Consider the following 57671-nt stretch of genomic DNA (forward strand, 5'->3'; position numbering starts at 1 on the left):
CCAGTACCCCGGCCGAAACTCCTCGTACATCCGCGAGGACACCGGCCTCTCCCCCGCCCGCCACCGCCTCATGCACCAGCACCGAGTCCTCGGCAACGTCTGCCGTCTCAACGGCATGTGCGGGCGCCCATGTCAGCTCGAAGAGCGAGCGATGGGTGTTACGGCCACCCCCGCCCTCCAACTGCCCGGGCGAAACACTGCGGGAGACCATCGAGTCCACCGCTGCCACGGGGGCGCCGGTGGCGTCGGCGAAGGACAGCCGCAGGCCGGAGTCCGCGGATGAGACCGACACCCGCAACACCGTCGCCCCGGAGGCGAACAGTCGAACTCCGCGCCAGGCAAAGGGAATCGAGGGCCCGGCACCCGCATCCTGGGCGTCATCGTCGGCGAAGGACTTGATGTGCAGTGCCGCGTCCAGGAGAGCGGGATGAATGCCGTAACCGCCGCCGTCCTCGGTGTCCTCGGGGAGCGCCACCTCGCAGAACAGGTCGCCGTCGCGCCGCCAGGCGGCACGCATCCCCTGGAACATCGGGCCGTACTGCAAGCCGTAGTCCACGAGGTTGTCGTAGAACGAGTCGAGGGAGAGGGCGGTCGCGCCCTCGGGCGGCCAGACCTGCGCCCCGTCCGCGTCGGCCGTGGCAGTTGCCCCGGGGGCGGGCTGGGAGCCGGGCTCGGTGGCCAGGGTCCCCTCGGCGTGCAAGGTCCACTCGTCATCGGCGGCCGCGTTCTCCGCGCGCGCATGCACCCGCACCTCACGGCGGCCTGACTCATCCGCGCCGCCCACGCCGACCCGTACCGCGACCCCGCCCACCGGCGGCAGCACCAGCGGCGCATGCAGCGTCAGCTCCTCGACGACCGAGCAGCCCACCTCGTCACCAGCGCGAATCGCCAGCTCGACGAAGCCGGTCCCCGGGAACAGCACCGATCCCAAGACCGCATGGTCGGCCAGCCACCGCTGCCCTTCCAGCGATATCCGTCCCGACAGCACCAGGCCATCCGAGCCCGGCACCTCCACCACGGCCCGCAGCAGCGGGTGCTCGACCGCTCTCAGTCCGGCCAACTCCACTTCCGCCGCGCCGCCTTCCAGCGAGTCCAGCCAGTAGTGCTGGCGCTGGAAGGCGTAGGTGGGCAGGTCCACCCGCCCCGGCCTGTCACCGAACACCGCGTCCCACTTCACCGAACGGCCTCGCACGTAGAGGGCCCCGACGGCGCGCAGGAGGTTGGCGGTTTCGTGGTCGTCCCGGCGCTGGGTCGGGATGGCCTCGTCGATGAGCGGGGTGAGGACGGGCTGGGGGCCGACCTCGAGGAAGGTGCCGGTTCCCTTTTGGTGGAGGGTGCTCACTGCGTCCGCGAAGCGGACCGTTCCGCGCACCTGGTCCGTCCAGTACGAGGGGTCAGTCATCGTGTCCGCCGCGACCAGGTCACCGGTGACGGTGGAGACCAGCGGAATCTTCGGAGCCTGGAAGCTGATCCGCGAGGCGATCTCACGGAACTCATCCAGCATCGGGTCCATGAGGGGTGAGTGGAAGGCGTGGGAGACTCGCAGCCGGTTCGTCTTGCCGTCGAACTGTGCCGCGACCTTCACCACCGCATCCTCGGCGCCCGAAATCACCACCGAGCGGGCTGCGTTGACGGCGGCGATCGTGACGTCCTCGCGGTCGCCGATGAGTTCGCGCACGGTCGCTTCATCGGTGGCGAGGGAGATCATCGCCCCGCCCTCGGGCAGCGCCTGCATCAGCCGGGCTCGCGCGCCCACCAGTGTTACGGCGTCTTCGAGCGAGAGCACCCCAGCCACATGTGCGGCGGCCAGTTCACCGATGGAGTGACCGGCCACGTAGTCGGGCCGCAGCCCGAAGGACTCCAGCAGCCGGTACAGGGCCACTTCGAAGGCGAACACCGACGTCTGCGTGTACAAGGTCTGGTCGAGCGGGGACCGAATGCCCTCTTCGGGCCAGATGACCTCTCGTAGCGGCAGGTCCAGCAGCCCCAGAACCTCATCCCAGGCGGCCGCGAACACCGGGAACGAGTCATACAGCTGCCGCCCCATACCCGGGCGTTGGGAGCCCTGCCCCGAGAACACGAACGCCACCGGGCCCGAAGCCGAACCCACCTGCCGCCCAGCACCGTCCACGGCCACGGCCTCCAGCTCCCGCAGCAGCGTCTCCCGGTCCCCGCCGACCACCACAGCCCGGTGCTCGAACGACGCCCGGGTCGACACCAACGCGTGCCCGACCTCCACCGGGGTCAGCTCAGGCCGCTCCCGTACGAAGGAAACCAGCCGCCCAGCTTGCGCCCGCAGCGCGTCCGCCGACCGGCCCGACACCACCCACGGCACCGCGACCGGCTCAGGAGCCACCTCGGGCACATCATCCGAGGACGAGGCGGCCTCCGGCGCCTCCTCCACGATCACATGCGCGTTCGTCCCACTCAGTCCGAACGAGGAGATGCCGGCGCGGCGCGGGCGTCCGTTGCGTGACCACTCGCGTGCCTCGGTCAGGAGCTCCACCGCGCCCGCCGACCAGTCGACGTGCGGGGAGGGCTCGTCGACGTGCAGGGTGCGCGGCATGACGCCGTGCCGCATCGCCATCACCGTCTTGATGATGCTGCCGACGCCGGCGGCGGCCTGGGCGTGGCCGATGTTGGACTTGAGGGAGCCGAGCCACAGCGGCTCGCCGTTTTCCGGCCGGTCCTGCCCGTAGGTGGCGAGGAGGGCCTGCGCCTCGATCGGGTCGCCGAGGGCGGTGCCCGTGCCGTGGCCCTCGACCAGGTCGATGTCGGCGGGGGCGAGTCCGGCGCTGGCCAACGCCTGCCGGATCACGCGCTGTTGGGACGGGCCGTTGGGAGAGGTGAAGCCGTTGGACGCGCCGTCCTGGTTGACGGCGGAGCCGCGGATGACGGCCAGGACCTCGTGGCCGTTGCGTCGTGCGTCCGACAGCCGTTCCAGGACCAGTACGCCGACGCCCTCGCCCCAGCTGGTGCCGTTGGCGGCGCCGGAGAACGCCTTGCAGCGGCCGTCCTTGGACAGGGCGCCCTGCCGGCTGAACTCGGTGAACATGTCGGGGGTCGCCATGACCGAGACGCCGCCCGCGAGGGCGAGGGAGCACTCGCCGTTGCGCAGCGCCTGCGCGGCCAGGTGCAGGCCGACGAGGGAGGAGGAGCAGGCGGTGTCGACGACGGCCGATGGCCCTTCGAGGCCGAGCGTGTAGGAGACGCGGCCGGAGATGACGCTGCCCTGGATGGCGCTGGTCACGTAGTCGTGGTGCATCAGGCCGGCGAAGACGCCGGTCTGGCTGCCCTTCAGTGTGCCGGGGTCGATGCCGGCGCGCTCCAGTGCCTCCCAGGAGGTTTCGAGCAGCTGGCGGAACTGGGGGTCGAGCGAGGCCGCCTCGCGGGGCGCGATGCCGAAGAAGACCGGGTCGAACTCGGCGGCGTCGTAGAGGAATCCGCCCTCGAGTACGTAAGTGGTCTCGGGGCGGGACAGCTCGGGGTCGTAGATCCGTTCGAGGTTCCAGCCGCGGTCGGTCGGGGGGTTGGGGGTGATGGCGTCGACGCCGTCGGAGACCAGTCGCCAGAGTTCCTCGGGGCTGCGGACGCCGCCGGGGTAGCGGCAGCTGATGCCGACGATGGCGATCATGTCGTCGTCGCCCTCGGCCCTGGCCATCGGAAGCGTCGGGGCCGCCACGGCCAGCTCGCTGCCCATCGCCTCGGCGAGCAGGAAGTCCGCGAGGACGCGCGGCCGCGGGTAGTCGAAGACCACGGTGGCCGGGACCCGCAGGCCGGTCGCGGTCTGGAGGCGGTTGCGGAGTTCGACGGCGGCCAGCGAGTCGAAGCCCATCTCGCGGAAGGCGCCTTCGCTCTCGATGGCGCCCGGCGAGTCGTGGCCGAGCACGGCGGCGACGTGTGCCCGCACCAGGTCGAGCACGATCCCGGCTCGTTCGTCCTCGGGCGCTGCGGCCAACTGGGCGGCCAGCGCGGGTCCTTCGGACGTGGGCGCGCTGCTGGCGGCTCGCCGGGCGGGCACCCGGACCAGTCCGCGCAGGATGTGCGGGACGCCTTCGGCCCGTGCGCGTATGGCTGCCGTGTCCATGGTGGCGGTCAACAGGCAGGGCTCGGCGCCGGTCCTGGTCGCGGCGTCCAGGAGTGCCAGTCCCTGGGTCGCGGTCAGCGGGGTGATCCCCCAGCGGTTGACGCGTTGCACGTCGGCCTCGCTGAGCTGCTGGATCATCCCGTGGTCCTCGTCCCACAGGCCCCAGGCGAGGGCGTGGGCGGGGAGGCCTGCGGCGGCGCGGTGGGAGGCGAGTCCGTTGAGGAACTGGTTCGCTGCCGCGTAGTTTCCCTGACCCGGACCGTCCATGAGGCTGGACGAGGAGGAGAACAGTACGAATGCGGTCAGGTCGAGGTCGAGGTCGCGGGTGAGTTCGTGCAGGTGCCAGGCGGCGTCCGCCTTCGGGGCGAAGACCGTGTTCAGCCGCTCCGGGGTCAGATCAGCGATGATCCCGTTGTCGGCGATGCCGGCCGCGTGGACCACGCCCCGCAAGGGGACCTGCAGCCCGTCCAGGACCTGCGCCAGCGCCGCGCGGTCGGACACATCGCAGGCCTCGACGGCGACGGTCGCGCCTTGGGCCTCCAGTTCCGCCACGAGGTCGCTTGCGCCTTCGGCGGCCGGGCCGCTACGGCTGACCAGCACCAGGTGACGTATCCCGTGCTCAGTCACCAAGTGGCGGGCGACCAGACGGCCCAGGCCACCGGTGCCACCGGTGACCAGGACGGCACCCGAGGTGTCCCACACCGGCCCGTCGGCACCTTCGTCGGCGGCAGCGCCGGCGCGAGTGATGCGGGGCACGAACCAGTGGCCTGCGCGCAGGGCGACTTCGGGCTCGCCGACCGCGAGCACGGACGCGGCGTCCACCTCTTCGCCGGGGGCGGCATCGACCAGTACGAACCGGCCCGGCATCTCCGCCTGCGCCGACCGCACCAACCCCCACACAGCCGAGGCCGCGACATCCACGACACCCGCGTCATCACCGACCGCGACCGCACCACGGGTCACCACGACCAGACGCTGATCCTCACCACACGCCCGCAACACCTCCAGTACCCCGGCCGAAACTCCTCGTACATCCGCGAGGACACCGGCCTCTCCCCCGCCCGCCACCGCCTCATGCACCAGCACCGGATCCTCGACAGACGCCGGTGCAGGCTGCGGTGTGGAGACCCACTCCACCCGGTAAAGCGACTCCTGGTTCCCGCCGAACGCACTCAACTGCTCGGCGGACACCGGGCGGGCCAGCAACGAATCCACCGTCACCACGGGCGCACCGGTGCTGTCGGCGACCAGCATCCGCAGTCCCTCGCCGTGCGGCGAGACCCGCACCCGAACGGTGCCGGCGCCGGCCGCGTGCAGGGTGACCCGATTCCAGGAGAACGGGATCGACGTGTCGCCGAGGCCGTCGCCGTCGCCCGCGCCGTCGAGGAAGCGGGTCTGCAGCGCCGCGTCCAGGAGAGCGGGGTGAACGCCGAACGCGGCGGCGTCCCCGGCCTCGGGCGGCAGCACGATGTCGGCGAAGAGGTCGCTGCCGAGGCGCCAGGCCGCGCGCAGGCCCTGGAACGAGGGGCCGTAGGCGAAGCCCTGCTCGACCAGCCGCTCGTAGAGACCGTCGACCGGCAGCGAGGTCGCACCCCGCGGCGGCCAGACGGTGAGATCGGAGGCGGCCTGCGCCTCGGCGGCCTCGGCCGGTGCTGGCATCAGGACGCCACTGGCGTGCCGCAACCAGGGCTGCTGCGTGACGTCCGTCGTGTCCTCGGGGCCGGTCTCGCGCGAGTAGATCGCGACGGATCGGCCGCCGGAGGCGTCGGGCGCGCCGAGCACCACCTGGAGCGTCACACCGTCGGGCCGGGAGAACACCAGGGGCGCCTCGATGGTCAGTTCGTCGACGACCGGACAGCCGACCTCGTCACCGGCGCGGATGGCCAGCTCGACGAAGCCGGTGCCGGGCAGCAGAACGGTGCCCATCACCGCGTGGTCGGCGATCCAGCCGTGCGACTCCTGCGCAAGGCGGCCGGTGAACACCACCCCTTCGGAGTCGGCGAGCGCGACGGTCGCGCTCAACATCGGATGTCCGGACGCCCGCAGACCGATGGCGGCGGGGTCTCCGGCGGCCTTGGCGTCCAGCCAGTAACGCTTGTGCTGGAAGGCGTAGGTGGGCAGTTCGGTGGCACGCGACGACGCACGGCCCCGGAAGATCTCCGCCCAGTCGAGGTCGCGGCCTTGGGTGTGGAGGGTGCCGAGGGCGCGGAGGAGGTTGGCGGTTTCGTGGTTGTCCCGGCGCTGGGTGGGGATGGCGTCGTCGATGAGCGGGGTGAGGACGGGCTGGGGGCCGACCTCGAGGAAGGTGGTGGCGCCCTGCCCATGGAGGGTGCTCACTGCGTCTGCGAAGCGGACGGTTCCACGGACTTGGTCCGTCCAGTACGCGGGGTCAGTCATCGTGTCCGGTCCGACCAGGTCACCGGTGACGGTCGAGACCAGCGGAATCTTCGGGGCCTGGAAGCTGACCCGCGCAGCGACCGCACGGAACTCGTCGAGCATCGGGTCCATGAGGGGTGAGTGGAAGGCGTGGGAGACCCGCAGTCGGTTCGTCTTGCCGTCGAACTGTGCCGCGACCTCCTCCACCGCGTCCTCGGCGCCCGAAATCACCACCGAGCGGGCTGCGTTGACGGCTGCGATGGTGACGTCCTCGCGGTCGCCGATCAGCTCGCGCACGGTCGCCTCGTCGGCGGCGAGGGAGATCATGGCGCCGCCCTCAGGCAGCGCCTGCATCAGGCGTGCCCGCGCACCCACCAGCGTTACGGCGTCTTCGAGCGACAGCACCCCAGCCACATGTGCGGCGGCCAGCTCGCCGATGGAGTGACCGGCCACGTAGTCGGGCCGCAGCCCGAAGGACTCCAGCAGCCGGTAGAGCGCTACTTCGAAGGCGAACACCGACGTCTGCGTATACAGCGTCTGGTCCAGTGGGGACTTGACTCCCTCTTCCGGCCAGATGACCTCCCGTAGAGGCAGATCCAGCAATTCGAGAATCTCATCCCAAGCGGCTGCGAACACCGGGAAGGAGTCATACAACTCCCGCCCCATACCCGGGCGTTGGGACCCCTGCCCGGAGAACACGAACGCCACCGCACCCGAAGCCGAACCCACCGACGACCCCGTGCCGTCCACCGCCACGGCCTCCAGCTCCCGCAGCAGCGTCTCCCGGTCCCCGCCGACCACCACCGCGCGGTGGTCGAAGGTCGCCCGGGTCGTGGCGAGGGCGTGGCCGACCTCCACCGGGGTCAGCTCAGGCCGCTCCCGTACGAAGGACACCAGCTGCCCGGCCTGCGCCCGCAGCGCGTCCGCCGACCGGCCCGACACCACCCACGGCACCGCGACCGGCTCAGGACCCGCCTCGGGCACATCATCCGAGGCCGGGGCGGCGGCCTCCGGTGCCTCCTCCAGGATCAGGTGCGCGTTGGTGCCGCTCAGGCCGAACGAGGAGATGCCGGCCCGGCGCGGCTGTCCGTCGGGTTCCCAGGGGCGGGCCTCTGTCAGGAGTTCGACGGCACCGGCCGACCAGTCCACGCGGGAGCTGGGCTCGGAGACGTGGAGTGTGCTCGGCAGCACGCCGGCGCGCATCGCCATGACCATCTTGATGACGCCGCCCACCCCGGCGGCGGCCTGCGCGTGTCCGATGTTGGACTTGAGGGACCCGAGCCACAGGGGCCCGCGCTCCTGCGGCCGGTCCTTCCCGTACGTAGCGAGCAGCGCCTGTGCCTCGATCGGGTCGCCGAGCGTGGTGCCGGTCCCGTGGCCCTCGACCGCGTCGATGTCGGCCGCGGTCAGTCGGGCATTGGCCAGCGCGGCGCGGATGACGCGCTGCTGGGAGGGGCCGTTGGGGGCGGTGAAGCCGTTGGAGGCGCCGTCCTGGTTGACGGCGGAGCCGCGGATGACGGCCAGCACCTCGTGGCCGTTGCGCCGGGCGTCGGAGAGCCGTTCCAGGAGGACCAGGCCGACGCCTTCGGACCAACCGGTGCCGTCCGCGCTGTCGGAGAAGGGCTTGCAGCGGCCGTCGGTGGCCAGGCCGCTCTGCCGGCTGAAGGCGACGAACGGGTCCGGCTTCACCAGGAGCGCGACGCCACCGGCGAGGGCGAGCGAGCACTCCTGGCGGCGGAGCGACTGCGTGGCCAGGTGCAGGGCGACGAGCGAGGAGGAGCAGGCGGTGTCCACCGTCACCGCGGGGCCCTCCAGGCCGAGGGTGTAGGAGACGCGGCCGGAGATGACGGCGCCGCCCGCGCCGGTGCTCATGTGGTCGGCGGCGACCTCCGGGCGGGAGGAGACGACCTCGCCGAAGTCGTGGCTGCCGGCGCCGGTGAAGACGCCGACCTGGCCGCCGCGCAGGGTGTGGGGGTCGATGCCGGCGCGTTCGAAGGTCTCCCAGGCGACTTCCAGCACCAGTCGCTGCTGGGGGTCCATGGTGAGCGCCTCACGCGGGGAGATACCGAAGAAGGCGGCGTCGAAGCCCGCGATGTCCGATACGAAGCCGCCCTCGCCGACCTGCGAGGCGCCGTTCCGCTCGCCGTCGGCCCTGAGCAGCGCCCGCAGGTTCCAGCCCCGGTCCTCGGGGAAGGGGCCGATGCCGTCGCCCCCTTCGGCGACCAGTTGCCACAGGTCACCGGCCGAGCGCACGTCGCCGGGGTAGCGGCAGCCCATCGAGACGATCGCGATCGGCTCCTGGTCCTGGGATTCGACCTGCCACAACCGCTGACGCGTCTGGTGCAGTTCGGCGCTGACCTTCTTGAGGTAGTCGAGAATCGTCTTCTCGTCCGCCACCAACATCACCCTACCGAGCAGATACGGAGCGGATTCGGTACCGAGCGGCCTTGGCCGGACGGGCACCAGTACCGGACGGGCACGGGCCCGGCCGAATCCGCGAATCATGAACAAGAGTCCAGAGAGGCCGGTAGGGGCAGCTACCCCTAGCCGCCCCTACTGGCCCCGTTTCCCGGGCCGGTGGTCCCCCGGCCCGGGTGAGTCGAGCCCGAGTCCCGGTCAGTCGAGTCCGAGTTCCTTGTCGATGAAGGACAGCACGTCAGCGGCGCTGGCCTCTTTGAGCTGGTCCGCGACGTCGGTCTTCTCACCGGTGCCGTCAGCGCCGGCGGAGCCGTCGGTGCCCTCGGTGAGGCGGGAGACCAGGGCGGTCAGCCGGGTGGTCAGGCCGGCGCGTTCGATCTGGTCGGCCGGCAGCGCGGTCGAGGCCGCTTCCAGGCGTGCCAGGTCGGCGAGCAGCCGGTCGAGGGTTCCCTCTTCCTGTCCGAAGAGTTCGCTGCGCAGATGGCGGGCTAGCGCGGCGGGCGAAGCGTGGTCGAAGACGACCGTCGCCGGGAGCGGGACGCCCGCGACCCTGCTGAGCTGGTTGCGGAACTCCACCGCCGTCACCGAGTCGAACCCGAGGTCCTTGAAGGCCCGCTCACTCTCGATACCGGTATCGCCGGCCCTGCTGGAGTTCCCACCGGCCCCACCGGTCCCGCCGGGGATACCGCCGGAGATACCGCCGGTCCCGCCGGTGTAGCCGAGTACGAGGGCGGCCTGCTCCTTCACCACTTCGACGAGTGCCGGTTCGCGCTCCTCCGGAGGCAGCGCGGCCAGCCGGGCGGCGAGGGCCGCCTGCCCGCCGTCGTCCGCTGCGGCGGAGCGCTCCGGCGGAGCGAGGGCGCCGACGGCTTCGGGGAGCGCGTCGAGCAGCGGGCGCCGCCTGGCGAGCGAGTAGGCGGCGGCGAACCTGTCCCAGTCGAAGTCGCCGATGACCAGGTAGGTTTCGCGATCGTCCAGGGCCTGGCCGAGCAGATCGAGCGCCGGCTCGGGGTCCAGGGCACGGACGCCGATCCGCCGCAGCTGCGCGTCGGCCTCCGCGTCGACCATGCCGCCCTGCCAGGGTCCCCAGGCGAGGGAGGTCGCCGCCTGGCCGCGTGCCCTGCGCCGGTGGGCGAGGGCGTCCAGGTAGGCGTTGGCACCGCCGTAGGCGCCCTGCCCCGCCGTACCCCACACGGCGGCGCCGGAGGAGAAGAGGACGAACGCCTCCAGCGGGGTCTCGGCGAGCAGTTCGTCCAGGTGGGAGGCGCCTTCAGTCTTGGACCTGCCGATCTCGGCGAACTCGCGGACGCTCATCTCGGGCAGTGGCATCGGTTCGTGCATGACGCCGGCCGCGTGGAAGACCGCGGTGAGCGGTTGGTCCTCCGGGATGGCGTCGAGGACGGCGGCGACGGCGTCCCGGTCGGCGACGTCACAGGCCGCGACGGTGACCTGGGTACCCAATTCGCGGAGTTCCGCAGCGAGTTCGGCGGCACCTGGGGCGTTCTCGCCCCGGCGGCTGGTCAGCACCAGGTGGTCGGCCCCTCGGTGGGCCACCCAGCGCGCCACGTGCGCGCCGAGCGCCCCGGTGCCGCCGGTCACCAGGACCGTCCCGTGCGGGCGCCAGAGCTCGTCGGGTGTGGCGTTCCGGCGGGGTGCGTGGACCATGCGGCGGGCGAGCAGCCCGGTGGCGGTGAGCGCCAGCTGGTCCTCGCCGTCGGTCCGGCCGAGGGCATGGGCGAGGCGGTCGGCGAGTGCGTCGTCGAGGGTTTCCGGTACGTCGACGAGCCCGCCCCAGGTGTCGGGGTGGTCGAGCGAGAGCACGGTGCCCAGGCCCCACAGCATGGCGGACGCCGGGTCGGGGGCTTCGGTGCCGACGGTGACGGCGCCGGAGGTCACACACCACAGGGGTGCCTTGATCCCGAGGGTGTCGACCGCCCCCACCAGGCCGACGGTCGCGGTCAGGCCGCGCGTGAGCGTCGGTTCGGCGGGGTCCGGCTCGGTGTCGAGGGCGAGCAGGGAGAGCACGCCGGTCGGCGTCGGCTCCCCGACGCGGTCGCGGAGCCGGGCGACGAACGAGTCACGCTCCTGGCCATCGGCCAACAGCAACTCGGCGCGCGCTCCGGCCCTTTCGAGCCCGTCGAGGACCGCCCGGACGCGCGGGGTTTCGCCGAGCGCGGCGGGCGCGACGACCAGCCAGCTGCCGCCGAGCCCGGCCGGGGCGGCCTCGGCGGCCTCCGCGTCTACGGGGTACCAGTCCACGCGGTAGCGCAGCCGGTCCAGGGCGGCCCGCGCGTGACTGCGCCGATGCCAGGTGGCGAGCGCGGGCAGCACCGTCTCCAGGCTGCCCGGCTCGACGCCCAGGTCGGCGGCGAGCGAGGTGGCGTCACCGCTCTCCACGGCCCGCCAGAAACCGTCGGCCGCCGGGTGCTCCGCGTCGCCGGGCGCCTGGTCGGCGGCGTCGATCCAGTACCGCTGGTGCTGGAAGGCGTAGGTGGGCAGGTCGATGGGTCGGTTGGGGGTGGTGGGGAAGGCCGCCTGCCACTGCACGGTCCGGCCCTGGGTGTGCAGAGCGCCGAGGGCGCGCAGGAGGTTGGCGGTCTCGTGGCCGTCCCGGCGCTGGGTCGGTACGGCGTCCTCGATCAGCGGGGTGAGTACGGGCTGGGGGCCCACCTCGACCGTCGTCACCACCCCCTCTGCACGGAGGGTGGTCACGGCGTCCGCGAAGCGGACCGTTCCGCGCACCTGGCCCGTCCAGTACGAGGGGTCAGTCATCGTGTCCGCCGCGACCAAGTCACCGGTCACAGTCGAGACCAGCGGAATCGTCGGAGCCTGGAAGCGGACCCGCGAAGCGACCGCACGGAACTCATCCAGCATCGGATCCATCAACGGCGAGTGGAAGGCATGGGATACCCGCAGCCGGTTCGTCTTCCCGTCGAACTTCGCCGCGACCTCCACCACCGCATCCTCGACACCCGAAATCACCACCGAACGGGCCGCGTTGACCGCCGCGATAGTGACGTCCTCGCGATCGCCAATCAGCTCCCGGACGGTCGCCTCATCGGTGGCCAGCGAGATCATCGCCCCGCCCTCGGGCAGCGCCTGCATCAACCGCGCCCGCGCACCCACCAACGTGACCGCGTCTTCGAGCGACAGCACCCCAGCCACATGCGCGGCGGCCAGCTCACCGATGGAATGCCCGGCCACATAGTCGGGCCGCAGCCCGAACGACTCCAACAGCCGGTACAGGGCCACCTCGAAGGCAAACACCGACGTCTGCGTATACAGCGTCTGGTCCAGCTGAGACGTGACTCCCTCTTCCGGCCAGATGACCTCCCGTAGCGGCAGATCAAACAGCCCCACAACCTCATCCCAAGCCGCCGCGAACACCGGGAAGGCGTCGTACAACTGCCGCCCCATGCCCGGGCGCTGGGATCCCTGACCGGAGAACACGAACGCCACCGCACCCGAAGCCGAACCCGTCGGCCGCCCGGCACCGTCCACCGCCACGGCCTCCAGCTCCCGCAGCAGCGTCTCCCGGTCGCCGCCGACGACCACCGCGCGGTGGTCGAAGGTGGCCCGGGTCGTGGCGAGGGCGTGGCCGACCTCGGCCGGGGCCAGTTCCGGTCGGCCGAGGAGATGCGAGGCCAGGCGGCCGGCCTGCGCCCGGAGCGCCTCAACCGACTTCGCGGACAGCACCCAGGGCACCTCCGTCAACTCGGCTGCTGGTGCAGCGTGTTCGTCCGGGCGGTCGGTCTCCGGTGCCTCCTCGACGATGACGTGCGCGTTGGTGCCGCTGAAGCCGAACGACGAGACGCCCGCCCGGCGCGGCCGCCCGTTGTTGCGCGACCACTCGCGCTCCTCCGTCAGCAACTCCACCGCGCCCGCCGACCAGTCCACGTGCGGTGACGGCTCGTCGACGTGCAGCGTGCGCGGCATGACACCGTGCCGCATCGCCATGACCATCTTGATGATGCCGCCCACACCGGCCGCCGCCTGCGCGTGCCCGATGTTCGACTTCAGCGAGCCCAGCCACAGCGGCTCGCCGTTCTCGGGGCGCTCCTGCCCGTACGTGGCGAGGAGGGCCTGCGCCTCGATCGGGTCGCCGAGCGTGGTGCCCGTTCCGTGGCCCTCGACCAGGTCGACCTCGGCGGGAGCGAGGCTCGCGTTGGCCAACGCGGCGCGGATGACGCGCTGTTGGGAGGGGCCGTTGGGGGCGGTCAGGCCGTTCGATGCGCCGTCCTGGTTGATGGCGGAGCCACGGATGACGGCCAGGACCTCATGGCCGTTGCGCCGGGCGTCCGACAGCCGCTCCAGGACCAGTACGCCGACACCCTCGGACCAGCCGGTGCCGTCCGCGGCGCCCGCGTAGGAACGGCAGCGGCCGTCGCGGGAGAGCCCACGCTGGCGGCTGAACTCGATGAAGCTGTCCGGCGTCGCCATCACCGTCACGCCGCCGGCCAGGGCGAGCGAGCACTCGCCGCCGCGCAGTGCCTGGGCGGCCAGGTGCAGGCTGACCAGGGACGACGAGCAGGCCGTGTCGACCGCCATCGCCGGGCCCTCCAGGCCGAGCGTGTACGAGATCCGGCCGGCGACGACGCTGCCGGAGCTGCGTCCTGTCAGGTAGTCGTGGTACATCAGGCCGGCGAACACGCCGGTCCGGCTGCCCTTCAGTGTGCTCGGTACGATTCCCGCCCGTTCCAGGGCCTCCCAGGCCACTTCGAGCAGCTGCCGCTGCTGCGGGTCCATCGTCAGCGCCTCACGCGGGCTGATTCCGAAGAAGACCGGGTCGAACTCGGCGGCCTCGTGAAGGAAGCCGCCCTCGCGGGTGTAGCTGGTGTCCGCGCGGGTCGACTCGGGGTCGTAGAGCCGCTCCACGCCCCAGCCGCGGTCGCGCGGGAACTCCGTGATGCCGTCCCGGCCTTCGGAGACCAGCCGCCACAGGTCCTCGGGGCTGCTCACCCCGCCCGGGAACCGGCAGGACATGCCGACCACCGCGATCGGGTCACCGGCGTCCGCACCGGCCGCGAGGGGCGCCACCGGGGCGGGCGCCGTCACCTCGGCGCCCCGGACCTCGCCGAGCAGGTACTCGGCGAGCGCGTGCGGGCTCGGGTGGTCGAAGACGACGGTGGTGGGCAGCGGAACCCCACTGACGATCTTGAGCCGGTTGCGCAGCTCGAGGGCGGTCAGCGAGTCGTAGCCCAGCTCCAGGAACGGGCGTTCCGGGTCGATCGGGTCGGCCGAGTCGTGGCCGAGGACCCAGGCGGTGTGGCTGCGCACCAGGTCGAGGGTGGTCTTGTGCGCCGCGTCCGGCGTCAGCCCGGCGAGCCGTTCGGCGAGTGAGGAGGTGCCGGATCCCGCGGCCGCGGTCCTTGGGCCGGTGTCGGCCTGGCCGCGGGTGGTGGGGCGCAGCAGTGGCGGCAGTTCCGTGCCGCCGCCGATCCAGGAGCCGCGCCTGCGGGTGTGCAGAATGGCGGAGTTGAGGATCAGCGGCGCGAGGAGCGGGTGCTCGGTGGTCAGCGCCTGGTCGAACAGGTCGAGTGCCTGGTCGTGGCCGAGGGCGGGCACGCCGAGCGACCGGATGCGGTTGAGGTCCACCTCGGTGAGCTGCGCGGTCAGGCCGACCGGCGGGTCCCAGGTGGCGTAGGCGAGCGAGGTGGCGGCCAGGCCCTGGGCCCTGCGGTGCTGGGCGAGCGCGTCGAGGAAGACGTTGGCTGCGGCGTAGTCACCCTGTCCCGCCGCGAGGATGAGGCCGCCGGAGGACGAGAAGAGGACGAACGCCGACAGGTCCAGGTGCCGGGTCAGCTCGTGCAGGTGCCAGGCCGCGTCCGCCTTGGGCCGCAGGATGCGGTCGAGCGATGCGGGCGTGAGGGTGGTGACCAGTCCGCCCTCGGCGATGCCGGCGGCGTGCACGACACCGGTGAGGGGGTGCTCGGCGGGGATGTCGGCCAGGACGGCGGCGAGGGCGTCGCGGTCGGCGACGTCGCAGGCGACGACGTCCACGTGGGCGTCGTGCTCGGTCAGCTCCCGGACGAGTTCGTCGACGCCCGGGGCGTCGGGTCCGCTACGGCTGGTGAGCAGCAGGCGGCGCACGCCGTGCCGGGTGACCAGGTGCTTGGCCACCAGGCCGCCGAGGCCGCCGGTGCCGCCGGTGATCAGGACGGTCCCGGTCGCGCTCCACGGCGTCGGCCGCCCGCCGGAGGCGGGGGGCTCGGGGGCGGTCGCGGTGAGCCTGGGCACCAGGACCCGGCCGGCGCGCAGCGCGATCTCGCCCTCGCCGCTGCCCAGGGCCTCGGCGAGCAGCGCGGGTTCGGGGGCGGTCAGCGCGTCGGCCGGGTCGGTGTCGAGCAGCCCGAAGCGTCCCGGGGTCTCCTCGGCACCGGCGCGCACCAGGCCCCACAGCGGGGCCAGGCGCAGGTCGGTCACGTCTTCGGGCGTGCCTGCCGCGTCCGGGCGGGCGCCCACGGCGCCGCTGGTGACCACGACGAGCCGGGAGCCGGTCAGGCAGTCGTGGGACAGCCACTCCTGGAGCTCGGCGAGCACGGGTGCGAGGGCGGCGCGCACGCCGTCGGGCACATCGCCGGTCCCGTCGCCAGGCGCGCCCTGTGCGCCGAGGGCGCGGGCGTCGAGCAGGACGTGTCGGGGCGCTTCGAGCCCGGCTTCGATGTCGGCGACGAGCGAGGCGACGTCCGGGTGGAGCGGTGTGCCGTCGGCGGGCACGAGTTGGGCATCGTCGCCGAGCACGGCCCAGGAGTCGATGGGTGTGGCGGGGCCGGACATCTGCTGCCAGGCGACCCGGTACAGCTCGGGGCGTTCCACGTCCGCGCCCAGCTGTTCGGGCGAGACGGGGCGGGCCACGATGTCGGCGATCTCGGCCACCGGCTCCCCCGCCGCGTCGGCGACGGAGACGGAACGGCCGTCCGGCGAGATCCGCACCCGAAGGACGGCGGCGCCGGCGGCGTGCAGCGCGACCCCGTTCCACGAGAACGGGATCCCGGGGCCGTCGTCGGCACCCTGCTCGTCCAGGATGCTGACGTGCAGCGCGGCGTCGAGCAGCGCGGGGTGCAGCCCGAACGAGGCGGCCTCACCGATGGCCTCGTCCGGCAGCGCGACCTCGGCGAACAGTTCGCCGTCGCGCCGCCAGGCCGCGCGCAGCCCGCGGAAGACGGGACCGTAACCGAAGCCCCGGTCGGCGAGCTGGTCGTAGAACCCGGTGACGTCCATGCGGGTGGCGCCCTGTGGGGGCCAGACCCGCAGATCGGTGGGGGCGGCGTTCGTGGACGGTGCGAGTACGCCGGTGACGTGCCGGACCCAGGGCTCGTCGGCGGCGGCGAAGTCGGCACGGGAGTGGATGACCACCGGCCGCCGGCCGGTGTCGTCCGGTCCGTCGACGACGACTTGCAGGGCGATGCCGCCCGCGTCCGGCACGACCAGCGGGGCCTCGATGGCCAGTTCCTCGACGACCGGGCAGCCGACGCGGGCGCCGGCGTGCAGGGCCAGTTCGACGAAGCCGGTGCCCGGCAGGATGGTGGTGTCCAGGACGGCGTGGTCGGCGAGCCACGGATGGGTGGCGAGCGACAGACGGCCGGTCAGCAGCAGGCCATCGGTCTCCGGCAGCGCCACGACGGCCCCGAGCATCGGATGGTCGGCGGGCCGCTGCCCGAGCCCGGTGGGGTCACCGGAGGGGGTGCTGCCGTCCAACCAGTAGCGCTTGTGCTGGAAGGCGTAGGTGGGCAGGTCGATGGGTCGGTTGGGGGTGGTGGGGAAGGCCGCCTGCCACTGCACGGTCCGGCCCTGGGTGTGCAGAGCGCCGAGGGCGCGCAGGAGGTTGGCGGTTTCGTGGCCGTCCCGGCGCTGGGTCGGTACGGCGTCGTCAATCAGGGGGGTGAGGACGGGCTGGGGGCCCACCTCGAGAAAGGTGCCGACACCTTGCCCATGGAGGGTGGTCACTGCGTCCGCGAAGCGGACGGTTCCGCGCACCTGGTCTGTCCAGTACGAGGGGGCAGTCATCGTGTCCGCCGCGACCAGGTCACCGGTGACGGTGGAGACCAGCGGAATCGTCGGAGCCTGGAAGCTGATCCGCGAGGCGATCTCACGGAACTCGTCGAGCATCGGGTCCATCAACGGCGAGTGGAAGGCGTGGGAGACCCGCAGTCGGTTCGTCTTCCCGTCGAACTTCGCCGCGACCTCCACCACCGCGTCCTCGACACCCGAAATCACCACTGAACGGGCTGCGTTGACCGCCGCGATAGTGACGTCCTCGCGGTCGCCGACCAGCTCACGTACGGTCGCCTCGTCGGCGGCGAGGGAGATCATCGCCCCACCCTCGGGCAGCGCCTGCATCAGCCGGGCTCGCGCACCCACCAGCGTTACGGCGTCTTCGAGCGACAGCACCCCAGCCACATGCGCGGCGGCCAGCTCACCGATGGAATGCCCGGCCACATAGTCGGGCCGCAGCCCGAACGACTCCAGCAGCCGGTACAGGGCCACCTCGAAGGCAAACACCGACGTCTGCGTATACAGCGTCTGGTCCAGCTGAGACGTGACTCCCTCTTCCGGCCAGATGACCTCCCGTAGCGGCACATCCAGCAGCCCCAGAACCTCATCCCAAGCCGCCGCGAACACCGGGAACGAGTCATACAACTCCCGCCCCATACCCGGGCGCTGCGACCCCTGACCGGAGAACACGAACGCCACCGCACCCGAAGCCGAACCCACCGGCCCAGCACCATCCGCCGCGACAGCCTCCAGCTCCCGCAGCAGCGTCTCCCGGTCCCCGCCGACCACCACAGCCCGGTGCTCAAACGACGCCCGCGCGGTCACCAACGCATGGCCGACCTCGACCGGGGACAGCTCAGGCCGCTCCCCTACGAAGGAAGCCAGCTGCCCGGCCTGCGCCCGCAGCGCCTCGGCCGAACGACCCGACACCACCCACGGCACAGCCGCCAACGAAACGTCGGGCTCCTCGACCTCCGGCGCCTCCGATGCCTCCGATGCCTCCTCCACGATCACATGCGCATTCGTCCCACTCAGCCCGAACGACGAGACACCCGCACGACGCGGCCGCCCCTGACGCGACCACTCCCGCGCCTCCGTCAGCAACTCCACCGCACCCGCCGACCAGTCGATGTGCGGGGAGGGCTCGTCGACGTGCAGGGTGCGCGGCATGACACCGTGCCGCATCGCCATGACCATCTTGATGATGCCGCCCACACCGGCGGCGGCCTGCGCGTGCCCGATGTTCGACTTCAGCGAGCCCAGCCACAACGGCTCACCGCCCTCCGGCCGCTCCTGCCCATACGTCGCGAGCAGCGCCTGCGCCTCGATCGGGTCGCCGAGCGTCGTTCCCGTCCCGTGGCCCTCGACCACATCCACGTCGGCCGCCGACAGGCGGGCGCTCTCCAACGCGGCGCGGATGACCCGCTGTTGAGCGGGGCCGTTGGGGGCGGTGAAGCCGCTGGAGGCGCCGTCCTGGTTGATGGCGGAGCCGCGGATGACGGCCAGGACCTGGTGGCCGTTGCGCTGGGCGTCCGACAGCTTCTCCAGTGCCAGTACGCCGACGCCCTCGGCCCAACCGGTGCCGTCGGCCGTTCCCGAGTACGCCTTGCAGCGGCCGTCCTTGGACAGGGCGCGCTGGCGGCTGTACTCGACGAACATGTTGGGCGTCGACATCACGGTGACGCCACCGGCGAGGGCGAGGGAGCACTCGTCGCGGCGCAGTGACTGGACCGCCAGGTGCAGGCTGACCAGGGAGGACGAGCAGGCCGTGTCGACGGAGAGCGCGGGGCCCTCCAGGCCGAAGAGGTAGGAGACGCGGCCGGAGACGATGCTGGAGACGCTGCCGGCGGCGAGGTAGCCCTCGATGTCGTCGGGGATGGCGGCGAGTGCGGCGCCGTAGTCGCAGTACATGACGCCGCCGAAGACGCCGGTGCGGGTGGAGCGGAGCTTGCGGGGGTCGAGGCCGGCGCGTTCCAGCGCCTCCCAGGAGGTTTCGAGCAGGAGGCGTTGCTGGGGGTCCATGGCGAGGGCCTCGCGGGGGCCGATGCCGAAGAAGCCGGCGTCGAAACCGGAGACGCCGTCGAGGAAGCCGCCCTCGGTGACGTAGCTGTGGCCGGTGCGGTCAGGGTCGGCGTCGTAGATGCCGTCGACGTCCCAGCCCCGGTCGGTGGGGAACGGGCCGACGCCGTCGACGCCGTCGGCGACCAGGCGCCACAGGTCCTCGGGGCTGCGTACGCCGCCGGGGTAGCGGCAGCTCATGCCGACGACGGCGATCGGCTCGTGGTCGCGTTCCTCGGCCTCGCGCAGGCTGCGTTTGGCCTCGCGGAGATCGGCCGTCGTCCGCTTCAGGTAGTCAAGGAGCTTCTGTTCGCTGGACTGATCCGGCCGGCTCGGCCGATTCTGCTGGCTCTGCTGCTTCGGCTGGCTCGACTGCTTCGGCTGATTCGACATCTCTCCGACCCCACCTGCTTTTCTACGTCAAGAGGCAAGAGGTGGGCGTCGCGTGGCCAGCGGAATTCACCGGCTATCGATTCAGCGGCACCCGGCCCTCGTGTTCTGTTTCCCGCTCTTCAGACCACTGGTGCATTCAGTGGGTGAACGCTTTTTCGGGTCAACCCCTGTTCTGGACGGCCCACCGGACGACGTCACAAACGCCCGCGATATCGCTCGCCTCGATCGTCGAACCGGTCGGCAGCGACAGGACGCGTTCGGACAGTGCCTCCGCGTGGGGAACGGGCAGCGGCCGGTATTTGTCCAGGTGTGAGCGGTAGGGCTCGACCTGGTGGCACGACGGGTAGAAGTAGCGGCGCGAGAGCACGTTGTGGTCCGCGAGGATTTCGTGGACCCGGTCCCGGTGGACTCCGGTGACGGCCTCGTCGATCTCGATGACGACGTACTGGTGGTTCGCGCGTTCGCCCGGTTCCTGGCGGCGCATGGTGACGCCGGGCAGGTCGCGCAGCGCTTCCTCGTAGGCCTGGTGGTTGCGCAGGTTGTGGGCCATCAGGGCGTCCAGGCTCTCCAGCGAGGTGATGCCCATGGCGGCACTGGGCTCGCTGAGCTTGGCGTTGATGCCGACCATGCCGACCTGGCCGTCGTCCTGGATGCCGAAGGTGCGCATGGCGCGGACCCGGGCGGCGATCTCGGGGTCGTCGGTGACGACGGCGCCGCCCTCGAAGCTGTTGATGAACTTCGTGGCGTGGAAGCTGAACACCTCGGCCGCGCCGAAGCCGCCGACAGGGCGGCCGCGGTAGGTGCTGCCGAAGCCGTGTGCGGCGTCGAAGAGCAGCGGCAGCCCGCGGTGTTCGGCGAGCGCGGTCAGCTCGTCGACGGGGCAGGGCCGGCCGAAGACGTGCACGCCGAGGATGCCGCCGGTCGCCGGGCCGATCAGCTTCTCGGCGTGCGTGGGGTCAATGTTGCCGGTCTCCTCGTCCACGTCGCAGAAGACCGGTGTGATGCCGATCCAGCTGAGCGCGTGCGGGGTGGCGGCCCAGGTGAACGCGGGGACGATGACCTCGGCGCCCGGTTCGATGCCGACGGCGCGCGCGGCGAGTTGAAGGCCGATGGTGGCGTTGCAGACGGCCACGGCGTGGGCGGTGCCGGACAGCGCGGCGACGCGCTCCTCCAACTCGTGGACGAGCGGACCGCTGCTGAGCCAGCGCCGGTCGAGCGCGGCGTCGATTCTCTCCCGCAGCCGGTCTCGGTCGCCTATATTCGGTCGCCCCACGTGCAACGGCTCGCGGAATGCAGGAAGTTTGGACACCGGGGCAGCGTAAAGAGCAGCGGCGTTACGGCTAACCCCTACCAGCGGCCGGCCGACCCCCTAACGTGCGGTGCGCGGCCGCGGCCGGGCCCCTAGCCGCCGCGTTCACCCCCTGTCTCGATCGGAAACTCCTCCCCCGGCCGGGGCAAGTGACGGAGCATCGAGTTCGATTGAGCGCCATTTTCCCTGCCACCGTCGAAATGCGGGCGGCGTCGCGTCCCGTATTTCAGGAGCCGTGCACGGCCAGAGAGGTTTTCCATGACGGAAGAGTTTCCTTCGACGTCGCGTGCGAGAGAGCCCTCGGGCCGGCCGGCTCACGCCGATGTCGTGGCGCGGATGGCCGAGTCGGCCCGGGCGGGCGAGGGGGTCGTCAGTACGGCGGAGTTCCGCGCCTGGTACGCGCGGCGCCGGCAGCTGGATGTCGCCGACGTGGCGAAGGTGTCGTTGGACGAGCTGGCCGGCTGGCACGTCGAGGCCGGCACGGGGAACATCGTGCACGACACGGGGCGGTTCTTCTCCGTGGAGGGGGTGGACGTCCAGCTGTCGGGCGAGCCGTGGCAGTCGTGGCGGCAGCCGATGCTCATCCAGCCGGAGATCGGGACGCTCGGCCTCGTCGTGAAGCGGTTCGGCGGCACCCCGCACTTCCTGATGCAGGCGAAGAACGAGCCGGGCAACCACAACGGCGTACAGCTGTCGCCGACGGTGCAGGCGACGCGGGGCAACCACATCCAGGCGCAGCAGGACCGGGCCGTGCCGTATGCGGAGTACTTCCAGGCGGCGTACCGGCACCGGCTGTGGACGGACGTCCTCCAGTCGGAACAGGGCTCGTGGTCCTACCGCAAGCGCAACCGCACCATGGTGGTGGAGGTCGAGGAGGACATCGAGCAGCTGGAGAACTTCTGCTGGCTCACCCTCGGCCAGATCCACCGGCTCCTGGCCGAGGACGATGTGATCAGCATGGGCTCCCGTGCGGTGCTCGGCTGTCTGCCGATCACCGGGGACGGCGCGGTCCGCCCGGGGCAGGAGCTGGGCGACGATCTGCGCTCCGCCCTGGTGCGGTCCTGTCAGGGCGGGTTCGGTGAGCTGCACGGCATGACGGAGATCCGCTGCTGGCTGAACGACCAGCGGGTGCTCACCGAGATGCGGACCCGGCAGGTTCCGTTGAACGAGGTGTCGGGCTGGGAGCGTTCGGAGGGCGTCGTCGAACACGAGGACCGGCGGTTCTTCCGGGTGGTGGGTGTGGATGTGCGCGGCGGCGGCCGGGAGGTGGCGCAGTGGACGCAGCCGATGATCGAGCCGTGCGGTCAGGGGCTGATCGCGTTCCTGGTCGCCAGGTTCGACGGGGTGCTGCACGCGCTGGTCAACGCGCGGCCGCAGCCCGGTCTGCTGGACAGGGTCGAGCTGGCGCCGACGGTGCAGTGCACTCCGTCGAACTATCTGCCGGGGCCTCGGCCGACGCATCTGCGGTATCTGGACGCGGTGCTCGACGCGCCGGCCGACCGGATCGTCTTCGACAGCGTCCAGTCCGAGGAGGGCGGGCGCTTCTACCACGCCCGCAACCGGTATCTGATCGTCGAACTCGACGACGGCGCGGGGGTGGTGGAGGACTCCCTCGGCGACGACGCGTTCCGGTGGATGACCCTGCGGCAGCTGTCCGCGCTGACGCGGCACAGCTACCACGTCAACGTCGAGTCACGCAGCCTGACGGCCTGCCTCTACAGCCTGTTCGGCACGACCGAGGAGCTCTACACGTGATGACCACAGCAGATACCGACATACGGCGCCTGGTGCGCGCCGGAGAATGCGGACCGGAGGCAGGGACATGGTGAGGCGGATTCTCGTCGCGGGTGGGGCCGGGTTCATCGGCTCGCACTATGTGCGCACGCTGCTGACCGGCGGCTATCCGGCGTGGGCCGGCGCCTCGGTGACGGTCCTGGACAAGCTGACGTACTCGGGCAACCTGGCGTCGCTCGCACCGGTGGAGGGCCGCTTCGACTTCGTGCGGGGCGACATCTGCGACACCGAGCTGCTCGCGCGGGTGGTGCCCGGCCACGACGTGGTGATCAACTTCGCGGCGGAGACACACGTGGACCGCTCCATCACGGGGCCCGACGTGTTCGCGCAGACCAATGTGCTGGGCACGCACCGCCTGGTGCGGGCCGCGTCCGACGCGCAGGTCGGGGTCTTCGTGCAGGTGTCGACGGACGAGGTGTACGGCTCGATCGCCGAGGGCGCGTGGACCGAGGACGCGCCGGTGTCGCCCAACTCGCCCTACTCGGCGGCGAAGGCGGGCGGCGACCACCTGGCGCTGGCGTACGCGCGGACCCATGGCATGGACGTACGGGTGACGCGCTGCGGCAACAACTACGGGCCCTACCAGTACCCGGAGAAGGTCATCCCGCTGTTCGTGACCCGTCTCCTGCAGGGGCGTACGGTCCCCCTGTACGGCGACGGCCTGAACGAGCGGGAGTGGATTCACGTGGACGACCACTGCCGGGGCATCCAGCTGGTGGCCGAGCGCGGGCGGGCCGGCGAGGTGCACCACATCTCGGGGTCGAAGCCGATGACCAATCTGGAGCTGACGCACCGGCTGCTGGGCGCCCTGGAGCTGGGCTCGGACCGGATCGAGTGGGTGGCGGACCGCAAGGGCCACGATCTGCGGTACGCCCTGGACGACAGCAAACTGCGGGCGATGGGGTTCCGGCCCGGCACCGACTTCGACGAGGGCCTGGCGGACACGGTCCGCTGGTATGTGGAGCATCCCGGCTGGTGGCAGCCGCTGCTGGCCGACGGCTGAGCGGACGCGGCACGCACGCCGCGGCGCACGGGAAAGGGCGCGGGTGGTGGACTCACAGTCCACCACCCGCGCCCTTCCCGCTGCGAGGCTGTCCGCGGGGGACGGTCAGCCGTCGAGCAGTTCGGTGGCGCGCGCCCGCAGGGCGGCGCGGTCGGTCTTGCGGTTGGCGTTCAGGGGCAGTTCCGGCAGGTGGGCGAAGCGGCGCGGGATCATGCGTTCCGGCAGGGCGCCGCGCAGGGCGCGCGCCAGCCTGGCCGCCGGCTGCGGTTGTCCGGTGTAGAAGCCGACCAGGGCCGTGTCGCCGTCGGGGGCGCGCACGGCGACGGTGACGGCCTCGGTGACGCCGGGGCAGGCGCGCAGTGCCTGGTCGATCTCGGCGGGTTCGATGCGCAGCCCCTGGACCTGCACCTGGGCGTCGAGGCGGTCGACGTAGACCAGGACGCCGTCGGCGACCTCGCGCACCCGGTCGCCGGTGCGGTACCAGGTGTGTCCGTCGTGGTCGACGAAGCGTCCCCGCCCGTCTGCCGGGTCGAGGTATCCGCCGGTCAACTGGGGGCCTGCGATGTGCAGTTCGCCTTCGGCGCCCGCGCCGGACACGGGCCGGCCCGCGGGGTCGAGGAGGCGGCGGCGGTGGCCCTCGTGGACCTCGCCGATGGGCACGATGCCGTGGACGGCGAGGGCGGGGGTTTCCTTGGCCGACCAGCGGTAGGCGCAGATGGTGATGGTCAGTTCGGTGGGTCCGTACAGGTTCTCCACGGTGGCGGCGGGTGCGGCGCGCTGCCAGTCCTCGGCGTCGGCGCAGCGCAGTGCCTCGCCGGCGAACAGGCTCCAGCGCAGTCCCGGGAGCGCGCCGGGGGTCAGGCCGCCCATGCGGCGCACCAGTGAGATGGCGCTGGGTGTGGAGAACCACACGGTCAGGCCGTGGCCGGCGGCGAAGGCGGGCAGGTCGCGGTAGGCGGTGCCGGGGATCAGCTGGAGGGTGCCGCCGGCGCCCCAGGCGCTGAACAGGTCGAACATGGCGCAGTCGAAGTTCAGGTCGAAGGTCTGGGAGAAGACGTCGTCGGGGGTGAAGTCGTAGCGTTTGTCGAGGAGTTCGAAGTAGTGGCGGGTGCCGGCGCGCGGGATGCGGACGCCTTTGGGGCGTCCGGTGGAGCCCGAGGTGAACAGCACGTAGTCGGTGCCTTCGGGGTCCGCGGGGCGCGGCGCCGTCAGGGCTGCGGCGGCCGGTGGCGGGCCGTCGTCGAGGACGAGCACGGGCAGGGCGGGGGTGCCGCCGGGGGCCTGGGCGAGCAGGGTGCGGCCGCGCGTGTCGGCGAGGACGGCCCGGACGCCGGCGGCCTCGATCATCGCGGTGGTGCGGGCGGCGGGGAAGTCCGGGTTGAGGGGGACGACGGTGGCGCCGGCGTAGAGCGCGGCGAGGATCCCCACGTACGCAGCGGGTCCTTTGCCGGCGAGGACTCCGACGGTGGCGGGGGGTGTCCCGTCGTGGGCCGGCGGCAGGGCGCCGGCCCAGGTCAGGGCCTGCTGGTGCAGTTCCTCGTAGGTGAGCGACCAGCCGGGTGAACGGACCGCGGCGCCCCGGGGGTTGAGGGCGAGGCCGCGCAGGAAGCGGTCGGCGAGGCCTGCGCTGTTGGGGGTGGCTGAGGCGGGTGACGTGTCGGGCGCGGGGTGCATCGGCATCACGGTGTCCTTCTCAGGTGCGGTCAGCCGCCTCGCGCGGGCGCAGGGCCGTGCGCGGGGTGAGCCGGACGACGTCGAAGTGGGCGGTGGTGCGGCGGACGCGGCCGAAGAGGTTGTCGTGGCCGGCGACGTGCACCGTGCCGACGCCGTGTCCGCGCAGGGTGTCGACGACCAGCGGCCAGCGCAGCGGGCGCACGATGCCGTCGAGCAGCAGGGTCCGTACGGCCTCGCCGGTGTGCAGCAGGGTGCCGTCGTGGTCGGAGACCACGGGGATGCGGGGCTGGGCGAAGGAGAGTTCGGCGAGGATTTCGTCCTCGGCGCGGCGGCGCAGTGGACCGAACGCGCCGGAGTGCAGGGGCGGGCGCATCGTGTAGAGGGAGAGGCCGCCGGCGCTCCTGATGCGTTCCTTGAACCAGTCCAGGGCGTGTTCGCGCACCGAGACCATGTGCATGTCGTCGTCGATGTAGCAGGCCATGTCGTGCCACCAGCCGCGCGCGTCCATGTCGGCGAGGATCTCCGTCAGCCGGTGCGAGGGGGTGCGGACGAACGACTGGGTGACGACGTCCTTGTGCTCGAGGGAGAAGTACTCGTCCTGGAGGCGGGCGAGGCGGGCGGTCATCCGCACGGTGTCCTCGTCGGAGAGGCAGCCCACGTAGGCGGCGGCGGCCTTGCCGCCGAAGCTGGGGCCTGCGCACAGGAGCGGGTCGAGACCGTGGCGGTCCTCGGCCCAGCGGGCCAGGGCGAGGCTGTTGACCAGGAACACGACCTGGGCGGCCTCGGAGTAGTCGCCTTCGGCCTCGCGGAAGCGGTCCACGACGCGGTAGCCGAGGACGTCGTCTGCGGTGGCGAGCAGCGCGCGGGCCTGCGGGTTGACCATCATGAACCTGCCGACGTCGTCGAAGGACATGGCCCCCATGCCGGGGAACACGACCGCCGCACCGGTTCGCTCTTCGCTCTCCATCGCTACCCCATCCTCCGCATCCGCAGGTTCTCGCGTGTGCCGGTTCACTATGGGTGGCGGCCGGGGCGGGGAATAACCCCTAACCGAGGCGGGGTGGCTAGGGGTTGGTCGGAGGATGCCCCCCTCTTACGGTGGGCCCGCACGTGAGCGAACCCCGGTGGGCGCTCCCCGAGACCCAAGACGGACGAGCGGGCCGGTCGAGCCGGTCCGTCCGCGCTGCGGACCTCCGTCGAACTGGAGACTGAGCCATGCGAGTCCTCATCACCACCCTGGCCCTCGATTCGCACTTCTTCAACGCCGTTCCGATCGCCTGGGCGCTGCGCGCGGCGGGCCACGAGGTGCGGGTGGCCAGCCAGCCCGACCTCACGGAATCGATCACGCGCGCCGGCCTCACCGCCGTTCCGGTGGGCCCCGATCTGAAGCTGATGGAGCAGAACCGCAAGGCGGACGGCGGCGACCAGCCGGGCTACGGCTTCGGCTGCAACATCGCCGAGACCGATCCCGCGAAGCTGACCTGGGAGTACGTACGCGACACCCTGACGACGTACACGCAGATAGCGGAGTTGGCGGCCGACCAGCAGACTCTGGAGGACCTGGCGCGGCTCTGCGACAGCTGGCGTCCCGACCTGGTGATCTGGGACGCCATGACGTACACGGGCCCGGTCGCGGCGCGGGCCTGCGGTGCGGCGCACGCGCGGCTGGTGTTCGGCACCGACCACTGGGCGCGGATGCGGTCGCTGTTCCTCAAGCTCAGCGCGGAGCAGGCGCCGCAGGATCGCCGGGACGGTCTGGGTGACTGGCTGCGCGCCCGCCTCCAGGGGCTGGGGCTCGACCCGGCGCAGGCGTTCGGCGAGGACCTGGTCTACGGCCAGCGCACCATCGACCCGATGCCGGAGTTCCTGCGCGTCCCCGGCGAGCCGGAGACCCGCATCCCGGTGCGGCCCGTCGCCTACAACGGTCCTTCGGTGGTGCCGGACTGGGTGCACGAGACGCCGAAGCGGCCCCGGGTCTTCCTCACGCTCGGGCTGACCCTGCCCGAGGCCAACCACCAGGGCTTCCCCGTCGCCGATCTGCTGAAGGCGGCCGCCGACCTGGACGTGGAGCTGATCACCACGGTCGGTGCGGGCGGCACTTCGCTGCCGGGCCTGGAGAGCCTGCCGGAGAACGTGCGCCTGGTGGACTTCGTACCGCTCAACGAGGTGCTGCCCAGCTGCTCGGCGATCATCCACCACGGCGGCGGGGGCACGCTGCAGAACTCGCTGCGCCACGGCACCCCGCAGATCATCGTTCCCGGCTGGCTGTGGGACGAGAAGGCCACGGCCATGGCGGTCGCGGGCGAGGGCGCGGGGCTGTGCGTCGACCCGGAGGAGTTCACCGCCGACTCGCTGCGCGAGAGCCTGGGCCGGGTGCTGGACGAGCCGGGGTTCGCCAAGGAGGCGGGCCGGCTGCGGGAGGAGCTGCTGGCGCGGCCGGCGCCGAGCGACATTGTCGCGGAGCTCGAGGCGCTGGCCGCCGAAGGCGGTCTTTCGTCATGAGGGGCATCATTCTCGCGGGTGGCCACGGCACCCGCCTTCATCCGCTGACGCTCTCGGTCTCCAAGCAGCTGCTGCCGGTCAACGACAAGCCGCTGATCTACTATCCGCTGTCGGTACTGATGCTGGCCGGCATCCGCGACATCACGGTGATCTCCACGCCCACGGACCTGCCGCAGCTGCAGCGGCTGCTCGGTGACGGGGACCAGCTCGGCCTGCGCATCGACTTCGTGAGCCAGAGCCACCCCGGCGGGCTGGCCGAGGCGTTCATCCTGGCGTCGGAGCAGATCGGCGACGGGCCCGTCGCGCTGGTGCTCGGGGACAACGTCTTCCACGGCCACAACTTCTACGACATCCTCCAGACCCACGCGCGCGACGACATCGACGGCTGTGTGCTGTTCGGCTATCCGGTGGAGGACCCGCGCCGGTACGGCGTGGGCGAGACCGACGGTGCGGGCCGGCTGGTGTCGCTGGAGGAGAAGCCGGCGAACCCGAGGTCCAACCGGGCCATCGTCGGCCTGTACTTCTACGACAACGACGTCGTCGACATCGCGAAGAACCTGCGGCCCTCGCCGCGCGGCGAGTTGGAGATCACCGACGTCAACCTGGAGTACGTACGCAGGGGCAAGGCGCGCCTGGTCGACCTCGGCCGCGGCTTCGCCTGGCTGGACGCCGGCACCCCGGCGTCGTTGCTCGCGGCGGGGCAGTACGTGCAGACCCTCGAGGAGCGGCAGGGGGTGCGGATCGCGTGTGTGGAGGAGGTGGCACTGCGGATGGGCTTCATCGACTCCGACAGCTGCTACCGGCTCGGCGCCCAGCAGGCGTCCTCGGCGTACGGGGCGTATGTGCGCACGATCGCCGAGGAGTTGGCGGACGTTCCGGTGGCGGCCCGCTGACGCCGTCGAGCGCCGTGCGACGGCCGGTGACCTCGAGGGGTCACCGGCCGTTTCAGGTGCTCCGGTGTGTCGCCGGCGGGGCGGGGAGCGCCACTGTCCCGGAGGCCGCGAGGGCTTCGAGGATGTCGTCGGCGGGGCCCTCGTCGGCGTCGTAGGCGTAGCGCACGTGGTGCAGGTCGGCGTGGAGGGTGGCGGAGGTGACGGCCCGCTCCCGGCCGGCGCGGCGCGGGCGGCCGAAGGGCAGGTCGCCGGTGTCGGCCCAGCGCAGCCGGCCGTCCCCGTCGAGGTAGCTGCGGGTGCGGCCCCGGTTGTCGGGGTGGAGGCAGTAGGGGATGTCGAGGTAGCCCTTGGCGAACGCCTCGAAGAGCGCGGTGCCCAGGTCGGGGTGGAGGTCGCGGACGGCGTGGACGATCGCCGCCGCCTCCCGGTACACCTCGTTGTCGGCGTCGGCCGCGGTGTCCTGGCCGCCGGTGCGGGCGCGGACGGTGTCGGCGGCGGCCGCGGCGAACTCCAGGGCGGCGATGTTCTCCTCGACGGTGGGTATGCGCATGGATTCGGCGACGGTCTTCACGATGAGCCGCTCGGCGCCGGAGCGCACGGCGAGTTCGGCCGCCGCGGCCAGCATCCGGTAGGCGCCGCGCGGCGTGACCGGGTACAGGCCCATGTAGGCGTAGATGACCACGTGCCAGGTGGGGCCGGGCAGCAGTTCGGTACAGAGCCGGCGCAGCGCGGCGACGGCCTCCAGGTCCTGGGCCGGGCTGGTCTGCTGCGCGTAGCTGACGGAGACGCTGCGCACGCCGTGCTGGTGGAAGAAGAGCGCCTCCAGTACGGAGACGGCGACCAGCATGCTCGGCGGGCACAGCTGTCCGAGCAGGCAGCCGCCGAAGGACTCCAGGTGCGGTTCGGCGCCGCGGTCGCGCAGGGTGGCGAAGTGCCGGGTGCCTGCCGTCCAGTTCCGTACGGACTGTGCCAGCGGGGTGCGGCCGTAGGGCAGGCAGTACGAGACCGGGCCGCCCTCGCTGGCGCTGAGGCCGAGCCCGGTCATCGACTCGAAGATGTGCTGCGGCACGGCCGAGCCGTGCCGGACCTGGACGGGGAAGTCGGGGCCGCGCAGCCCGGCCAGCATGCGGGCGGTGACCTCGGGCGGGTGAGTGGTCAACGGGTAGCCGTTCAGCGGCCGGCCCTCGGCGAGGGCGGTGGCGAGCGCCGCCTCGTCCCGCAGCCGGGTGTAGCTGTCGAGTGTCAGGGTGCCGACGGTGGTGGCGTCGGCGGCCTTGGTGGCGGCGAGCCCGGCGCGCATCGCCGCGGGGCTCATGAGGCCCATGCGCGGCTGCACCACCAGGGCATTGGCGCGGGCCCGGCGGCGGACGAACGCGTCGAAGTCGACCGCCCCGACGGCGGGGAGCGGATCCTCGGTCACGGCGCGCTCGACACTCCCGCCAGCTCGGCCCGGACCGGCTCCCGGCGGCCGTACGCCCGCTGGGTGCCGGGCCGTTCGCCGGAGAGGAGGTAGCGGCGCAGGTCGGCGGCGGCCGCGTCGAAGAAGACCGCGTCGAAGCCGGCCTCCAGGAGCGCGGTGGAGCCCTGTGCGCGGTCGGCCGCCTCGCCGCCGACGCCCAGCTTGCCGCCGATGATCATCGAGAGTTCGGCGAGTTCGGGCCTGGCCCGCACCCGGGGTGCGATCCGCAGGCCGTCGGCGTAGCCGTGTCCGTTGACGCTGCTGATGACGACCAGTTCGGGCCGGTGGCGCAGGCACTCCTCGACCAGCAGTTCCTCGGGTACGCAGGGGCCGAGGTTGACCACCTCGAACCCGCACTCCTCCAGCAGGAGTTGCAGCAGGACCAGGTTCCAGGTGTGCGAGTCGGAGGGGACGGTGCCGAGCACGACGGTGCCGCCGGGGGCGGCCGGGCCGTGCGTGGTGCGCCGCGCGGGGGCGGTCATCGGGTGGCCTCGGCGGGCTGCAGGTAGGCGCGCCGGTAGTCGAGGCGGGAGGCCGATACGACCTCGCCGCCGCGCACCGCCACCTCGACCGGTGCGGGCCGTCCGAGGAAGGCGAGGAGGCTGGCGCTGACGCCGTAGGCGCCGACGTTGGGCACGCTCAGCACGTCGCCCGGCGCGAGGTCGGCGACCTGGACGTCGCGGCCCAGGATGTCGCCCGGGGTGCACAGCGGGCCGGCCAGGGTCGCGGTGCCGGTGGCGGGGCCGCCCTCGGGCCGGACGCTGGTGGGCAGCAGGCGTCCCAGGCCGGACATGCCGCCGAAGATGTTGATCCCGCCGTCCAGGACGGCGAACGTGCGGCCCCGGCTGACCTTCAGGTTGGTGACGCCGAGCAGCAGGGTCCCCGCGCAGGCCACCAGGAAGCGGCCGGACTCGAACGCGATGCGCGGCGAGCCCTCCCGCCATTGCGGCAGGTGGATGTCCAGGGCGGTGGTGAGTTCGCTCGCCAGCTTGGGGTAGCGGGCCCGGCCGCCGGGCACGCCGTAGGGCGCGGAGAAGCCGCCGCCCAGATCGAGCAGGGAGAGGGGGATCTGCAGCTCCGCGGCCAGTCCGGTCGCCTGTTCCAGGGTGTTGTGGAACTCGGTGATCAGGCCTTCCTCGTCGGCCGCGTTGCTCAGCGGGAAGTAGTGCAGGCCGGCCAGGCGTACGCCTTGCTCGCCCGCCAGTTCGCGCACGGAGTGGGGCAGGTCTTCGACGTCGAAGCCGAACTGGGAGGGTTTGCCGGTCATCCGCACGCCGGTGCCCGCGGCGGCCGAGGCGCTGTTGACGCGCAGCACGCAGTCGGCGACCAGGCCCAGGGCGACGGCGGCGGCGCCGACGCGCCGTACGTCGGTGACGGAGTCGGTGGAGAAGGTGCGCACGCCGGCCGCCAGGGCCCGGGTCAGTTCCTCGGTGGTCTTGCCGGGCCCGGTGTAGAGGCAGTCGGCGGGGTCGAAGCCGGCTTCGAGGGCGACGGCCAGCTCGCCGCTGGAGGAGATCTCGGCGCGGCAGCCTTCCGTGCCGTCGGTGGTCTCGCGCAGCGCGCGGGCGACGTCGGGGTGCGGGTTGGCCTTGAGCGCGTAGTAGAGGGCGCTGCCCTCGGGCAGGCCGGCGCGCAGCTCGTCGCGGGCGGCCGCCACCTCGTCGAGGTCGAAGACGTACAGGGGGGTTCCGAAGCGTTCGGCCAGCTCGGCGTGGCGGGGCTCGGCGGTCACAGGTTCTCCTCCTTCAGGAGCGCGGCGATCTCCCGGTGCGCGATCTTGCCGTGGGCGGTCAGCGGGAGCTGCGGGACGACGCGGCACAGCGCGGGCACCTTGGCGGGCTCCAGGCGTGCGGCCAGCTCCCGCAGGACGGCGTGGGGTTCCGTCTCGCCCTCCACCACGATCGCCAGGTCCGTGCCGTCGGCGGGGGGTACGACGCAGGCCGCCCGCACGCCGGGCACGTCGGTGGCGGCGGCCTCGATCTCGACGGTGCTCATGCGGATGCCGCGGCGTTTGAACATGTCGTCGCGCCGGCCCTGGAAGTAGAGGTAGCCGTCCTCGTCCAGCCAGCCGTAGTCGCCGGTGTGCAGCCGGGGTTCGCCGGTGTCGGGGTCGGGCCTGAAGACACGCGCGCTCTGCTCGGGCGCGCGCCAGTAGCCGGGCATGACGTGCGGTCCGGCGGCGACGATCTCACCGACCTCGCCGGCGGGGACCTCCTTGCCCGCGTCGTCGAGGATCAGGACCCGGGTGCCGGGCAGCGGCACGCCGACGGAGTCGGGGCGTTCGGTGTCCTGCTCGGGCGGCATGACGGTGACCCGCTTGCACTCGGTCTGCCCGTACTGGCGCACCACCCGCACGCCGGGGAACAGCTCGCGCAGGGCGCGGATGGTGGCGGCCGGCAGGGCGGCGCCGGTGTTGGTGAAGAGCCGTACGGCGGGCAGCCGGTCGCGGGCGCGGCTGCCGAGCGCGACGATCATCTGGGCCAGGGACGGCACGATCGGCACCACGGTGGCGCCGGTCTCGCTCATTCGGCGCAGCAGCGTCAGGTCGGACTCCTCGTCGGCCAGGACCAGTTCGCAGCGGCCGAGGCAGGCGAGGAGCACCTTGTACAGGCCGTAGTCCCAGGAGATCGGGAAGCGGCAGAACACCACGTCGTCGGGCCGGTAGCGCAGCACGGCGGCGATGGCGCGCGCGGCGAAGACCATGTGGGAGTGGTGGGACATGACGGCCTTGGGGGTGGCCGTGGAGCCGGAGGTGTAGACGAGGACGGCGAGGTCGTCGGGGCCGACCGCGGCCGGTGGCGGCCCGGCCGGGGAGCGCCGCGCCAGTTCGTCGGTCTCGCGCCACACGTCGTCCTGGTCGCGCACCGGTGCCTCGGTGACCTCCCGGAGGCGGGCGAGGCCCGGTCCTGCGCCGATGACGAGCTTGGGCTCGGCATTGGCTAGCACGGATCTGAGGTGGAACGGCTTCATGCCGGGGTTGAGGGGCACGAAGACGACGCCGCGGGCGAGGGTGCCGTAGAGCATCGCGACCAGCTCGCGGCGGCTGGGGGCCTGGACGACGAGGCGGTCGCCGCGGCGCACGCCCTGCGCGTCGAGCCAGGCGCCGAACTGCCGGCTCCGTTCGGCCAGCTGCCGGTAGGTCCAGCCGCCGTTGGCGTCCCGCACCGCCGGTGCGTCCACCGCCGTCAGCAGGGCCTCGTCGAGGAAGTCGTGCACGCGCTCGGTGCCGGGGGCCAGCACCTGGGGGGCGTCGTCCGACTTCGCGAGTCCCTCCATGATCTGCCTCGCCTCTCCACCGGTGGCTCGAAATCCCCGGTGATCTCTTGGGAGTTGGGGTGTGGGTCTGTGCTGCGAAGCCGCCGTTCGAAGGCCCGCTGCTCGGGCACCCTAGGGACGGCGCCGGTGGCGGCCACACCCCTAGCCACCCCTAGGCGGGGCGGCGCCTGTTGGCTCGTTCGCGCGGGGTCGGGGGCCGCTCGCCCGGGGGTGCGGCGGGTTAGGGGCTGCTAAGGGTTCCCCGGATCCGCCGCTCGGGCTGCCATGGAGCCGCAAGGTTTTCCGCGGGTTCCCGGCCGGGGCCGGGCTCCGCCCGGCGGGTTCGGCCGACGGTTCTACGACAGGGAGTGCACATGTGGAATGAGCAGTTCGAGACGATCGTGCGGGGGCACCTGCCCTTTCTCGGCGACGACGAGGAGCTCGCCGAGGAGGCGTCGCTGCGCGACCTCGGCCTGGACTCGCTGGGCACCGTGGAGCTCCTGAGCGCTCTGGAGAACGCGTACGACCTGCGGTTCGTGGACGACGCCCTGACCCTGGAGACGTTCGCCACCCCGGCCCGGCTGTGGTCGACGCTCGACGAGCTGCGCGGGGCGAGCGCCTGACCGCAGCGCGGACAGCACGGGCGACGGGCCGCCTGCCGGCATGGGGATCATGTCGGCAGGCGGCCCGTCGCAGATGTACGAGGGGGAGGTCAGCCGGCGATCTCCTTGAGGAAGCCGGCGAGCACCGCGCGGAAGCGTGCGGGCTGCTCCAGGTGCGGGACGTGGCTGGCGTCCTCGACGATCTCCCAGCGGGTGTCCGGGATGCGGTCGTGGAAGGGCCGCATGGTGGCCGGTGTCGCCTCGTCGTGCTCGCCGGCCAGGAGCAGCGTGGGGGCCGTGATGTCGGGGCAGACCTCGGTGACGCCCCAGTCGCGCAGGGTGCCGATGACGTGGAATTCGTTGGGGCCGTTCATCGCGTAGTAGACGGTGGGGTCGTTGTAGATCTCGTAGAAGGAGGCCATGAAGTCGCGCGGCCAGGGGTCCATCCGGCAGACGTGGCGCTCGTAGAAGGGCCGCATGGCGGCGGTGTACTCGGCGCTGTCGGTGGTGCCCGCGGCCTCGTGGCGGAGCAGGGTTTCGTTGACGCCGTCCGGGAGTTGCTCGCGCAGTCTGCCGACCTCGGCGAGCCACAGGGGGTAGGACGCCGGTGAGCTGACGATCGCCAGGCCGCGCAGTCCGGCGGGGCGGGACGCCGCGTGCTGGGCGCCGAGCAGGCCGCCCCAGGAGTGGCCGAGCAGCAGGTAGTCGTCGGCGATGCCCAGCTTGGTGAGCAGGTTGTCCAGTTCGTCGAGGAAGAGCTGGACGGTCCAGAACTCCGCGTCCTGGTCCGGGAGGTGGGTGGAGCCGCCGTTGCCCAGCTGGTCGTAGTGGACGACGGGCCAGCCGTCCTCGGCCAGGTCGGCGAGGGCGAGCAGGTAGTCGTGGGTGCTGCCGGGCCCGCCGTGCACCACGACCAGCGGGGGCCGTCCGCAGTCGAGGTCACCGGTGATGCGGTACCAGGTGTGCCACTCGCGGAACTCCACCGTTCCACGGGCGCTCGCAGGGGGAGCCATCTGCCGGGTCACCTCGGTCTCTTCCGGTTGCGGTGTGGGCATCGGCTGCCTTCGCCCAGGTCACGGCGGGCCGGGGCGCCCGCGGAGAGCTCGCAGCCTGCCGCTGTCGCCCCGGGCGCCGCACCCCCTAACTCACCCCTATCCGCCCGCTCCCTCAGGCCGCGCGGGTGGCGACGTAGACGCCGCGGTCGGCGCGTCCCACGGGCAGCAGCCGCGGCGTCAGCCCCACGGCGGTGAACGCCTCCTCGTACTCCTGGCCGGAGAAGAGCGCCAGGTCCTCGCGGTCCACGAAGTGCCGCACTCCCCCGCTCTCCGGCTCGGAGACCAGGTAGTGCATGTCGACGACCGTCCGGTCGCCCTCGGTGCGCCACTGGCCCATCCGGGAGATGGTCACGCCGTCCCGTTCCACGAAGGCGTGGGCGAGCTGTCCGCCCTGCCAGCGTTCCCGGAGGATCCACGGCTCCACGATCAGCACCCCGGTGGGCGTGAGGTGGTGGGCCATGGTGGCGATGGCGGCCCGCAGGTCGGGCACGCCGTCTAGGTAGCCGACGGCGCTGTACATGGAGCAGATGACGTCGTACGAGCGGCCGAGGTCGAACTTCCGCATGTCCGCCAGGTGCAGCGGGACCTCGGCGGGCAGCTTCTCGCGCGCCCGGACCAGCATCGGCTCGGACAGGTCGAGGCCGGTCACCTCGAACTCGCCGTGCAGCCGGCCCAGGTGCTCGCCGGTGCCGCAGCCGACGTCGAGCAGGGTGGTGGCACCGGGGGCGTGTTCCCTGGCGAGGTCGGCGATCAGTTGGGCGTGGGCAGCGTAGTCGTACAGAGTGCAGTAGACGCGGTCATACACTTCGGCGAACTGGTTGTCGTACACGACGGACGCCTTTCGGGGGTGGGGGCGGGGGCTGAAGGGCTGTGCTGGGGACGGGGGTTGAGGACCTGGGGTGGGGACGGGGGTTGACGGCTGGGGTGGCGGCCGGGGGTCAGCCGGTCGCCGCTCGGACGGTGCCGTTGCCCGCGTGGATGCGTTGCAGTTCGGCGCGGCCGGAGAGCTGGAGCTTGCGGTAGATGCGGGTCAGGTGCTGTTCGACGGTGCTGATGGTGATGAAGAGCTTCCGGGAGATCTCCCGGTTGGTGACGCCGACCGCGGCCAGTTGGGCGACCCGCTGCTCGGCCTCGCTGAGCTGCGCCGCCTCCCAGCCGGACCATGCGGGCAGGGTGGCCGGCTCCGGGCCGCCCACCGTGCTGGACTCGGGCAGCAGGGTCCGGGCGACGCGCTCGGCGCCGCAGCGGATGGCGCCGCGCCAGGCCATCTCGCCCACGGCGCGGGCGCTCTGGGAGTCCCCCACGTCCTGGTGGGCCAGGCTGAGGTCGACCAGGACCAGGAACTGCTGGTGCAGGTCGCTGCCGTCGGAGAGCAGCTCGGCCGCTTCGGTCAGGACGCCGAGCCTGCGGTGGCGGTCCACCACCTGCGCGTAGACCCGCAGGGCGGCGCCCCGCACGCGGGGGTGCCGGCCGCGGGGGTGGCCCAGCTGCTTCTCCAGGAGCCGGCGGGCCTCGGCGCGGTCGCCCTGCGCGAGCACGACCTCGGCGAGGCCGGTCCGCCACGGGGCGAGCGAGGGGATGTCCATCTCCCAGCGGGTCAGGAGCTCGCCGCAGCGCAGGAAGTCGCGGTGTGCCGCCTGGTACTGGCCACCGGCCAGGCGGTAGCGGGCCCGGGCGTGCAGGTAGGCGACGCCGTGCAGCGTTTCGAACATGTTCTGCGGCACGATCCAGGACAAGTACTCCTCGGCCTGGTCGAGTTCGCCGCGGGCGGTGTGTGCCGCCACCAGGACGCTCAGCGGCAGGCCCAGCGCCACGCCCCAAGCGCGCGGCGCCAGGTGCTTGAGCGCGGTGGTGGCATACCGCTCGGCGGCGATCAGGTCGCCCCTGCGCCGCATGGTCTCGGCGCGGACGGCCTGCGGGACGCCTCCCAGTGAGCCGATGCCGGGGCCGCCGGACTCGGCGAGGACGCGGGTGGCGCACTGCTCGGCGCGGGAGAGTTCGTCGACGCACACCAGCGCCTGCAGGACGGTGGCGACCGCGTCGCCCCTGGCGAACCGGTCGGTGCCGATGCTCTCGCTGAGCGCGGCCACATCGCTGGGGCCGTGTTCGCTGAACGCGCCGCGCAGCGCCCTGAGATGACGCAGCAGCACGGGGTCGTCGATCTCGGCGAGCCGGTCGAGCAGCGCCGGATCGGCGTCCTCGATCCGCCGGCGCAGCGCCGGGTAGCTGATCAGCGCCCAGCCGAGGAAGGCGCGCAGCTCGGCTCTGCGTTCGGATGTCGTGGCGCGTATCGCCACGTCGACCAGCATGTCGGCGGCCTGGTCGATCCGGCCGTGCCACAGGAAGATCGTCAGCAGGGTGACGATGTCCTCGTCGGGGACCTTACCCATCCGCTGGAGCACGTGGCACTGGTCCAGGTACCGGATGACGCGCGCCGGGTTGAGCCGCCACTGGGCCCAGATCAGCTGGGTGATGACGCGGCCCTTCTCCGTGTCGTCCAGCGGGCCGCGCATCACCAGGGCCAGGCACCGGACGGCGAAGGGCCAGTCGCCCTGGGCGACGGCCTCCCTGGCGGAGTCCCTCAGCACGGAGGTGGTCCACGCCGCCGCGGTGATGTCCGAGGCGACCAGGTGCCGGGCGACCAGGGAGCTGCTGTAGCCCTCGGCCTCCAGGATGGCCGCCACCTGGTAGTGCTGGGCGGGGAGCTCCGTCAACTCGGGGTCTTCCAGGAGGGTTTCGGCGGCCCGCGGGTGGCGGAACCGCACGTCCCGGACCCCGGCGCCGTGCAGGATGCCTGCCTCCTGGAGCGAGCGCAGTTGCTCGGTGACCAGCTCGGGGTCGGTTTTGAGGAGCTGTGCGAGCAGGTCGACGCTGGCCTCGGCGCCCAGCAGCGCGATGCCGCGGGCGACGGCCAGGATCTCGGGGCCGCTGCGGTGGAGCGAGGCGAAGACGGACAGCGCGGAGACGCGGCCCGCCCTCAGGCTCATCGCTTCGAGCGGGGCGGCCTCGCCCAGCGTCGAGGCGGAGTCGGCGCGCCATTCCTCGATCAGAGCGCGCAGCACCAACGGGTTGCCGCCGCTGACGCGATAGCAGTCGTCGGTCATCCGCTCGGCGGCCTCGGCGCCGAGGTCGTGGTCGATGACCTCGCGCACGCCGTCCCGGGAGAGCGGTCCGAGCCGGAGCTGGGAATAGTGCGGCTCGCGCATCAACTCGGCGCAGAACAGCGGAATGACCAAATGGGATCGGTCGGGAACCACCAGGACCACCACGACGGGCGCGGTGCGGGCGAGGCGGATCAGGTACAGGATTCCGGCCAGCGATTCGGGGTCGCTGTGCTGCAGATCGTCGACGACGGCAAGCACGGGGGTCTGCCGTGACAGGCGCGCGATGTCTTCGGCGATCTGCTTGCCGTCGTTCTCCGGGTCCGACCACGGGGCGATGGGCCAGGACACCACCGGCCTTCCCTCGGCATTTTCGAGTTCCTTGGCCAGTTGGGACAGCATGTCCATGGGGCGTTGCTTTCCCGTACGAGTGGCGTGCGCACACAGCACGACCAGCTCGGACTCGCCTTTTAAAGACTCGATCAGGGAATGCGTGAGTTCGGTTTTTCCCACCGCGACAGGTCCGGAGACTACCGCGACGCTGCCACGCCCTTTCCGGGCGGTTTGAACAAGCTCCTGCAGTTCAGAAAGTGCATGTGAACGTTCGCTCAGAATCACTTCTTCCCCCTTTCATGGCTGCCAGAGCCCGGGGGAGCAAAACGCCCTCACTTATGGGGACAGGAGTCCCCGCATGGACGAATTGACACCACGCAGCGACGCGTGACCCCCGTGTCGACCCTGACTTCGCGCACACGTCTGATCTTGCTCCGTGTACACGCGTCTACTATAGACATACATGGCCTCGACTTGACCACCCCTTTAAGGAGTTTCGTATTGCACCATTCTTACGTCGATGCGCCACTACACGACGAGAGGAGCAGGTATGTCGGAGTGCGGGACAGCCGAGGAGATGCCGGTGAGGGGCACGCAATGGCCCCATTTACCCTGACTTGCCCCCACCTTGAGCGCAGCTGGAGCCGTCGGCACCTGCGCCGCCCGCCCACTGCCGGGCCGGGCGGGTTCGCGCACGCAACGGAAAGGAGGCCGGCCTCGGCAGGCCCCCGGAGGGCCTCTCAATACCCATTTCCAGCGGCCCGGAACACGCCCGGCGGGGAATTTACGCTTTACGTGATGATGGTGCGGACTCGTCGGGAATGAGGACCGGACACTTCGTCCCGCGCCCTGGGGCCGTCACCTACCGTAAGTGCCGCAGTACGAGTCAGGGGCCTCGCCCCGCCGAGGACATCCGACGCCCCGCCCACTGGAATACTCGCTTCCGGAAATACACTCGCGCACACCCCTCAGAGTTCCCGAAAACGAGAAATGAGACCCACTTCACATGGGCGCCCGGGTGGGGCGCCCTGCGGCCCTTTACGGGCGGGTCGACAGGCAGAAGGGAGCCAATGGTTAATCGGGGGCACCGCCCCCGCTCACAGGGGGCATGACGGCACGGGGGCGCCGGCCGGAGGAGAAGAGCCATTACCCCGCGCCGGGAAGCGGGCCATGGGATAAATCCTCTGGGACCCTCACCTCACATATGCGTGACAGCCCCTCGACTCCGGACGGCGGCACGAGGGCAGACTCGCCCGCGGCCCCCGCGGGGCTGCCCATGAGGGCCGCAGGCAACGCGACCACGGCAGGGGCACGGTGGCCATCACCTGCTTGCTCGCCATCGAATCTGCGCCACGGCTTTACGATCCGGAAGGGCCGCCCCGGCGTGGCGCTCAAGCGCCCCGGAGGAGCCGGACGCCGGCACGAGGCGCCCGGCACACACCGCTCGACGCGATCACGGGGCCGCGGAGCCACGACTTCGCGCCACCCGTCCGACTGCGTGAACTGACCGCAACGGCAGGCACATTATGGCTGAATGAACGCTTCTGGTGGCCAAAACGGAGCTCTCGCCGCGAGACCGATCGACCCCGAAGCCACCGACCGCCAGAAGTGAGTACCGGTACTCATGCCGCCCTGGCCCGGGCAGCACAGGATCGATCCGTGCCCACCTGGAAACCTGCCACTGTCACCGCCACTGCCACCGTCATCGCCGTCGCCCTTCTGACAGGTTGCGGACAGAGCGCGGACGATGTGTTCGTCAACCTCAACGGCACCAAGCCGACACGCTCCTCCGACACCGATCCACCCGGCACGGAGGCGCAGCACCCCGACGCTCCCCCCAACTACGCCGACAATCAGCGCACTCAGCGGTCGCGTGAGGTGAGCCGGCAGGATGAGAGGCGGGCCAGGCAGAAGGCCACCGGCATCGAACGGGCCCTTGGTGAGCTGCGCCGGCGCGGCAAGATCAGCCCCGCGGAGGTACAGGCCACGCTCACACCGCTGGCAGCCCCCTTTCACGTGGCCGTCGAGCGCTCAGCAGCCGGCACGCGTACGAATGCGGCCGGGGGCAGCTCTTACGGCGTCTGGGTCGGTGATACCGCATGCGTCACCGGCACCGTCACAAAGGAACGAGTGTGGACCGACGTCAACGGCCATTATCCGGAGACCGGTTGCATGCCTCCAGCGTTCACTCACTGAGGTGCCTGCTCAACGGGTGCGTCCCCCTTTCGGCTTTCGGTGCGGGGGAAGAAGGGGAGCTCGATGTGGACGCGGTCGGCGGCGGCGAGGATCTGTGCGGCGTCGTCGACCGGCGGGTGGATGTGGTGGTTGATCCGTTTCTTGACGTCCGCGCCGTCGGCGCCCGAGGCCATCACCTTGCGGTCCCAGCCCCGGGTGAAGACCGCGCCGGCGCCTCCCAGGTCCAGGCAGGTGACGTAGGGGCCGGGCGTGAAGTCGCGCAGCGGCAGGCCGAGCAGGTCGGCCGCCGCGTTGTACCCGGCCACCTTGCCGAGCGGGGTGGCGTGCTGGCAGGCCTGCATGACCGTGTGTTCGGCGTCGAATGCCGCTGCGGCCGTGTCTCCGGCGACGAACACGTCGGGCAGGGCCCGCAGTTGCCGGTCCACCGGTACCCGGCCCAGGCAGTCGAGGTCGTCGGAGATCTGCCGGGTGAGGTCACTGGCCGCGATCCCCGCGCACCAGAGCACAGCGTCCGCCTCGACCCTGGCGCTGTCGGAGAGGACGGCGTATCCGTCACCGACCTCTCTCACCGTCGTCCCGAGGCGGCATTCCACGTCCAGCTTCTCCAGCGCCGCCTCGATCTCCCGGCGTGGCCCCGGGCCGAGCTGGTGGGCGATCACTTCCGACCGGTCCACCAGCAGCACCCGGCCCCGGGCGGCCAGGGCGGTCGCGGCCTCCAGGCCGACGAACCCGGCGCCGACCACCACGGCACGGTAGTTGTCCCGTTCCCGCAGATGGTCGGTGAGCCGCCGGGCCCCGTCCAGGGTGTCGATGTCGAAGAGCCGTTCGGCGCCGGGCAGAGCCGCGGGCCGCACGAGCCTGCTGCCCGCCGCCAGCACCAGGCGGTCGTAAGCGATCTCCTCGCCGTCGGCCACCACCACGCGGCGCCCGGTCTCGATCGTGCTGACCAGGGCCCGCAGATGCCCGACGCCGACCGGCTCCAGGATTCTCCTGAGCTCCACCGTGGCCAGCTCCGGCTCCGGCTCGTACAGGCGCGGCCGCAGCACCAGGTGCTCGCCCGGCGCTATGAGCATGATGCGCAGGTCCGCGTCCCCGCGCGCCAGTGCCGCTCCCGCCGCGCTCCACACACCCGCGAAACCGCCTCCGACGATCACAATGTGCCCCATCATGTCTTCCTCTCACCCGGCCTCGCCCCTCCGGGCATCGGAGGGGCGACAGGGAGACAAGACAGCGGGCTCAGATGTGACTCAGGCCGGCGAGTTTCTCCGGATTGACCAGCCTCCTGTACGTCGTGATCCGCCCATCGGCGATGTCCACGGTGTCGAGCCAGACCAGTTCGCCGGCGCGGTAAGTGGCCAGCGCCGGCCGCCCGTTCACCTCGATGATCCGGAACTCGTCGGGACGCCGGATCCGGACCTGCCGGATCATCAGCACGGCGATCGTCCGCGCGCCGTGAACCGGCCTGCGCGCGGCCGTCGTCCTGCCGCCGCCGTCACCGACATAGACGGCCTCCGGGTGCAGGAGCTCGACGAGTCCGGCGACGTCCCCCGCATCGGCGGCCGCCCTGAACGCTTCGAGCACGCGTTTGGCCTCGGCGCGGGAGGCCCCAGGCGCCTCCTCGGCTCCGGCGACCCGCGCTCGCGCCCGGGAGGCGAGTTTGCGGCTGGCAGCGGGTGTGTTGCCGAGCACCTCGGCGATCCGGCCGAAGGGAAAGCCGAAGACGTCATGCAGCACCAACGCGACGCGCTCAGCGGGAGAAAGCCTCTCCATCACCACCAGCATCGCGGTGCTCACCGACTCGTCCAGGAGCACCTCGGCCGAAGCGTCGGGCCCGGTCAGCAGCGGTTCGGGAAGCCAGGGCCCGACATAGGTCTCGCGCCGTACCCGCGCGGACTTCAACACGTTGTACGACATCCGGGCGGCCAGGGTCACCAGCCAGGCCCGCAGATCCCGCACCTCGGTCAGGTCGGCGCCGGCAGCGCGCAGCCAGACCTCCTGCGCCACGTCCTCGGCCTCGACCACAGAGCCGAGGATCCGGTAGGCCGTCCCGAACACCGCGGGACGATGCGCTTCCCAGTCCGCCTCGGCCAACATGCCGGCCAGCACCACCTGCGACCTCCACCCCCCTCGGCACCACGATCGGCCCTCACTCTAAACAGACCGCTCCCCTGCCCCGTGTTGGGATCATGCAGGGCAGAGAAGGATCAGACCGGTCCCATGAGCCGCAGGCGCAGTCGACTGTCAGAGGCCCGTGGCAACTCCGTCCCGGCGGACGCCGACGCCATCGCCCAGCACCCGACAACGGCCCTACGCGGTGCACAGGCTATGCACTACTTCCTCCGGACGCCCTCGGTCATAAACGCAGCTGCCAGACACACCGCTCCAGCACCCAGCGAGCCGAAGAAGATCCCTTCGAAGAGCCCGCTGTTCGCACCCTCGACGGTGCCATCCTCATGGGTACACGACTTCTCGAAGGGGAAGCGGGCCGTGTGCAGCTCTTCGCAGTGATTCTGCAGGTCTTCATTGAGCACGTTCGCATTGATCCAGGACAGCGCCCACAGGAGGAAGAAGACCCCGGCGAAGGCGCAAACGGCTCCCCACAGCCTGTTCAACTGGCCATCGTCTAAGCCGGTGCTCGTCATGCGCCGGAGCGTACCGTGCCTCGATGTGACACGGCTTCTAATGCCCCTTGCGCTTTCGTGAGATCCCGTAGATCGCGAGTGCGACCAGAACCACGAGCGCGACGATCAGTAGCCAAAGGGGCATCGAGGGCCCTGACGCGCCTTTGGCGAGTGACTCTGCAAGGTGCTGCTCCATCTACGGACCTCACACTCTCTCTAGCCGCTTCTCGGCATGCTCTCCTGGGTCCACTGACCCCGGACTCGTCCGCGACGGCGAGACGGACCCGCGCGCGTCGGTGAGGTGTTCGTAGCATGTACGGCGCTCAGAGGTGTCGATCGACAAGGTCTTGATCACTTATCGGGTACCGCATAGCGTCAGGACAGTGGAATCAACGCACCGGCCCGCCGCCCGGGTTGTCTGCCTGGACGCTGCCTGCCGCCTGCTTCTTCTGCGCTGGCGCGATCCGTTCGACGGGGCATGGCTCTGGGAGCCACCCGGTGGTGGCATCGAGGCCGGCGAGACACCGCTGGTGGCGGCACGCCGTGAACTGGCCGAAGAAACCGGTCTCGACCCGGCAGGCGTCCTTGACCGGTCCGTGCTCGTCGACCGTGATGTGCGGTGGAACGGCAAACGGTACGTAGGGACGGAGCACTTCTTCCTCGCTCGATTTGCCGACGAGCAACCGCCCTTGGCGCGAACGGGCCTGCTCCCTGACGAGCTGGCCAGCCTGGACAGACACGCTTGGTTCGCGTGGTCGGATCTGGCCGCCCTGCCGGACCGGGTTGAGCCTCCACAGTTGCTGACTGTGCTCGACACTCTGATGCCGGACGGCCCGTGGTGCGAACGCCATATTGCATGAGGCGCGGGCCGCGCGGGCCTGGTGTCGCATCACAGCATCACCGGCTCGTTCGCTCTGCCTCACGTCACGATGCGCCGGCGGCCCGAGCGGCATAGGACTTGGCGACCAACTCCTCCACCAAAGCGCTCTTCGCCGCCGAGTAGGCCGCCCTGCCCTCACTGTCGGCAGGGCACCGGTGCGCCAGGGACACCTTCAAGGCGCTGTAGCGCTGGACTTCATCGGGCCGCTGTCGCAAGTAGTCGCGGAGCAGGACGTGATCAAGGTGCGGCTTGGAGCCCGTGGCCACGGCGTACAGGTGATGTGGGGGAAGGGCAGAAGGGGCCTGGAATGCCTCCCGCCCCGGAACGCCCAGATCGCCTTCGTGCCTGTAGCCCTGCCCGGCGAGCCGGGAGATCAGCTCGGGCATGACAGTCTCCGCGGACACCACGATGTCGAGGTCGATGATCGGCTTGGCGGCACACCCGGGCACGGCCGTGCTGCCGACGTGCTCGACCGACACAGCCAGATCCGCGACGTGGGGTGCCAGGCGCCGCCGTAGAGCATCGAAACGCTCGGGCCACCGTGGGTCGTAGTCACTGACCACGATCATGTCAACCATGCCGGAAGTCTCGCAGGGTCACCGGGGCCCACCACACCTCGGCCGCGCTCGGGACATGCGGCGTGCCAACAGGCGCACGCCGGGCCTCGGTTAGTCCAAGCGCTCGCCCCGCTTCGCCGACTGCCGCTCGGAGCCCTTCGTGTGCCACCACTCGAACAATCGGATGCGGAACTCCGACGCGACCCTCCGGACCAGATCATGAGCCGGCGCACCGTCGAACACCGCCATGGCCGACCGCTCGCTCCCCAGGCGAACACGCCACCGCTGCTTGTAAGCCGTCAGTTCGACAACCAGAGTGAACGACCGGCCCTGCTCCACCACCTCGAGGCTCGTCACCTCAAGCTCGGCACTCGCATCGTCCAAGCGCCCCATGAGATGCGGAACAAACAGGTCACGTACCTCGTCGGCCGACGGCATGGACACCCCTTCCCCAGTGCTCTGTGGGACACCTTGCCCGCTGCGGATCTCAGCGCGATACGACCGTGCAGCACCTGCAGGAGGCGGTACCCACGATACGGAGAGGCGGAGCTGGACCTGGATCGTTGCGGCCCATGCCCTCAGCGAAACAGGGATGTGGCGGTGCACTGGCCATGTTTGAGTGCGCTGATGGACATCTTGGTGTTGGGCGGGACCGGGTGGGTGGGCCGCGAGATTTCGCGGCAGGCACTGGAACGTGGGCATCGGGTGACCTGTCTGGCCCGTGGCGAAAGCGGCGAAGTGGCCGCGGGCGCGGTGCTGGTTGCTGCGGACAGGCGTGATCCGACGGCGTACGAGCGCGTGGCGGGCCGGGATTGGGGCGCAGTGGTCGAGGTGTCGTGGCAGCCGGGCTTCGTCCGCCAGGCGCTCGCGGAGCTCGGCAAGCGGGCGGGCCACTGGTCGTACGTGTCGTCGGTCAGCGCGTACGCCTCGCATGCGCAGCCGCACGCCGACGAGTCGGCGCAACTGCTCCCTGCGGCCGGACAGGACGAGGTCGGCCACGAGGAGTTCGGCAAGGCCAAGGTGGCCTGCGAGGAGGCTGCGGCGGCCGCGGTGGGCGACCGGCTCCTCGTCGCGCGAGCGGGGCTGATCGGCGGCCCTGGTGATCACAGTGGGCGCTCCGGGTACTGGGTCGCCCGCGCGGCCCGCGAGCCGCTGACACCGCTTCTGGTACCGGCTCCCCCAGGTAACCCGACACAGGTGATCGACGCGCGAGACCTCGCAGCATGGCTGCTCGACGGTGCGGAGAAGGGAACGACCGGAACGTACGACGCGGTCGGCCCGATCGTTCCCTTCGCGGAATGGGTCGCACTGTCGCGGCGGATCGGCGGGCACACCGGCCCGGTGAGGGAAGCCGACGACGCCTGGCTGCTCGGCCAGAACGTGGTCCAGGCCATGGGCCCGGAGTCGCTCGCGCTGTGGGTGGCCGACCCGGACTGGACCGGCTTCAGCGCTCGCAGCGGCGCTGCGGCAAGCGCGGCAGGTCTGCGACACCGGCCTCGGACGGAGATGCTGGCGGACACCCTGCGTTGGGAGCGGGAGCAGGGTCTGGACCGGCCCCGCCGGGCCGGCCTCAGCCGCGAGCGCGAGCGCCAACTCCTGAACGCACTGCGGTGAGGGTGAGTAGGACCAAGGGGGCGTGGGCCAGGGGGCTTGCTTACACCACCAGGGCTCGCGGGGTGTTCGGGGTGCGGCCGCTACAGCTCGAACTCCAGGTGCTCCACGTCCGTGAACCGCACCTCCTCCAGGCTGCCGGCGCGGCGGCCGCCGTCCTGGAAGTAGACCTCCTTGAGCGCTTCGGCCGCGATCTCCTGGAGGCGGGCGTCACCGGCACCCTGCTCCTGGGCCTCGAAGAGGCGGGCGGCGTACTGCGGGGGCAGCGCGACGGTCAGGTGCCGGATGCGGTCCTGGTCCGTCGAACCGATCGGCGCGGTGTAGCCCATGCGGGCGCGGGTGTCGATGACGATGCCGCCGGTGCTCGCCGCCTTCTCCTTGGCCCTGGCGCGGATTTGCGGCTGCCACCGGGCCTTCACCTCACGCTCCAAGCGGGCGGCGAGGTCCGGGCGGGGCTTCTTGATCTGGTCCTTCACATACCGCTCGACGGTGCGCTGGGAAATGCGCAGCATCCGGGCGACGGCCCGGGTGCCCTTGAGCTGCTTGACCAGGTACCGCATCTGCGCGCCTGCCGACTTCGGGACCGGGCGCGTGAATGCCCGCTGCACCGCCTGGTCCAGGCCCTCCTCGAACATGCTCATGGCCTGCTACTCCCCCTTGTCCTGCTCCGTGACCTGCCCGTCCTTGATGTACCGGGCGAGGTTGAGTTCCGGGGCGTCGAACCGGTCGCGGACCTCTTCGCCCCACAGCACGGGCTGGGTGCCCTCGTGTTTGACCAGGCCGGGGTTGATGCCGAGCTTGAAGCCGCCGGGCAGCGGTTTGCCCTCACGGTAGGGCAGGAAGTCCAGGGGGCTTTCGCCGTCGGCCGCGTAGACGACGCAGTCGGACAGGACCGCGACCGGGTACTGCCCGGTGAACGCCGCGTGCTTGACGATTTTGCGGTGCAGGTTGATCCGGGTGCGGGAGATGATCGCCGCGCGGATGTCCGGCCGCCAGGTCGGGCGGGACAGGGCCCGCCACGGCTCGCCCGGCCGCCAGCCCTCACCGCGCGGGCGCTCACGGAGTTTGCCCAGGCCGCCCTTGACCGTCGCCTTGACGGCCGAGACGACGATCGCCAGGCCCGGGTCGCGTTCCTGGTAGCCGTCCATCGCCGTGAGGAAGGCCGCTGGCTCCATGTCCGCGTGCACGCCCAGGTCGGCCATCGTGGTGAGGTAGGCGTCGCGCAGCCGGTTGTACCAGCCGTCCAGGTAGCGGCCGTTGTCGTGGCGGACGTACGCCTCGATCGGGGCGACGTCGTAGCCGAGCTCCACTGCGTAGGCGACGGTCGGCGTCGCGTACCAGGCCGGCCCCGTCGGGCGCTCGCCCTTGGGGGTGAACGGGCTGGGCAGCAGACTCGCGTCCAGGGCCGCCCACTTGTCCTTTCCGACCTTCACCTTCGACAGGTCGACGTGGGAGAGGTCCACCAGCCAGCTGCCGGGCAGCTTGGGGTCGAAGACCGGGTTCGTGAGGTGGGTGGGTGCGCCGAGGCCGACGGGCAGGCCGTTGGCGCCGGCGGCGAAGGCCATGTTGACGTCGATGCCGACCAGGTGCCGCAGGGTGCACTCGGCATCGGTCATGGGGCGCGCCCAGTCGTATGCCTCCTCGAACAGCTTTTCCGCCGGGCCGCGGACGTGGAAGCGCGGCAGGTGGGCCAGGAGCGGGTGGCCGTCGGGGGCCTCGCACGGTGCGCAGTCGACCGGGTCCTTGCCCAGGCTGCCGGGGTTGTGCTCGGAGTGCCGCTTGCCGTGGGCGTCCGGCTGGGAGGCGCGGGTCGGCGGGTGCAGGGCGGTCATCAGCTCCAGGCCGGTCACGGCGGTGGAGCCGCGTGGGGTCAGCACGCGGGAGGCGTACACGCCGAGGACGCGGGCGAGTTCGGCCGGCGGGAGCTGGGCCGCCTGGCCCCAGTGGCGGGTGTCCAGCGCGTCCCACGAGGGGATGCACAGCTGCACGCAGGCCCGCTCCGAACCCTGCGCGGGGCGGTAGATCCGCGCCCACGGTCCGAAACCGCGCTTGGTGAGCTGCCAGTCGGCACGGGTCAGCTGCTTGATGACCTTGTGGCCCTCGGGGATGCGTCCGGCGATCCGCTCCCCCTCGGTGAGGGTGACCGGGAGGCCGTAGCGCTCGAGGGCGGCCTCGGTCAGCACGAGCAGGGGGTCGGCGTCCTTGCCGGGGCCGGAGAGCCTGGGCTGGCCGAGCTCGGCCTCGCGCAGCGTCCAGTCCACCAGGGCCGGGATCGACTTGGCGGGTACGTCCAGGACCAGGCCGCCGGTGCAGTACGCCAGGACCTTCCCGTCCTCGACGTCGACGACCGCGAGCGGGCCGTTGACGAATCGCGGGTCGACGCCGTCCGATGGGGTGCCGGCCGGGGCTGCCTTCTTCGGTTCCGGACGGCGCGACGTCGATGTGGGTCTGGTGGCACGCGGCGCACGCGGTGCGGCGGCCGGCGGTTCGGCCGGGGTCCGAACTTCCGGGGCAGGGGCAGGAACAGGGGCAGGAGCGGGAGCAGGGGTGAGGGAGGCGGTGGACTCGCTGGTGAACGTCTCGGGCACCGCCACGTCCTGGTCCTGCTCGGGTGCGGCAGGGTTGGCGGGGGCGGGGTAAAGCTGCGTGAGCTGCTCGAGCAACCGCGCATACGCGTCACGCTCCGGCGGCCTGGGCTCGGTCCTGCCGGCCTCCCAGCCGCTGACCGTCGCACGCCGCACCTGCAGCGCGGCGGCCACCTCATCCATCGTCAGGCCATGGGCCTGGCGCAGCCGCTTGCGTTCCGCCGGCGGCGGCAGCGGGGACCGGGACGCGACCAGCGCATCGACCGCGTCGAACAGCTCCGACATGAAGCACCTCCTGCTCAACCCTAGCCCGAAGCGCACATTTCGCGTACCAAGCGCGTACGCGTGGCGCCCATGGCGACCGCGCGACGGATCGCCCACCGGCGGCCGGCCATGCCCGACGACAAGCCACTCCGTTCCAAGTGGCCAGGTCCGCCGACCGGGCTCCAGCCTTCGAGCGGTGTCAGTGGCGGGCGGCAAACTGCGCGCATGGATGCTTCTCACAACACCGATCGCCGTGACCGTGCCGGGCTGGTGTGGGTCCGGTCGATGGGCGGCCCCTTGGTCGTCGTTCCGGAGTCCTCGGTGAACGCCTGGGGTGGATGCACGGAGGACGGTTCCATCCTTGGTGAGGCCGATGGCCGTGATGACTACGACCGCGCCTGCGAGGTGGAGGACTGGGCCGGTGTGATCGCCGTGGGTGCGGACGCCGCCACTGCGCTTGTCCTGGCCGATGAACCTGCAAAGACGTGCTTTCTGCCGGAGAAGCTGCTGTTCGTGCGGTGGCTGGCCGCGGACTCCGAGGCCGAGTTGTTCACAGCAGCCGAGGCCATCCTGGCCGATCCGGCCACCGCTTGGGAGGACGGCGGAGTGTGGGTCACCGACGGCCCGGCGGTATTGATGGATTCAGCCGAAGCAGGCGCCGATCTGGGAGTGGACTATCCCGACGGGGGCCGGCCGGACCAGGTTCCCGTGCAGCTCCCGGCAGGCCAGTGGAGGGTGCGTGCGGTCCATAAGAGCGGTGAGTTCCCATGGGTCGGCTTGGTGCAGCTCGCCGCCGAGGACGGCCGCTGCTGACGCTCGGCGTCTCAATTGATCTGGTCCGTGGACAGGGAAGCCGCGTCCGCTGTATCCCGCAGCTCGCCCAAGGATCTGCTTGATGCGTTGCCCCTGATGAAGCTGAAAGCGGCGTCGACCAGTGAACGTGGCGTGTTCACCGCTGGCGTTGCGGAACGGCTCATGAGCTGGCACGAGGCCCTGCCCGAGGACGAGCAGGCGCCGTTCGACGCGGACGAGTCCGCCGCAGCCGCGACGTTGTACGCCGCGCACGCCTATCTGTTCGGCTGCTACGACTTCGCCGACTGGACCAGCCGCCGGTCAGTGGACGCCGTTGACCAACGCCTGGAGTACCTCGCCGAACAGGAAGCAGACGAGCATCACTCTCCATCGACTCCTCGCCGAGTCCTTCGACGCGCGAGAGCGGTCAGACAGCCTCGGGGCGCGCGTCGTCAACTCCCCTGCAGGTTGCCGCAGTCGGCTCCCACCCGGCTTCGCGGTTCACAAACACGTACGCCGGAGACCGACTGTCGGGGCGGGCGACACATGGCTGAATGTGGGGGCGCAGGGATTGGACGGCGCGACAGCCGTCCCGGGGTGAGGAGCCGGGCTCCGGGAGTGGGGGCCCTGGGGTGGGTCCTCGGGGGCGGTTCGGGCGTGGGGTGGGGGCGTTGGGCCTGCTTGTCGGCTTCTTGAGGGGTAGTTAAGGGGAGTTGGAGGCGGGTACGGGCCGGGGGTCTCGTCGGGGTTCCGGGGGGTGTGAGGGGGCCCTGTCGCCGTCGGCGCTCTCCGGAAAAAAGGGGCATAACGCAATTGCATGAAATCCCGGAGAGTTCTCTGTTCATGGCGGAATCTCATGATACTCTCGCCGCGTTATGCGCTTCGGTCCGGGGGAGGAGAAGCAGCGTGATGATCGGAATGCCAGGGGAGACCGCCCCTGGGGGGGAACTTCCTAAAGATCAGTTCTGTCGGCCCGTCGGGCCCGACCACTCGACCGAAGTTTCTGATTCAATCGTCCAGATTCCGATCAACTTGCTCCGTGACGCGGACTCCCCCCGGCTGGCCGGTGTCGACCACGATCATGTGCGCACTCTGGCCGCCTCCTCCGATAAACTGCCGCCGATCATCGTGCACCGCTCGACCATGAAGGTCATCGACGGAATGCACCGACTGCAGGTGGCGCGGCTGAACGGCCAGGAAACCATTGAGGTCCGTTTCTTCGAGGGGTCGAACCGGGAAGCGTTTCTCCTGGCCGTCGAGCTGAACTTGAAGCATGGCCTCGCCCTGGCTCTCTCCGACCGCAAGAAGTCGGCGATGAAGATCCTGGAGAGTTTCCCCGAGTGGTCGGACCGGGCGGTCGCCGTGAAGACCGGGCTTTCCGGGAAGACCGTCGGGGTGTTACGCCGTAAATTCGCGGGACAGATCGCCCAGGCCCCCCTCAGGGTCGGGCGCGACGGCCGTGTCCGGCCGCTCAATTCCCATAAAGGACGGCAGAAATCCGTCGGAATTCCGGCCGAAGAGCCGGACATCGTCCTGCGGGAGACCGCCGAGGCGGCCGGCATGTCCGTGCCGGCGACCCGGGACGCGCAGAAACGGTTGTGCAGGGAGGAAGGGACACCGTCCGGCGCGGCGGCGAAGCCGCGGGCGCCGCAGGGCGGCCTCGATGCGATGGGCTCCCTCATCGACACCCTCGCCCAGCTCGAGTCGCTGAAACGGGACCCCGCCCTGAAGTACAGCAACGACGGCCGGGAGATGATCCGCTGGCTCGAAGCCCGCATCATCCGCAAGACCGACCCCGGTCTGGTGCTGCAGGCTCCGCCCCATCAGGCGCGGAAGATCGCCGCCCTGGCCCGGGCGTGTGCGGCGCAGTGGACCTGCATAGCGGTGCGCATGGAGCTCGTCTGCGACGAGTGCTCCCCGGCTTCCAACCAGTAGTGCCCCGAGGCTCCGACCAGGAGCGCTTCCGGGTTTCCGACCAGCAGTGCCCCAGGATCCGACCAGGAGTGCCCCCTGGCCTTCGACCGACCTCCAGCCTGCTTCCAGCTGGCTTCCGACCGACTTCCATCCGGCTTCCAGCTGGCTTCCAGGCGGCCTCGACTGAGGAAATTCCGCAGTCGGGGCGGCCACGTGACTCCGACCCTTCGACGGTGACTGGGTGGGTGGTGGGCCGTGTCGGCGGCATCTCCCCTGCGATGCCGCCGACGGTGTCGCGTGTCGTCCGCTCAGCTCGCGTAGCGGTCGAACGTGGACGACGGCCGGGGGCCTGCGATCACGTCCAGGCGCGGGTCGACCGTGAGGATCGCCTGATGAAGTCGCTGCAACTGCGGCGACGGCTCCACCCCCAAGTCCTCGATCAGGCGGGCCCGCAGGCTCTGGTAGACGTCCAGGGCCGAGGCCTGCCGGCCCGAGCGGTACAGCGCCACCATCGCCTGTGCGTGCAGGCCCTCGTGCCGGGGGTGCCGCGCGATCAGGTCGCTCAGCTCCGCGAGGAACTCACAGTGCCGGCCCAGGCGCAGCTCGGCGTCGATCCGCCGCTCCAGGGTGACCAGGCGGCTCTCCTCCAGACGGGTCGCCTCGATCTCCAGTACGCAGCCCATCCGTACGTCGACCAGTGCGGCCCCGTCCCACAGGTCCAGGGCGCGCCGGAAGAGGGTGGCCGCCGCCTGGTCGTCGCCGCTGTCGAAGGCGCGTTGTCCGGCGGCCACCAGGCGTTCGTAGCCGTGGACGTCGACCTGTTCGGGCGGTATCTGGAGGAGGTATCCGCCGTACCGGGTGACCAGGACGTCCTTGGCGCTGCGCGGGGCGTCCGGCCCCATGGCCGTGCCCAGCCGCCGGCGCAGCTGGAGGATGTAGGTCTGCAGGGTCGTCATGGCACTTGCGGGCAGGTCGACGCCCCAGATCTCCTCCATGAGTGTCGAGATCGGCACGACCCGTCTCGGGTAGAGGGCCAAAAGCGCCAGGATCTGCCGGGGCTTACTTGCGGTTGGCACAACATTCACACCATTAACATCGGCACCAAGCGGGCCGAGGACCTTTACCCTCACAGATTCCTCCTAGAATCCGGCGGCTTCGCGTTTGCGAGCCGGCACCGAATCTGATCTGCAGCGCATGTGCATGGGGCATGGCAGACTTCACAGCCTCTCTCTGCTCACCGATCCGTGAGGAACTCCAGCCGCTGACGCGGCACACGGATCCGCAGATACTCCACCACTTTTCAGGTATCCCGCTGATGTCACTTTCGCCGTTGTCCACCGACAGCTCACGGGCCAGCGGAATTGTGTCGACTCATTGCCGGGTGCGGCAAGTGCTTCCCTGGGCGAAGGGGGAGGTCAGCGCCGGTTGAAGCGGAGGTGATACCTCCGCCGTCCTTCCGTACAGGCCCTTCCGTACATGGGGCCTCCCCCGCCGCACGCACTTGTAATAAGGTCTGCGGGATTGTGTTCTGTCCGCCGCGCCGGACGGAGCGGCGTCCGACGTGGCGCCATGTCCTCATTCACGCATTCCTGCGCCCGCGCCTGCCGGCGGAGTTCTGATAAACGCGTGAGAGCGCTCTCAGCCGCAGAATGCGCTTTCCTCCCTCGTAGCTGATCTCGTAGCTGATCTCTTGGCTGACCTCATGACAGATCTCATGGCTGGTCTCGTGGCGGGGTGCCGTGCTGTTGGCCCGAATCGTCGCCCTTCGGCTCACGCGGGCCTCCGCCGGGACGCGAGTGCTGGTTGAGCAGGCCTCCTGAACCCGTCGGGAGTGTGGGTGCGCACCGCTCGGCGGTTGCTCTCAGGCCGGTATGCCCTCCGCGACAAGGAGCACGCGACCATGCCCACAGGTCCCTTGGTTCACGGCGATGCGCCGGGTGGAACACCTTGGTGAGCGGCCGGCACACCGAGGTGTGTCTGGTCGGCGCCGGCCCGCGCGGGTTCTCCCTGCTCGAACGGGTCTGCGCGCAGGAACGCAAGTCCCCGCTGTGGGACCGGGTGACCGTGCACGTCGTCGATCCCGAGCCGCCCGGTGCGGGGCGGGTGTGGCGGCCCGCGCAGTCGCCGCATCTGCTGATGAACACTGTCGCCTCGCAGGTGACGGTGTACACCGACGGCAGTGTCAGTATCCGCGGGCCGCTGGAGGAGGGGCCCAGCCTCTACGAGTGGGCCAGGGCGCTGGGCCGGGGCGCCGTCGCGCCCGGTCCTGCCACGCCCCGCGACGAGGACGTCCTGGCCGAGGCCCGGGCGCTGGGGCCGGACACCTATCCCACCCGCGCCCTGTACGGGCGGTATTTGACCTGGGCGTTCCAGCAGGTCGTGGCGAACGCTCCGGCGCATGTGGCGATCCGGGTGCACCGGGTGCGGGCGGTGGCCCTGGAGGAGGAAGAGGCGCGGGCCGAGGCGGGGTTGGGCGGCGGGGCGCAGGTGGTGGTGCTCGAGGACGGCAGGCGGCTGAGGGGGCTGTCCGCGGTGGTGCTCGCGCAGGGGCACGTCGCCGTGCGCGCGGGTGAACAGGAGCGCGGGTACGCCGAGTTCGCCGCCCGGCACGGTCTGGTCTACGTTCCTCCGGCCAACCCCGCGGATGTGGACCTGTCGTGTATCGCGCCGGGCCAGGACGTGCTGCTGCGCGGTCTCGGTCTGAACTTCTTCGACTACATGTCGCTGTTCACTCACGGCAGGGGCGGCACGTTCGAGCGCGTCGGGGGGCGGCTGGTCTACCGGCCGTCGGGGCGCGAGCCGCGGCTGCACGCCGGTTCGCGGCGCGGCATCCCGTACCACTCGCGCGGCGACAACGAGAAGGGCGCCCACGGCCGTTACCGGCCGCGGCTGCTGACCGTCGAGCATGTCGCGGCGCTGCGTGCGGCGGGCCGGGGGCCGCTGCGGTTCGCCGAGGACCTGTGGCCGCTGATCTCGACGGAGGTGCAATGCGTCTACTACGAGGCGCTGCTGGCCGCGCGGGGCGAGGACCGCGCCGCGGTGGCCCGGTTCGCCTCGCGTTTCCTGTACGCGGCGCCGGGGCGGGCGCAGGAGGGGGTGCTGGCGGCCGCCGGGATCGGCCGGGCCGAGCGCTGGGACTGGGAGGTCATCGCCCGTCCGTACGGGCCGCGTTCCTTCGGTGATCTGGCGGAGTTCCGGTCCTGGCTGCGGGAGTACCTGGTGCGGGATGTCCGGGAGGCGCGCCGGGGCAATGTGCGCGGGCCGCTGAAGGCCGCTTTGGACGTGCTGCGTGATCTGCGCAACGAGATCCGGCTGGCCGTGGACCACGGGGGGCTGGCGGGCGCCTCGCACCGTGAGGAGCTGGAGGGCTGGTACACGCCGCTCAACGCGTACTTGTCGATCGGCCCACCCGCCGGGCGGGTGGAGGAGATGCTCGCGCTGATGGAGGCCGGGGTGCTCGATGTGTCCTGTCCCGGTATCCGTGTCACCACCGCCCCCGGCGAGGGCGGTGCGGGGCAGGGGGCGTGCTTTGTGGGGACGTCGGCGCGGGTTCCCGGAGTGCGGGTGCGGGCCACCGCGCTGATCGAGGCCCGGCTGCCCGAGATCGACCTGCGCCGCACGGCCGATCCGCTGATGCGGCAGCTGCTGGAGTCGGGGCAGTGCGGCCCCTACCGCGTCCAGGAGTACGAGACGGGCGGGCTGGCCGTGACGCGCTCGTACCGGCTGCTGAACGGTGCCGGGGCGGCGCATCCGCGGCGCTTCGCGTACGGGGTGCCCACGGAGTCGGTGCACTGGGTGACGGCCGCGGGGATCCGGCCCGGGGTCGGCTCGGTGACGCTGGAGGACTCCGACGCCATCGCGGGCGCGGTGCTGGCGCTGCCCGCCCCGCCGCGGCCCTCGCCCCGCGCGGGCGGCGGGCCGACGCCGGCTCCCGGCCCACAACAGGCACATGAGGCGAGAGAGGTGCAGCCGTGAGGACGACACGCAGCGACCGTGTGGAGTCCGCTCCCGCGGTGCAGCCGGATGCCGGGCTGTTGTCGCCGGTCCGGGTGGGCACCGAGGTCGAGGCCGCGGTCGGGGATTATGCCTGGCTGCAGGCGATGCTGGACGCGGAGGCGGCCCTGGCCCGGGCGCAGGCCCGCATGGGCACGGTGCCCGCCGCGGCCGCCGAGGCGATCACCGCCGCCGCCCGGGCCGACCACTTCGACGTACGCGAACTGGCCCTGGCCGCCCGGCAGACGGCGAACCCGATGGTCGCCGTGGTCGCCGCGCTGACCGCTCTGGTCGCCCGGCAGGCGCCGGAGGCCGCCGAGTACGTGCACCGCGGCTCCACCAGCCAGGACGTCTTCGACACCGGCGCGATGCTGGTGGCGGCGCGGGCCCTGCCGCTGATCGTGGCGGACCTGCGGGCCACGGCCGCCGCCCTGGCCGGGCTGGCGGCCGAGCACCGCGACACGGTGATGGCCGGCCGGACCCTGGCCCTGCACGCCGTGCCCACCACGTTCGGCCTCAAGGCAGCCGGCTGGCGACAGCTGATACTGGAGGCGGCCACACGCCTTGAGCGGATCGCCAACGAAGGACTCGTGGTCTCACTGGGCGGCGCGGCCGGCACACTGGCGGGCTACCTGCAGTACGCGGCACAGGCCGGCGCCGGGGGCGAGGGCCGGGGTGGCGGCAGGAGCGGAGCCGGCGCCGGAGACGGAGCCGGGGCCAACTCCGCGGCCAGCGCCGGGGCCGGGAGCGGCAGCGGAGCCAGCGCCGGAGGCGAGGCCGGCGCCAGGATCGGGGTCAGCGCCGGGGCCGGGAACGGGGGCGGAGGCGGAGCCGATGCCGGGGCTCGGAGCGGAGGCGGAGCCAATGCCGGGGCTCGGAGCGGAGGCGGAGCCGATACCGGAGGCGGGGCTCGGAGCGGGGCCGATGCCGGAGGCGGGGCCGACGCCAGGACCGGGAGCGGAGCCGACGCCGGAGGCGGGGCCAGCGCCGGGGCCGGGACCGGGGCCGGGGCCGGGGCCGGGACCGGGACCGGGACCGGGACCGGGACCGGGACCGGGGCCGGGGCCATGACCGGGGCCGGGGGCGAGGCCGGAGCCGGGACCGGCGCCAGGACCGGCGCCAGGACCGGAGCCGGTGTGGGGGTGGTGGAGCGGTTGGTTGGGGCGTTTGCTGAGGAGGCGGGGCTGGCTTGCCCCGCGTTGCCCTGGCACGCCCTGCGTACGCCCGTCGTCGATCTGGGGGCCGCCCTGGCGTACGCCGCGGGTGCCCTGGGCAAGATGGCGGCGGACGTGCAGGTCCTGGCCCGTACCGAGATCGGTGAGGTCGCCGAGCCCGGCGGGGCCGGGCGGGGCGTGTCGTCGGCGATGCCGCACAAGCGCAATCCCGTCCTTGCGACCCTGATCCGCTCGGCCGCGGTGCAGGTGCCCGCGCTGAGTTCCGTCCTGGCGCAGTGCCTGGCCACCGAGGACGAGCGTTCGGCGGGGCTGTGGCACGCCGAGTGGCAGCCGCTGCGCGAGTGTCTGCGGCTGACCGGGGGTGCCGCCCACGCGGCCGCCGAGCTGGCGGCGGGCCTGAGCGTGCACCCGGAGCGGATGCGCGCCAACCTCGATCTGACGGCCGGCCAGGTCGTCTCCGAGCGCCTGTCGGCGTATCTGGCGCCCCTGTTGGGCCGGGCCGCGGCCAAGGAGCTGCTGGGTGAGGCCCTGGAGCGGGCGCGGTCCTGCGGGCGTCCGCTCGGCGAGGTGCTGGCCGAACTGCCGCGCCTGAAGGGCGTGGTGAGCGCCGCGGAGCTGGCGGATCTGCTCGATCCGCGGCAGTACACCGGTGCCGCGGGGGTGCTGGTGGACCGCGCGTTGCGGGACTGACACCCCCCCCGGGCGCTCCCCCCTCTCCTCTCCCCCGTCTCTTCTGTCCCTTCTCTCTTGAGGCAGGTGACCTCCCGTCGTCCTTC

32 protein-coding genes are annotated in these 57671 nt (G+C 71.5%); 12 read left to right on the forward strand and 20 right to left on the reverse strand.

All coding sequences use genetic code 11. From position 1 onward, the window contains the following. From ACZ56E_RS37995 to ACZ56E_RS38005, 3 genes are all read right to left on the reverse strand, one after another. The coding region (locus ACZ56E_RS37995) for an SDR family NAD(P)-dependent oxidoreductase (RefSeq protein WP_471221552.1) at positions 1-8860 on the reverse strand (8860 nt) is incomplete at its 3' end. A gap of 219 nt (positions 8861-9079) precedes the next feature. Further along, positions 9080-19327 (reverse strand): type I polyketide synthase, encoded by a 10248-nt coding sequence (locus ACZ56E_RS38000; RefSeq protein ID WP_471221554.1) that lies wholly within the window; start codon positions 19325-19327, stop codon positions 9080-9082. 160 nt (positions 19328-19487) lie between these two features. Then, positions 19488-20636, reverse strand: a complete 1149-nt coding sequence (locus ACZ56E_RS38005) for a DegT/DnrJ/EryC1/StrS family aminotransferase (protein WP_471221555.1) — start codon at positions 20634-20636, stop codon at positions 19488-19490. 336 nt (positions 20637-20972) lie between these two features. Here ACZ56E_RS38005 and ACZ56E_RS38010 point away from each other — a divergent pair, with 336 nt between their 5' ends. Together ACZ56E_RS38010 and rfbB are read left to right on the forward strand one after the other, a co-directional pair. Beyond that, on the forward strand, positions 20973-22391 hold the full coding sequence (locus ACZ56E_RS38010) for an NDP-hexose 2,3-dehydratase family protein (protein ID WP_471221557.1): 1419 nt from the start codon (positions 20973-20975) through the stop codon (positions 22389-22391). A gap of 67 nt (positions 22392-22458) precedes the next feature. After that, on the forward strand, positions 22459-23433 hold the full coding sequence (gene rfbB, locus ACZ56E_RS38015) for a dTDP-glucose 4,6-dehydratase (RefSeq protein WP_471221558.1): 975 nt from the start codon (positions 22459-22461) through the stop codon (positions 23431-23433). A gap of 105 nt (positions 23434-23538) precedes the next feature. On the opposite strand, the gene ACZ56E_RS38020 is transcribed toward rfbB, so the two are convergent. Next, positions 23539-25113, reverse strand: coding sequence for an AMP-binding protein (locus ACZ56E_RS38020; RefSeq protein ID WP_471221560.1), 1575 nt, complete (start codon positions 25111-25113; stop codon positions 23539-23541). A gap of 13 nt (positions 25114-25126) precedes the next feature. Beyond that, the gene (locus ACZ56E_RS38025; RefSeq protein WP_471221562.1) at positions 25127-26074 is read right to left on the reverse strand and encodes an ACP S-malonyltransferase; all 948 of its coding nucleotides are present in this window, start codon (positions 26072-26074) and stop codon (positions 25127-25129) included. Between the two features lie 248 nt (positions 26075-26322). Between ACZ56E_RS38025 and ACZ56E_RS38030 the strand changes: the two genes are divergently transcribed. Then, positions 26323-27609, forward strand: coding sequence for an activator-dependent family glycosyltransferase (locus ACZ56E_RS38030; protein WP_471221564.1), 1287 nt, complete (start codon positions 26323-26325; stop codon positions 27607-27609). Continuing rightward, entirely contained in the window at positions 27606-28502 is an 897-nt protein-coding gene (gene rfbA / locus ACZ56E_RS38035) for a glucose-1-phosphate thymidylyltransferase RfbA (protein WP_471221566.1), read from the forward strand. The genes ACZ56E_RS38030 and rfbA overlap by 4 nt, the downstream gene beginning before the upstream one ends. A 52-nt stretch (positions 28503-28554) precedes the next feature. On the opposite strand, the gene ACZ56E_RS38040 is transcribed toward rfbA, so the two are convergent. The 4 genes from ACZ56E_RS38040 to ACZ56E_RS38055 are packed head-to-tail and all read right to left on the reverse strand — an operon-like array spanning position 28555 to position 33237. Continuing rightward, the gene (locus tag ACZ56E_RS38040; RefSeq protein ID WP_471221568.1) at positions 28555-29922 is read right to left on the reverse strand and encodes a methylaspartate mutase; all 1368 of its coding nucleotides are present in this window, start codon (positions 29920-29922) and stop codon (positions 28555-28557) included. Next, positions 29919-30443, reverse strand: a complete 525-nt coding sequence (locus ACZ56E_RS38045; RefSeq protein ID WP_471221569.1) for a cobalamin-dependent protein — start codon at positions 30441-30443, stop codon at positions 29919-29921. Before ACZ56E_RS38045 ends, ACZ56E_RS38040 begins: the two co-directional genes overlap by 4 nt. Then, a complete protein-coding gene (locus ACZ56E_RS38050) occupies positions 30440-31693 on the reverse strand; it encodes a type III PLP-dependent enzyme domain-containing protein (protein ID WP_471221571.1) in 1254 nt (417 codons plus the stop codon). The genes ACZ56E_RS38045 and ACZ56E_RS38050 overlap by 4 nt, the downstream gene beginning before the upstream one ends. After that, complete coding sequence (locus ACZ56E_RS38055) at positions 31690-33237, reverse strand: AMP-binding protein (RefSeq protein ID WP_471221573.1); 1548 nt, start codon at positions 33235-33237, stop codon at positions 31690-31692. The genes ACZ56E_RS38050 and ACZ56E_RS38055 overlap by 4 nt, the downstream gene beginning before the upstream one ends. Before the next feature lie 353 nt (positions 33238-33590). On the opposite strand from ACZ56E_RS38055, the gene ACZ56E_RS38060 reads away from it, so the two are divergent. Then, positions 33591-33839, forward strand: coding sequence for a phosphopantetheine-binding protein (locus ACZ56E_RS38060; protein ID WP_471221575.1), 249 nt, complete (start codon positions 33591-33593; stop codon positions 33837-33839). An 89-nt stretch (positions 33840-33928) separates the two neighbouring features. On the opposite strand, the gene ACZ56E_RS38065 is transcribed toward ACZ56E_RS38060, so the two are convergent. The 3 genes from ACZ56E_RS38065 to ACZ56E_RS38075 all read right to left on the reverse strand — a co-directional run bounded on the left by ACZ56E_RS38065 (position 33929) and on the right by ACZ56E_RS38075 (position 38592). Beyond that, a complete protein-coding gene (locus ACZ56E_RS38065; RefSeq protein ID WP_471221682.1) occupies positions 33929-34831 on the reverse strand; it encodes a proline iminopeptidase-family hydrolase in 903 nt (300 codons plus the stop codon). A gap of 154 nt (positions 34832-34985) precedes the next feature. Beyond that, on the reverse strand, positions 34986-35702 hold the full coding sequence (locus ACZ56E_RS38070) for a class I SAM-dependent DNA methyltransferase (RefSeq protein ID WP_471221577.1): 717 nt from the start codon (positions 35700-35702) through the stop codon (positions 34986-34988). Between the two features lie 109 nt (positions 35703-35811). Next, positions 35812-38592, reverse strand: coding sequence for a helix-turn-helix transcriptional regulator (locus ACZ56E_RS38075; protein ID WP_471221579.1), 2781 nt, complete (start codon positions 38590-38592; stop codon positions 35812-35814). Positions 38593-39966: 1374 nt separating this feature from the next. Between ACZ56E_RS38075 and ACZ56E_RS38080 the strand changes: the two genes are divergently transcribed. Next, positions 39967-40503 (forward strand): hypothetical protein, encoded by a 537-nt coding sequence (locus tag ACZ56E_RS38080; protein WP_471221581.1) that lies wholly within the window; start codon positions 39967-39969, stop codon positions 40501-40503. Here the strand turns inward: ACZ56E_RS38080 and ACZ56E_RS38085 are convergent. The 3 genes from ACZ56E_RS38085 to ACZ56E_RS38095 all read right to left on the reverse strand — a co-directional run bounded on the left by ACZ56E_RS38085 (position 40497) and on the right by ACZ56E_RS38095 (position 43145). Further along, a complete protein-coding gene (locus ACZ56E_RS38085) occupies positions 40497-41672 on the reverse strand; it encodes an NAD(P)/FAD-dependent oxidoreductase (RefSeq protein WP_471221582.1) in 1176 nt (391 codons plus the stop codon). The genes ACZ56E_RS38080 and ACZ56E_RS38085 overlap by 7 nt on opposite strands. 67 nt (positions 41673-41739) lie before the next feature. After that, the gene (gene sigJ / locus ACZ56E_RS38090; RefSeq protein ID WP_471221683.1) at positions 41740-42597 is read right to left on the reverse strand and encodes an RNA polymerase sigma factor SigJ; all 858 of its coding nucleotides are present in this window, start codon (positions 42595-42597) and stop codon (positions 41740-41742) included. Between the two features lie 236 nt (positions 42598-42833). Then, positions 42834-43145, reverse strand: a complete 312-nt coding sequence (locus ACZ56E_RS38095; RefSeq protein ID WP_471221584.1) for a hypothetical protein — start codon at positions 43143-43145, stop codon at positions 42834-42836. Positions 43146-43453: 308 nt separating this feature from the next. Here ACZ56E_RS38095 and ACZ56E_RS38100 point away from each other — a divergent pair, with 308 nt between their 5' ends. Continuing rightward, complete coding sequence (locus ACZ56E_RS38100; RefSeq protein WP_471221586.1) at positions 43454-43984, forward strand: NUDIX hydrolase; 531 nt, start codon at positions 43454-43456, stop codon at positions 43982-43984. A gap of 64 nt (positions 43985-44048) precedes the next feature. On the opposite strand, the gene ACZ56E_RS38105 is transcribed toward ACZ56E_RS38100, so the two are convergent. Then, positions 44049-44582, reverse strand: coding sequence for a GrpB family protein (locus ACZ56E_RS38105; RefSeq protein ID WP_471221588.1), 534 nt, complete (start codon positions 44580-44582; stop codon positions 44049-44051). Between the two features lie 90 nt (positions 44583-44672). Further along, the gene (locus ACZ56E_RS38110) at positions 44673-44999 is read right to left on the reverse strand and encodes a hypothetical protein (RefSeq protein ID WP_471221590.1); all 327 of its coding nucleotides are present in this window, start codon (positions 44997-44999) and stop codon (positions 44673-44675) included. Positions 45000-45188: 189 nt separating this feature from the next. Here ACZ56E_RS38110 and ACZ56E_RS38115 point away from each other — a divergent pair, with 189 nt between their 5' ends. Continuing rightward, positions 45189-46175: an NAD-dependent epimerase/dehydratase family protein gene (locus tag ACZ56E_RS38115; protein ID WP_471221592.1), complete on the forward strand. Its 987-nt coding sequence runs from the start codon at positions 45189-45191 to the stop codon at positions 46173-46175. Positions 46176-46255: 80 nt separating this feature from the next. Here ACZ56E_RS38115 and tpg read toward each other — a convergent pair whose 3' ends face one another. Both tpg and tap read right to left on the reverse strand, forming a co-directional pair. Then, positions 46256-46813 (reverse strand): telomere-protecting terminal protein Tpg, encoded by a 558-nt coding sequence (gene tpg / locus ACZ56E_RS38120; protein ID WP_471221594.1) that lies wholly within the window; start codon positions 46811-46813, stop codon positions 46256-46258. 6 nt (positions 46814-46819) lie between these two features. Then, a complete protein-coding gene (gene tap / locus ACZ56E_RS38125; protein WP_471221596.1) occupies positions 46820-49042 on the reverse strand; it encodes a telomere-associated protein Tap in 2223 nt (740 codons plus the stop codon). Positions 49043-49246: 204 nt separating this feature from the next. Here tap and ACZ56E_RS38130 point away from each other — a divergent pair, with 204 nt between their 5' ends. Both ACZ56E_RS38130 and ACZ56E_RS38135 read left to right on the forward strand, forming a co-directional pair. After that, a complete protein-coding gene (locus tag ACZ56E_RS38130; protein ID WP_471221597.1) occupies positions 49247-49834 on the forward strand; it encodes an Imm21 family immunity protein in 588 nt (195 codons plus the stop codon). An 885-nt stretch (positions 49835-50719) separates the two neighbouring features. Next, positions 50720-51748: a ParB/RepB/Spo0J family partition protein gene (locus tag ACZ56E_RS38135; RefSeq protein WP_471221598.1), complete on the forward strand. Its 1029-nt coding sequence runs from the start codon at positions 50720-50722 to the stop codon at positions 51746-51748. A gap of 287 nt (positions 51749-52035) precedes the next feature. Here ACZ56E_RS38135 and ACZ56E_RS38140 read toward each other — a convergent pair whose 3' ends face one another. After that, entirely contained in the window at positions 52036-52857 is an 822-nt protein-coding gene (locus tag ACZ56E_RS38140) for an AfsR/SARP family transcriptional regulator (RefSeq protein ID WP_362995861.1), read from the reverse strand. A gap of 820 nt (positions 52858-53677) precedes the next feature. On the opposite strand from ACZ56E_RS38140, the gene ACZ56E_RS38145 reads away from it, so the two are divergent. Further along, complete coding sequence (locus ACZ56E_RS38145; RefSeq protein WP_471221599.1) at positions 53678-55702, forward strand: FAD/NAD(P)-binding protein; 2025 nt, start codon at positions 53678-53680, stop codon at positions 55700-55702. Next, a complete protein-coding gene (locus tag ACZ56E_RS38150; protein ID WP_471221600.1) occupies positions 55699-57585 on the forward strand; it encodes a lyase family protein in 1887 nt (628 codons plus the stop codon). Before ACZ56E_RS38145 ends, ACZ56E_RS38150 begins: the two co-directional genes overlap by 4 nt. The last annotated feature ends 86 nt before the right edge of the window (positions 57586-57671 follow it).

This window comes from Streptomyces sp. NPDC039480 (genome assembly GCF_055597165.1).

Excerpts from the sequence above, each read along its gene's own strand:
- sigJ (WP_471221683.1), bottom strand. The coding sequence starts at position 42,597 with ATGTTGGCCGAGGCGGACTGGGAAGCGCATCGTCCCGCGGTGTTCGGG.
- ACZ56E_RS38030 (WP_471221564.1), top strand. The coding sequence starts at position 26,323 with ATGCGAGTCCTCATCACCACCCTGGCCCTCGATTCGCACTTCTTCAAC.
- rfbB (WP_471221558.1), top strand. The coding sequence starts at position 22,459 with ATGGTGAGGCGGATTCTCGTCGCGGGTGGGGCCGGGTTCATCGGCTCG.
- ACZ56E_RS38115 (WP_471221592.1), top strand. The coding sequence starts at position 45,189 with ATGGACATCTTGGTGTTGGGCGGGACCGGGTGGGTGGGCCGCGAGATT.
- ACZ56E_RS38085 (WP_471221582.1), bottom strand. The coding sequence starts at position 41,672 with ATGATGGGGCACATTGTGATCGTCGGAGGCGGTTTCGCGGGTGTGTGG.
- ACZ56E_RS38105 (WP_471221588.1), bottom strand. The coding sequence starts at position 44,582 with ATGGTTGACATGATCGTGGTCAGTGACTACGACCCACGGTGGCCCGAG.
- ACZ56E_RS38130 (WP_471221597.1), top strand. The coding sequence starts at position 49,247 with ATGGATGCTTCTCACAACACCGATCGCCGTGACCGTGCCGGGCTGGTG.
- tap (WP_471221596.1), bottom strand. The coding sequence starts at position 49,042 with ATGTCGGAGCTGTTCGACGCGGTCGATGCGCTGGTCGCGTCCCGGTCC.
- ACZ56E_RS38010 (WP_471221557.1), top strand. The coding sequence starts at position 20,973 with ATGGCCGAGTCGGCCCGGGCGGGCGAGGGGGTCGTCAGTACGGCGGAG.
- ACZ56E_RS38025 (WP_471221562.1), bottom strand. The coding sequence starts at position 26,074 with ATGGAGAGCGAAGAGCGAACCGGTGCGGCGGTCGTGTTCCCCGGCATG.
- ACZ56E_RS38020 (WP_471221560.1), bottom strand. The coding sequence starts at position 25,113 with ATGCCGATGCACCCCGCGCCCGACACGTCACCCGCCTCAGCCACCCCC.
- ACZ56E_RS38060 (WP_471221575.1), top strand. The coding sequence starts at position 33,591 with ATGTGGAATGAGCAGTTCGAGACGATCGTGCGGGGGCACCTGCCCTTT.
- ACZ56E_RS38110 (WP_471221590.1), bottom strand. The coding sequence starts at position 44,999 with ATGCCGTCGGCCGACGAGGTACGTGACCTGTTTGTTCCGCATCTCATG.
- rfbA (WP_471221566.1), top strand. The coding sequence starts at position 27,606 with ATGAGGGGCATCATTCTCGCGGGTGGCCACGGCACCCGCCTTCATCCG.
- ACZ56E_RS38065 (WP_471221682.1), bottom strand. The coding sequence starts at position 34,831 with ATGGCTCCCCCTGCGAGCGCCCGTGGAACGGTGGAGTTCCGCGAGTGG.
- ACZ56E_RS38000 (WP_471221554.1), bottom strand. The coding sequence starts at position 19,327 with ATGTCGAATCAGCCGAAGCAGTCGAGCCAGCCGAAGCAGCAGAGCCAG.
- tpg (WP_471221594.1), bottom strand. The coding sequence starts at position 46,813 with ATGAGCATGTTCGAGGAGGGCCTGGACCAGGCGGTGCAGCGGGCATTC.
- ACZ56E_RS38055 (WP_471221573.1), bottom strand. The coding sequence starts at position 33,237 with ATGGAGGGACTCGCGAAGTCGGACGACGCCCCCCAGGTGCTGGCCCCC.
- ACZ56E_RS38045 (WP_471221569.1), bottom strand. The coding sequence starts at position 30,443 with ATGACCGCCCCCGCGCGGCGCACCACGCACGGCCCGGCCGCCCCCGGC.
- ACZ56E_RS38095 (WP_471221584.1), bottom strand. The coding sequence starts at position 43,145 with ATGACGAGCACCGGCTTAGACGATGGCCAGTTGAACAGGCTGTGGGGA.